Raw genomic sequence first — 57,671 nt, 5'->3', positions numbered from 1 at the left:
AAGCTGCCGGAATCGAGATTATTGTTGCTATTAATAAGATCGATAAGGCGGGGGCAAATATTGAACGAGTTAAGCAGGAGCTTGCTGAGTATGAACTCATCCCAGAAGATTGGGGTGGAAGTACTATCTTCGTACCGGTATCAGCTCATACACATGAGGGAATTGACCAATTGCTTGAGATGATTATCCTCACTGCAGAGGTACTTGAGCTCAAGGCAAATCCTAATAGAAAAGCAAGAGGAGTTGTTATCGAGGCTAGACTAGACAAGGGTCGCGGTCCGGTTGCGACAGTTCTTGTGCAAAAGGGTACATTGAAGATAGGTGATCACATTGCTGCAGGTCCGGCACATGGTAAGATTCGTGCCATGCTTGATTACAAGGGTGATAGAGTTAAGCATGCGAGACCTTCTACTCCTGTAGAAATCCTTGGTCTCAGCGGAACTCCTGATGCAGGCGAGATTGTTGTTGCCACAAGAAGTGATAAGGAAGCAAAGCAGATTTCACAGGCTTACGTGGATCAGAGCAAGGATATGCTTCTTGAGGAGACAAGAAGTAAGAAGCTATCACTTGACGGACTATTTAACCAGATTCAGGCCGGTAATATCAAGGATCTTAACCTTATTATCAAGGCTGACGTACAGGGATCAGTTGAGGCTATTAAGCAGAGTCTCCTTAAGCTCAGCAATGATGAAGTTGCTGTAAGAATTATTCACGGCGGTGTAGGTGCAATTAATGAGTCCGACGTATCTCTTGCAAGTGCTTCAAATGCGATTATCATTGGATTTAATATTCGTCCGGATAATACAGCTAAGGAAATCGCTGACAGAGAGAATGTGGATGTGAGATTATATAAAGTTATTTACGATGCTATTGCTGATATTGAGAACGCCCTTAAGGGGATGCTTGAGCCAATCTATGAAGAGAAAGTTATTGGACATGTTGAAGTTCGTCAGCTCTTCAAAGCATCAGGTATTGGTACAATTGCCGGTTCATATGTACTTGATGGTAAGGTTGTCAGAGACTGCAAGGTTCGTATTTATAGAGGCGATGATTTGATTCACGAAGGTGCTCTTGGATCTCTTAAGAGATATCAGGATGATGTCAAGGAGGTTGCAGCGGGATATGAGTGTGGTCTTGTATTCGAAGGCTTCAATGATATCCAAGAAGAGGACCGCGTTGAATGTTATATAATGGTGGAGGTTCCACGATGAGAAAGAACAGTACTAAAAGTAATAGGATAAATAGTGAAGTTCAGAGAGAAATCAGTCAGATTATCCGCGAGGAAATCAAGGATCCCAGAGTGAATCCTCTTACTTCGGTAGTTGCGGCAGAAGTCACAACTGATCTCAAGTATGCTAAGATTTATGTTAGCGTATTTGGAGATGAGGAGGCCAAAGCCAAGACTATGGAGGGGTTAAACAAGAGTGCTTCATTTGCCAGAGGACAATTGGCAAGAAGAATGAATCTCAGAAATACTCCTGAACTCAAATTCATACTCGATGAGTCAATCGAGTATGGTGTTATGATGTCTAAGAAAATTGACGAGGCGAATCACAAAGGAGAGGAATAATTTTGAAAAAGATTATATCTGATTTGATAAGGCAATCAAATAGTATCGCAATCGGTGGCCACGTGAGACCTGATGGAGACTGCGTTGGATCTTGTATGGGTATGTATTCGTATATTGCGGAACATTTTCCTGACAAAGAGGTTGATGTATATCTGACAGATATTCCGGCGGCCTTTGACTTTATTGTCTGCGATGAGGCGCTGGAGCATGGGCATCAAGGTGATTATGATTTGTATATTGCTCAAGATTGTGGAGATGTGGATCGTCTAGAGGGCAGTATTGAGAAGTTTCAAAGTGCCAAGAATACTATTTGCATAGATCATCATATAAGTAATACGGAGTTTGCCGACCACAATTATGTTGTGCCGGAGGCGAGTTCTGCCAGTGAGCTTATATGCACTCTTTTGCCAATTGAGGAAATGAGTGAGTTTACTGCCAAGGCTTTATATACCGGAATAATCCATGATACGGGTGTTTTCAGACATTCGTGTACCGGAAGACAGACTATGGAAATAGCAGGAAAGCTGATAGAAAAGGGATTTGATTTTGGCAAGATAATCGATGAGAGTTTTTATCAGAAGACCTATAAACAGCTCAAGTGCATGGGATATTGTCTTGAAAATGCAGTTTCTGAGTATGATGGAAAGCTTTGTTATGCCGTGGCCGATTATGAATTTATCAATTCTACCGGGGCAACATCGGAGCACTTTGAGGGAACGATCGACCAGATGAGAACCACTGAGGGTGTTGAGGTAGCGCTTTTGCTCACTGAGTATAATCCGGGTGAAGTCAAGGTGAGTATGCGTTCCAACCAATATGTTGATGTCAGTAAGATTGCCGTTGCTAATGGTGGTGGAGGCCATGTCAGAGCTGCCGGTGCAACAATAAGGAAGCCGATTGATGAAGCACTAGCTACTGTAAAGGAACTTATATGGACGGAATTATAAATATATACAAAGAAAAAGGTTATACTTCATTTGATGTAGTTGCAAAATTAAGAGGTATATTTCATCAAAAAAAGATAGGACATACCGGAACCCTGGATCCTGATGCGACTGGGGTTCTTCCTGTATGCTTGGGTAGAGCGACCAAGATATGTGATGTTCTTACAGACAAGGACAAATCCTATTCGGCAGTTGCCAGGCTCGGAATAATAACGGACACTCAGGATATATGGGGAAATGTTCTGGAAATAAGAGACTTTAATGTTAGCAAAGCCGCGCTGGAAGCCGCTGTAGAGAAGTTTCGAGGTGAGATTTCCCAGGTTCCGCCAATGTATTCGGCCATCAAGGTTGGAGGAAAGAGGCTTTATGAACTTGCCAGACAGGGGATTGAAGTTGAGAGAAAAGCGAGAACAGTTAAGATTTTAGATAGCAAAGTCTATGATTTTGATGAAAATAGCGGAACATTTTCGCTGGATGTAACTTGTTCCAAAGGTACATATATAAGAACTTTGATTCATGATATTGGTCAGGAGCTAGGGTGTGGTGCGACGATGACAGCTCTTGAGCGGACCAGAGTTGATATCTTTGAATTGGAGAGCGCCATGAAATTGGACAAGGTGCAGGAATTGGTGGAAGAAGGTAAGATATTAGGCCACATCTTGCCAATTGATGAGGCGCTAAATCAATATGATAAGATGCAAGTCATGCCGGAGGACGACAAGCTTTTGCACAATGGCAATCCAATTGATATATCGAGATATAATATGTCTATTAAGCAGGGGGATATCCTCCGAATTTACGATAGTGAGGGTGTGTTTGTTGCCTTGTATTATTGCCAGAAGGCGGGCAAGTTAATTAAGAATAAAAAAATGTTTATGATATAGAGGAAGTTAGAAGTGAAGGTAATTACTAAGCGACCATTTTCATTAAATAGAACAGTAGTCTGTATTGGAAAATTCGATGGTCTTCACAGAGGCCATCAGGTTCTCATCAATTCGCTTGAGAATGAGGCGGAGATTGACAAGGTTCTATTTACTTTTCCGTTGCCGGGTGAGAAGAATATTTATACAGAGGATGAGAAGCGCTTTTTGGCAGAGAAAATCGGTGTCGACACCTACGTGGAGTGCCCTTTTGATGAGAGTTTTAGGAGTATGTCTCCCGAACAATTTGTGTCGGATATACTTGTAAATGAGTGTCATGCCATGGCGATATGTGTGGGAGATGATTTTCGATTTGGCAAGGACCGTGCCGGCGACAAATTGCTTCTTCAAGCACTCAGTATCAAATACGGATATTCAGTTAAAATAGTCCGCAAAGAGACTTACAATGAAGAAGAGATAAGCAGCACGAGAATCCGCAAGTGTATAGCTGAAGGTGATATATGTGCGGCAAATGATATGCTTGGAACACCACTTTTTATCATGGGGAAGATAGAGCATGGAAACCAGATTGGGCGAACTATCGGATTTCCGACCACCAATGTGATTCTTGATCAGACGAAGCTTGCACCCAAATTTGGAGTTTATCTCACAGAAAACCATGTGGCAGGAGGCACCTATAGAGGAATAACCAATATTGGTGTTAAGCCGACGATAGCCAAGGATAATGTCGTGTCGGCGGAGACATTTCTCAAGGATTTTTCCGGAGATATATATGGTGAAACTATTCGAACAGAGCTAATTGAGTTTGTTCGACCGGAGATGAAATTCGGAAGTATTGATGAATTGAAGAAACAGATTAATATAGATTGTCAGAGGTTATAATGGAGGACCGATTTGGTAATTGCATTAATTGTATTTTTTGTACTAATAATTGTATTTTTGCTCTATGGTTATAAGTCCAATTACTTTCTCACCAGAGAGTACTATGACATATATGGATTCAATTTGAATAATAATAAATCCATTAAATGTGTTATGTTGGCAGACCTTCATGAGATATGCCACGGTAATAATAATAGTAATTTGATTGCCATGGTAAGGGACGAAAAACCTGATATAATATTTATTGCAGGTGACATGCTTGTTAAAAATGGCAAAGGCGAAGAAGAGTGCCTAACACTTTGCAAAGATTTGCAAAAGATAGCTAATGTTTACTATGCGCCCGGAAATCATGAAGTCAAGCTCCAATTAAATGAGGATATTTATTCCAAAATTAGAGGTACAGGCGTGTCTTTTTTGAGTAATGAATATGCCAAGATAGATGTTAATGGCGACCAACTTACTGTATATGGTCTGGATATACCAATTGAGCACTACTTAAAATGCTGGAAGAAGAAAACACTTACGACAAGTGATATTATCGGACTATTTTCTCTGAATGAGTCAAATGATATTTCTAAGGAAAATGGGATATTGATTGCCCATAATCCCGAGTACTTTGATTTATATGAGAAATTTGGTGCAAAACTTGTTCTGTCAGGCCACAATCACGGCGGGATAATGAGATTGCCAATTCTTGGAGGAGTGCTTGCTCCGAGTCTGAGAGTATTTCCGAAGTATGACAGTGGGCTTTTTGGTCAGGGGAATACAAAGATGGTTTTGAGTCGTGGGCTTGGAACACATCATATTAAGTTTAGATTTTTCAATAATCCGGAGTTGAGTATTATCAATCTTCACGGAGAAGAAAGGAAGTGAGACTGTGGGAATACCTGTAAAGTTAGAGGTCTTTGAGGGCCCTCTAGACCTTTTATTACATCTGATAGAAAAGAATAAAGTTGATATTTATGATATTCCAATAGTTCTCATTACAGAGCAATACTTGGATTATGTGCAGCAGATGGAGAAGGCCAATATGGATATTATGAGTGAGTTTCTCGTCATGGCTGCCACCCTTGTCAAGATTAAATCCAAGATGCTTTTGCCGGTTGAAGAGGAAGATGAAGAGTATGAAGATCCTAGACAGGAGCTTGTGGAGAGAATTCTCGAGTACAAGATGTACAAGTATGCTTCCTTTGAATTGAAGGATAGACAAGTTGATGCAGGGCGAGTGTTCTATAAAAAAGAGACTCTTCCCGACGAGGTGAAGAATTTCACTGAAGATGTGCCTATATCAGACTTGCTCAATGATATTACGCTTGCAAAGTTGCAGGGAATATTTAATTCCGTGATGAAAAAGCAAGTGGATAAGATCGATCCAATCAGAAGTAAATTTGGAGAGATAGAGAAAGAAGAAATTAGTCTGGAGGATCATATCGTATTTCTTGAAAATTATGCAAAGCGAGAGAAGACTTTCAGCTTTAGAAAGATTCTTGAAAATGGATATGGTCGTGCGTATGTGATTGTCACTTTTTTGGGAATACTTGAGATGATGAAAATGGGAAAGCTGACAATTGTGCAAAAAGAAATATTCGATGATATTATGATTACATATCGCGAAGAAAGCGAGGAAAAATCGTGAATATAAAAGAGTTAGAAGCTACGATAGAAGCTGTATTATTTACAATTGGAGAAGCCGTGGAAGTTGAGAGACTTGCAGTGGCTCTCGAGCATGATGAGGATACTATCAGAAGATTGGTTAGAAATATGATGGTTCGATATGAAGACGAGGACAGGGGAATACATATTATTGAACTTGACGGAGCATTTCAGATGTGTACAAAGCCTGATATGTATGAAGCACTTATAAAAGTTGCGCACGTGCCAAAGAAACATACTTTGACAGATGTTGCACTTGAAACTTTGTCTATCATCGCCTATAAACAGCCGATAACAAGACTTGAAATAGAGAAGATAAGAGGCGTTAATTGCGACCATATTGTCAATAAATTAGTAGAATACAATCTGATATGTGAAGCTGGAAGACTGGATGCGCCGGGACGTCCAATACTCTTTGCCACAACAGAAGAGTTCTTGCGCTACTTTGGAATTGGTTCGCTAGAAGACCTTCCAATTCTCAACCAAGAGACCATCGATACTTTCAAGGAAGAAGCTGAGAAAGAAGTGATGGCAAGGCTTATGGAAGAGGAACAAGAAGAACCATCAGATGAAATAGAGTAATTGCAGGTGATCTAATATGAAAATAATTAATCTAATAGAGAATACAGATGGGCCAAGTGGATGTGTAAGTGCACATGGCCTTTCTTTTTTCATAGAAACTAAAAAGCACAAGCTGCTTGTTGACCTTGGTCCAACAGAAGCTACTCTCGAAAATGCACGTAAACTTGGGATTGATCTCGCAGAGGTGGACACTGTGATACTCAGTCACGGACACTATGATCATTCGGGTGGAATAATGCCATTTTCGAAGATTAATAGTGAGGCGAATATTTATATGCAACGCCTTTCGCTGGAAGAACATTATTCTGATGATGGAGATGAATCTTGTCACCGTTATCGCTATAATGGTATCGACAAGGCAATCGCTGATCTGCCACAGCTTCAATTGCTTGATGGCAATCATGACATAGACGAAGAGTTGAGCTTGTTTACCATAGGCAATCGAACTCACAAATTGCCATTTGCCAATAGTCGTTTGTTGGTCAAAAGAGGTGGAGAGTATATACCGGACGATTTTTCTCATGAACAGTTTCTTGTGATGAAGTCAGAGAAAGGAAATGTTCTTATATCCGGATGCGCACACAATGGAATTCTTAGCATTATGGATGAGTATAGAAAGCTTTTTCACGGAGATCCACATATGGTAATTAGTGGCTTTCATCTCATGAAAAAAACAGATTACAACGAAGATGAGATAAACGAAATATCAGAGATTGCATATGAACTTCGAAAATATTCTGCCCAGTTTGTGACTTGCCATTGTACCGGAATCGAGGCATATGAAATTATGAAGACAATTATGGGTGATCAATTGAGTTATGTTCACTCGGGGGATGAAGTTTACATATAGGATAATCAATCTAAGTTAAATAATTTCTATTGCAAAAATATACAAAACAGTATAAAATATAATTAGATGAAGGACAATTGAATATAGAATATAAAGGTGTGTAACCTTCATTTGTAACAGACTGTGAAGGAGGACGAGAGTATGAAATCGGTATTAAGAAAATTAGCAAAGTATGATAGTTTTATCAAAAGTACTGACTTGGCAAAGACTACTAAGATATATAGCACAGATATCAAGGAAGCTCTTAAAGTTGGTGATGCGGATAGAGCAGTTACAGCTGGAAAGCGTGCTGCAGATATGGTTAACAAGAGATTGGGCAATCGTCTAATCAAGGATGTAGTTCCAGAGGGAAAAACCATTGTTTTCGTATTGGAGAATGGTGATCGTATTAAACGATAGAAGATGAGTTAGTTGCTTGTTTTTTTAATCAATTCAATATTCAAAGTAAAGTTAAAGCCGTATCCATTAGTGGATACGGCTTTTTGTACATATTTCTATTTGTAGTCATACAAATCTACGTAAAACTTCTTGTAGTCAGTTCTTTTTTGTTTGATAGCCTCTATAGCTGTTCGGGGATGCTGGTTGAGCTGACCGGTCAACAAATACGGTATATCATATCCCCATGTCACACCCTGTTCTTTGAGAGGTAACATGTATTTCTCGAGGAAGTCTAAAAGTGGAATCACAGAGAACTTAGGGTTTTTAAGGAAACCAAGAAGTAATTCACTTGAACAGTTTCCTGCACCACGTCCCATTCCATTAACTGTGACATCCAAGTAACTAACACCCATTCTCAGGGCTTCGATTGTATTAGCAAAAGCTAATTGCTGATTGTTGTGAGCATGAATTCCAACAAACTTACCAGCTTTTTCTGCGAATCTACAGTACTTCTCAGAGAGTTTTCTCATCTGCTCCGGATATATAGCTCCGTAACTATCTACAATATATACTCCATCAACGTTACTCTGACAGATCAATTCCAGTGCCTCATCGATATCAGCGTCGTTGTCATTGGAAACGGCCATGATATTGATTGTTGTCTCATAACCCTTTTCATGACAATACTCAGCCATCTCGATTGCTGCAGGGATTGTATTAATATATGTAGCAATTCTGATGAGATCGATAACACTATCAGCTCTGTCTATGATATCCTTTTTATAATCAGTACGTCCTACGTCGGCCATAACAGCAATCTTCATATCAGTATCATTGTCACCGACAATCCTTCTGATGTCTTCTTCGTCGCAGAACTTCCAAATTCCAAATTCATTAGTATCAAAAATTTCCTTTGAAGCTTTATATCCAAACTCCATATAATCAACACCGGCTTTGATGTTTGTCTCATAGAGCTTTTTTACAAACTCATCTGTAAATCTAAAATCATTAACAAGTCCGCCATCGCGTATGGTAGCATCAACTACGCGTATGTCTGGGCGGTAGGATAGAAGTGTTCCTTTTGTTTCCATAACATTACTCCTCATAAAAAATTTGCGGGCATATACGAGCCCTATTTACAAAATCACAAATTATATTATACCAAAAATCTACTAGAAGTCAACATTTTATGCTTTAAAAATGTCATGCATGACTTGAAGCAGAAGTATGTTCGACATTTTTCTTTAAAATTCGTATCTTGTAATATAAAAAGAGTTGTGGTATAATCATTTAGTATGAAAATTGCCGAGGTATGTTCTTTTTTCAAAAGTACATATAATCGCATTTTCATAGAAAACTTTAATGAGTAAATATTTTAATGGAGGAATTGGCGACTATGGATTACAAAAAAGCAGGAGTTGATATTGAAGCAGGATATAAGGCTGTTTCACTTATGAAAGAGCATATTGCTTCAACTATGAGACCGGAAGTACTTACTGATATCGGTGGATTTTCCGGAGCATTTTCGATGAAAGGCTTTTCTAATATGAAGGAGCCTACATTGGTTTCAGGAACAGATGGAGTTGGAACCAAGCTTAAACTTGCATTTTTGATGGACAAACATGATACTATCGGTATTGATTGCGTGGCAATGTGCGTTAATGATATTGCCTGTGCAGGAGGAATGCCTTTGTTCTTCCTCGACTATATCGCTTGCGGCAAGAATGAGCCAGAAAAAATTGCCAAGATAGTTAGTGGAGTAGCTGATGGATGTCGTCAATCAGGGGCAGCACTTATCGGAGGAGAAACTGCAGAGATGCCTGGTTTCTATCCAGTGGATGAGTACGACCTAGCTGGATTTTCAGTGGGAATCGTTGACAAGCAGGACATGATTACAGGAAAAGATCTCAAGGCAGGCGATGTTCTTGTTGGAATCGCATCTTCTGGCTTGCACAGTAATGGTTTCTCGCTTGTAAGAAAAGTATTTAGCATGAACGAGGAAGCGCTTAACAGACACTATGAGTCAATCTCAGGTAAGCTCGGTGATGTGCTCCTGACTCCAACCAAGATATATGTTAAGGCATTGAGCACCATTAAGGAAGCCGGTATTGTTATTAAGGCATGCAGTCACATCACAGGTGGTGGATTCTATGAAAATATTCCGCGTATGTTGAAGGATGGAACACATGCCAATATTTCCAAGGATAGCTTTACTATTCCACCAATTTTCCAGATGTTGGCCAAAGATGGAGATGTATCTGAAGATGATATGTTTAATACATACAACATGGGTGTTGGTATGATTGTTGCAGTTGATGCTAATGATGTTAACAACACAGTTGATGCTATTAGAAAAGCCGGTGAGACACCTTATATCATGGGTGAGATTGTTGATGGAGATAAAGGAATAACATTATTATAGAGAGGATGCAAAGATGATAAATGTTGCAGTTCTTGTTTCCGGAGGCGGAACAAATCTTCAAGCAATTATAGATGCAGTTAACTCGGGAAAGATTACAAATTCTAAGTTGTCTGTAGTCATAAGCAACAAAGACGATGCATATGCATTGGAGAGAGCTAAGATTAACGGCATTGAATCAAAGCTTATTAGAAAGAAAGACTATTCTACACTTGAAGAATATGGTGAGGCCATGATAGAATGTCTTGACTCTTATAATGTTGATTTAGTTGTTTTGGCTGGTTTCCTTGTGATTTTACCGGAGAATCTAGTGAAGCATTTTGAGGGAAGAATGATGAATATTCATCCATCCTTGATTCCTTCTCATTGTGGTCCTGGTTACTATGGACTTAAAGTTCATGAGAAAGTCCTAGAAAGGGGCAACAAAGTTACCGGCGCTACAGTTCACTTTGTAAATGAGATTGCAGATGACGGAGCGATTATATCTCAAAAGGCAGTTGAAGTCTTAGATGATGACACTCCGGAAGTTTTGCAAAAGCGAGTAATGGAGCAGGCAGAATGGAATATTTTACCGCAAGCTATAGATGATTTTGCCAATGGCAGATTAAAGCTTGAGGGTAATATAGTGAAGCATATTTGATGAAAAGAGAGGTTCAGATGAAAGTTCTTATAGTTGGAAGCGGTGGACGTGAACATGCGATTGCCACTAGCGTTAATAAGAGTGATAAAGTAGATAAGATTTATTGTGCACCAGGTAATGCAGGTATTGCAGGAGTTGCAGAGTGCGTAGATATCGGTGCTATGGAATTTGACAAATTAGCTGATTTTGCTGAGAAGAATGAGATTGATCTCACAATTATCGGTATGGATGATCCACTTGTTGGTGGAGTGGTAGATGTGTTTGAAAAACGAGGTTTAAGAGTTTTTGGACCAAGAAAGAATGCGGCTATCATTGAGGGAAGTAAGGCTTTTTCAAAAGATCTTATGAAAAAGTACAACATTCCAACTGCTGCCTATGAGAATTTTGACAACCCAGAGGCTGCCCTCAAGTATTTGGAGACAGCCAAGATGCCTATCGTACTAAAAGCAGATGGACTTGCTCTCGGCAAGGGAGTGCTTATTTGCAACACATTGGATGAGGCCAAGGAAGGTGTCAAGTCATTGATGCTAGATAAGCAATTTGGCGATGCCGGAAATCAGATTGTCATCGAGGAGTTTATGACAGGTAGAGAGGTATCTGTATTGTGCTACTGCGATGGAACACACATCAAACCTATGACCAGCGCTCAAGATCATAAGCGCGCAAAGGATAATGATGAAGGACTTAATACAGGTGGTATGGGAACATTTTCACCTAGTCCGTTTTATAATGATGAAGTAAGTCGTTTTTGCGAAGAGAAAGTATATCAACCTACAATGGATGCCATGAAAGCAGAGGGACGCGATTTTGTTGGAATTCTGTTTGTGGGACTCATGCTCACAGAAGATGGCCCTAAGGTTCTTGAATATAATGCGAGATTCGGAGATCCTGAAGCTCAGGTAGTATTGCCAAGAATGAAAAATGACATTGTAGATGTCATGAATGCGTGTATCGACGGAAAGTTGGATGAGGTTGACCTTCAATTTGAAGATAATGCGGCTGTATGCGTAGTTCTTGCATCAGATGGTTATCCTGTCGCTTACGAAAAAGGCAAGGAAATCACAGGATTGGAGAACTTTGAGAATAAAGATGGCTATTATGTTTTCCACGCCGGAACAAAGTTTGATGGTGACAAGATTGTCACTAATGGAGGTCGTGTACTTGGCGTAACTGCTAAGGGAAGTGACCTTGTTGAGGCTAGAAAGAATGCCTATGAGGCGACAAAGTGGGTATCATTTGACAATAAGTATATGAGAAATGATATCGGTAAAGCAATAGATGAAGTAAAATAATTAATTAAAGGAGAAAATATAATATGTATTCATTTGATGAAGTAAAGAATTTTGACCCAGAATTGGCAAAAGCAATGCAGTTAGAGACTGATAGACAGAATGATCATATCGAGCTTATTGCTTCTGAAAATTTTGTAAGCAAAGCTGTTATGGCTGCTATGGGAAGTACATGCACCAATAAGTATGCAGAGGGATACCCTGGAAAGCGTTATTATGGTGGATGTCAGTATGTAGATATCATTGAGGATCTTGCAAGAGATCGCGCCAAAGAGTTGTTTGGTTGCACATATGCCAATGTACAGCCTCATTCAGGTGCTCAGGCTAATATGGCAGTATTCTTCGCCCTTGTTAAGCCGGGCGAGACTGTTATGGGTATGAACCTTGATCACGGCGGACATCTTTCACATGGAAGCCCAGCTAATATTTCTGGAACATATTACAATATCGTTCCTTATGGTGTTAATGATGATGGATTCATCGATTATGATGAAGTTGAGAGAATTGCCAAAGAGTGTAAACCTAAGATGATTATCGCTGGTGCCAGTGCTTACTGCCGTAAGATTGACTTCAAGCGTTTCCGTGAGATTGCAGATATGGTTGGAGCATATCTCATGGTAGATATGGCTCATATTGCTGGACTTGTAGCTGCCGGTGTTCATGAGAGCCCAATTCCTTATGCTCATGTAACAACAACTACAACTCACAAGACACTTCGTGGACCTCGTGGTGGTATGATTCTTTCAAGTGAGGAATTTGCCAACGAGATGAAGCTCAACAAATCAATTTTCCCTGGTATTCAGGGTGGTCCTCTTATGCATGTTATTGCAGCTAAAGCAGTATGCTTCAAAGAGGCTTTGGATCCAAGTTTCAAAGAATATGGTAAGAATGTTGTTGCCAATGCAAAAGCTCTCAGCGAGGGACTTATGAAGCGCGGTGTTGATATTGTATCTGGCGGAACAGACAATCATCTTATGCTTGTTGACCTTGCTAAGAAGGGTCTTACCGGTAAAGAGGTAGAGGCATGGCTTGACGAGGCTAATATTACAGCGAATAAGAATACTATTCCAAATGATCCTCAGAGCCCATTTGTAACAAGTGGAATCAGACTTGGAACAGCTGCTGTTACAACTAGAGGAATGGATGTAAATGATATGGATGAGATCGCTGAGGCTATCGCTATGCTCATCAATGATTTTGATGCCAACAAAGATAAGGCCAAAGCAATCGTTAAGAAGTTGACTGACTCACATCCTTTGTATTAATTTTAGGAGATGTCGTTTTGGATAAGAAAAAAATCGAAGAGGCAGTTAAATTATTATTAGAAGGAATTGGAGAAGACCCTACTAGAGAGGGTCTTCTCGATACCCCTAAGAGAATCTCCAGCATGTGCGAGGAGATTTTTGCGGGTTATACAGACGATGCAAAGACACACTTGAGCCGAGTATTTTCCTCGGAACAAAAAGATATCATAATTGAAAAAGATATAACTTTTTATTCATTGTGTGAACATCACCTTTTACCATTTTATGGCAAGGTGCATATCGGCTATATTCCAACTGGTAAAGTGGCTGGTCTCAGTAAACTTGCAAGAGCGGTCGAAGTATATGCTAGACGTGCTCAGATTCAAGAACAACTCACATGTCAGATTGCAGATGCTCTCATGGAAAACTTGGAGCCGGAGGGTGTTATTGTCATGATTGAAGCGGAGCATATGTGTATGACTATGCGTGGAATCAAAAAACCAGGCTCAAAGACTGTCTCAATTTGTACGAGAGGCTGCTTTGAAAAGCAGGAATTAAGAGATGAGTTTATTAATCTTGTAAGATAGTTAGATTTATATGTAGGTTAGGAGATTTTATGTTGATTATAGGGAATAAGAGTTATGATACTGAAAATAATTACTATGTCATGGGAATATTGAACGTCACTCCGGATTCTTTTTCTGATGGTGGCAAGTTCAATAGCATAGACGCAGCGCTTAAGCGGGTGGAGAGCATGGTTAATGATGGAGCAGATATCATTGACATTGGCGCAGAATCCACGAGACCATCCTATGATAAGATTAGTGATGAAGAGGAGATTAGCAGACTTCTTCCAGTGTTAAAACGCGTCAAAGAAGAGTTTGACATTCCCATTTCTGTTGACACCTACAAGGGTAAGGTTGCCCTGGCAGCATTGGATGCGGGGGCAGATATGATTAATGATATCTGGGGATTTAAGTATGACAAAAACATTGCGGAATATGTCAAAAAGTATGATGCTTCTGTATGCCTAATGCATAACAAAAAAGAAGCTAATTATGACAACTTTGTCTCAGATGTTATTGAGGACTTGAAAGAGAGTATAGATATTGCCAGGGAATATGGCATATCTGATGACAAGATATGTATTGATCCCGGTGTTGGATTTGCCAAGAGTTTTGAGCAGAATCTAGAGATTATAAGAGAGGTTTCACAGCTTGAGAAACTTGGATATCCTATTCTTCTTGGAACCTCAAGAAAGAGTGTTATAGGTTTGGCACTTGATCTTCCGGTAAATGAAAGGGAAGAAGGTACATTAGCTACGACTATTTACGGGGCACTAAACGGATGTAGTATATTTAGGGTACATGATGTAAAAGCAAATTATAGAGCATTAAAAATGATTTCAAAGCTCGGATAAAGAGAGAATGGAGCTTGTAATGGATAAAATACAAATCAAAGATATTGAGTGTTTTTCGAATCATGGTGTGTTAAAGGAAGAAAATGTTCTCGGACAAAAGTTTTTGGTAACAGCTGATTTATATGTAAATACTAGAAAAGCGGGAACAAGCGACTCATTGGAGGACTCCGTAGATTATGCTGAAGTAGCTCATTATATCAATGAGATTATGGGACAGCGCACATGCAAGCTTATTGAGTCAGTGGCAGAGATAATTGCCACTAAAATTCTAATTAGATACAAATCCCTATTAGGTATTAAAATTACAATAAAAAAACCATGGGCTCCTATTATGTTGCCGTTAGAGACTGTTTCACTGAGTGTCGAGAGAATGTGGAAGAAAGTATATGTATCAGTTGGCTCCAATATAGGACACAGAGAAGAACACATACAGAATGCTTATAAGGCCATAAGAAATAATGAAAAATGTAAAAATGCATATATGTCCACAATTATAGAAACTGAGCCCTATGGATATACAGAACAGGATGATTTTCTCAATGGTGTGATATGTTTTGAGACTATATATGACCCCAGAGAATTGCTTGATTTCTTACAAGATGTGGAAAAGCAGGGGGGCAGAACCAGAGAGATTCACTGGGGACCTAGAACAATTGATTTGGATATAATATATTATGATGATTTAATTATACAAGAAGAGGATTTGATAATTCCTCACAGAGAAGCGCATATTAGAGACTTTGTTCTCAGACCTATGTGTGATGTTGCACCATTTTTTAAGCACCCAGTATTTGGTAAGACGATGACTGAATTACTGGCAGAATTAGAAGATAAAAGGTAAATAATAATGGTAGATTTAAAAGAATCAAGAAATAAAATTGACAAGATTGACTCAAGCATAGTTGAATTGTTTGAGGAGCGAATGTTGGTTGCCAACGAGGTTGCTGAGTACAAGCGAGGAAGTGGTAAGGCGGTATTTGATCCGGAACGTGAGAATCAGAAACTTGACAGTCTGGAAGATCTTGCATCTACAGCTTTTAATAAGCGAGCTGTTCGCGAACTATTTTCACAAATTATGTCAATTAGCAAAAAGTATCAATATGATATTTTGAGAAACACAGATTCTATTAAGGGATTTGAGTGCGTGGATAAACTTGAGTATGACGAGAATACCAGGGTATGCTATTTTGGATCCCCTGGATCATATACACAGCAGGCCATGGAAGAGTTTTTCGGCACGAATGTAATTGGAATATCCAATGGAACCTTCAAAGAAGTTATGGAGAAGGTTCAGTCAGGTGAAGCTGATTATGGTGTATTGCCAATTGAAAACTCTTCAACCGGTGGAATATCAACAAATTATGATATTATAATCAACTATGATAATAATATTGTTGGAGAGCATGTAGTCAAGATTGACCAGTGTCTCATGGCTCTTCCCGGAACCAAGATGGATGAGATAAAGACAATTTATTCTCATGAGCAGGGTCTCAAACAGTGTAGTCAGTTTCTTGCAAACTACCCGCAGATAAAGCAAATCGAGTATGCCAGCACATCGGACAGTGCTAAGAAAGTTTCAATTGATCAGGACAAGACCAAAGCGGCAATCGGTTCTGCAAGGGCTGCCAAGGAATATGGACTTGAGATTATCAAGGAAAATATTCAGCAGGAAACCAACAATTCGACGAGGTTTATCGTAATATCTAACAAAGATATTTACAAGAAGGGGAGCAATAGAATAGCTCTTTGTATTGAAGTTAAACATGAGAGTGGATCACTTTATAAGATCCTATCGCATTTTATGTTTAATGATCTCAACATGCTTATGATAGAATCAAGACCTATTACAGGTCAAAATTGGAGATATAGATTCTTTGTTGATATTGAGGGTAATCTTGAGGATTCCGGCGTAAAATGCGCCCTTAGAGGAATCAAGGAAGAAGCTCAGCATGTGAGAATTTTGGGTAATTTTTGATAATTGTCGGAATATTTTTCTTGAATATAGTTCACAAAATTGCCACAAACAAACCATAATTAGTTCATAGATGCATCAAAAACAGCACACATTTCTCCTTTATAGTATAGTTATACAAAACAAAGGAGGTAATCGATATGAGTAGAGTTAAACGAATTATTGCAGGTGCTTGTGTGATGGGGCTAGTTGGAGGTTTGTCATTCCAAGCTGGTTCAATGTATAATAATAAAGCTAATAATGTCATGACAAGCAGTTTGACGAAAGAGGCAACTCCATCAGCGGTAAAGATGTCATCAAGTAGTGCATTGCAGGGCTCTAATGATGTGTCAAGTGTTGCTGAAGCAGTTCTTCCGTCAATTGTTGCTATTGATGTGACAGTTGTCCAAGAGACAAGTGATTTCTTTGGAAGAAGATATAAACAAGAAGGACAGGGAAGTGGCTCGGGAATTATATTCAAAGAAGATGATAATTATATATATATCGTAACCAATAATCACGTGGTATCTGATGCAAATAAAGTAAGTATCACTTACAATGATAAATCGAAGAGTGATGCCACAGTTGTTGGTACAGATAGCAATGTAGATATTGCAGTTGTAAAGGTAGCAAAGAAGGATTTGACTGAACAAACCCTAAAGAATATATCTGTCGCGGAGTTTGCGGACAGCAAAGATGTTAAAGTTGGCTCACAGGCGATTGCGATAGGAAATGCTCTGGGATATGGCACAAGTGTAACCGGCGGTTATGTCAGTGCAAAAGATCGTGTTATTGCGACACAGAGCGAATCGGGGAAAGAGTCCGAATCGGTAAAGCTCATCCAGACAGATGCTGCTATAAATCCTGGAAATAGTGGAGGAGCTTTGGTGAGCTTAGATGGAAAGGTGATTGGCATCAATTCATCAAAGTTTGCTTCTGAGGAAGTAGAGGGAATGGGATTTGCTATACCTTCATCTACAGCTGTAGAAGTAATTAATCGAATCCTTAGCAATGGGGATTCCGGAAATAATAATAATCAATCTGGAAATAGCTCAGATAATAGACAGCCGGATAATTCGCCATATGAAAATGGTGATGATAATAGCCGTATATTTAGCTGGACCAGAAGTTAAAGGAGAGTTTGATGTTTGACTATTCTGTGATAGATAGAATTGACACAAGTGGAGAGGCGCCTCTTGAGGAGCCTATGAGACAGTATTATTTCATGAAAAAGTGCAAAGAATGGATGGAAGAAACTAAGGACAGAGTGGGCCGTGAGCTCACTTTGTCTATGCAGACAATGGGATGTCAGATGAATGCCAGAGATTCTGAGAAGTTTGAAGCCATTCTCACATATATTGGATATAAAACTGTGGACAGCACGTCCGCAGATTTTGTGCTTTATAATACTTGTACTGTCAGAGAGAATGCCAATCTCAAGGTATATGGCAGATTGGGACAGCTAAAGAATCAGAAAAAGCGCAACCCTGAAATGAAGATTGCCATGTGTGGATGCATGATGCAAGAGCCTACAGTTGTAGAAAAGATAAAAAAGAGTTATCCTTATGTAGATATAATATTTGGAACTCACAATGTATACAAGTTGGCGGAGATTCTCTATACACAGATTATATCTGAGAGAACGATTATTGACATATGGGATGAAGCCAAGGGAATTGTAGAGGATTTGCCGAGTTTGCGCAAACATTCCTTTAAAGCTGCGGTCAATATCATGTATGGATGTAATAATTATTGTACTTATTGTATTGTACCTTATGTGCGTGGACGTGAGAGAAGCCGAAAGCCGGAGGAGATTATCGCAGAGATTAAGTCACTTGTGGCAGATGGAGTAATAGAGATTATGCTCCTCGGTCAAAATGTAAACTCATATGGAAAAACTCTTGATAACCCAATGAGTTTTGCGGAACTACTCAAACTTGTAACGGAGATTGAGGGACTCAAAAGAATTCGCTTTATGACAAGTCATCCCAAGGATTTGTCTGACGAATTGATTGAAGTTATGGCAAGCAGTGACAAGATTTGTACTCAATTACATCTCCCATTGCAGGCTGGAAGCACGCGAATCCTGAAGAAAATGAACCGCGTTTACACTAAGGAGAGTTATCTGGATCTTGTTGATCGCATTAAATCCAAGCTTCCGAACATTTCACTGTCCACAGATATTATTGTTGGATTCCCCGGTGAGACAGATGAAGACTTCGAGGAAACTATGGATGTTCTCAGACGAGTGCGGTATGAAAATGTTTATTCCTTTATCTATTCCAAGAGAACAGGTACACCTGCTGCCACTATGGATAATCAGGTGCCGGAGGATGTTATCAAGGAGCGTTTTGATCGCATGCTTGAGCTTATCAGATCTATTTCTTCGGAAATTGCAGACTCTAGAGTTGGAATGGAGTGCGATATCTTGATTGAGGAGCCTAATGATCATGATTCAACCATGGTTACCGGTCGAATGTCAGGAAATGCAGTAGTTCACTGCGTTGGAAGCAAGGATCTTATAGGTAAGATAGTAAGAGTTAAACTCTTGGAGAGCAAAGGGTTTTATTATATTGGAGAGATTATAAATGATTAATAATATAGATACAATAATATTCGATTTAGACGGAACATTGTTGGATACATTAACTGATTTGATGGAATCAGTCAATTATTCATTGGAGAAGTTTGGTTTGCCTATTCAAACAAAAGATGACATAAGAAGAAATACGGGCAATGGTGTGGAAAAGCTTGTAGAGCTTTCAGTGGAAAATGGTCGGAAAAATCCTTTGTTTTCTGATATTTTGACTTGTTTCAAAGAACATTATCTGATTCATTGTAATGATAAAACCGGACCTTATCCCGGAATATGTCAGATGCTGGAGCGCTTAAAAAATGATGGTTATAAGATGGCAGTTGTTTCAAACAAGTATATGGATGCCACCAAAGAGTTGGTATCAATTCACTTTGGACAATGGATTGACATTGCCATAGGTGCCAATGAAGTTTACAAGAAAAAGCCGGCTAAGGATACAGTTGTAGCTGCTATTAATGAACTTGGATCAGAGCTAAATAAGTCAATTTATGTAGGGGATTCAGAGGTGGATATAGCCACAGCAAGAAATACGGGGATTCCATGTATTGCTGTCTCCTGGGGATTTAGAACCCATGAAGAACAGGTTGAAGCAGGCGCTACGGTATTTGTTGAGAATCCTGAGGAGATAATGAGTGATATGAAAAACGAGACGACCTAAGCCGTCTCGTATAGTTCTTAAAATTGACTTTATAAGATTTTAGAATCCAGCTTTTTCAGGTTCTGGATAATCCTCTCCAAATGTATCAACTGTAACCTTTGTCATGATAACATCTTTAAGTGGTCTGTCACTCATATCAGTATCAGTTGTTGCAATTTCATCAACTACATCTTGTCCCTCTACAACTTTTCCAAAAGCTGCATACTGACCATCGAGATGTGGTGAATCCTTGTGCATGATGAAGAACTGAGAACCAGCGGAATCAGGCATCATTGAGCGAGCCATAGAGAGAACTCCTGCTGTGTGATTAAGATTATTCTCAAAACCGTTAATAGCAAATTCGCCTTTGATTGAGTAACCAGGGCCACCCATACCATTTCCATCTGGGCATCCACCTTGAATCATAAAGTTTTCGATTACACGGTGGAAGATAAGGCCATCATAGTAACCCTTGCTAACAAGTGAGATAAAGTTGTTAACTGTGTTAGGTGCAATTTCTGGATAAAGCTCAGCTTTGATAGTTTTTCCAGAATTGATTTCAAATGTTACAATCGGATTTTTCTTGTCTGACATAATAATTTTCCTTTCGATAATAAAATAATATAAATATTATAATGGATTATTGACAAAATGTAAAGATTGCATTTGCAATATATCGGGGATTATGCTATAATCGTGGTTATCGAAGGACAAAGGAGGAATGCAAAGTGAATAAAGTGTTAGTAGATAAATCTACAATTGATGACATTTTAGAGACGCTTTTGAAGAGAAGCCCTAACAATTATGATGAATATCAGAGCACAGTAAAGGATATTGTGGAAGATGTTAAGGCACATGGTGACAAGGCGTTGTTTGAGTACACCAAAAAGTTTGACAAATTCGAAGTTAATGTTGATAACATGAAAGTTAGCAATGAGGAGATCGATGCTGCATTCGCGCATGTGGATGATAAACTCCTCGATGCTATGAAAAAATCAATTAAGAATATAGAAGATTTCCACCAAAAACAGATGAGAAATACTTGGATTGACACAAAACCGGACGGTTCTATTGTTGGTCAGAGATTTACTCCGATTGAAAATGTTGGTGTATATGTTCCGGGAGGAACAGCCGCTTATCCATCAAGTGTATTGATGAATATTGTTCCAGCAAAAGTTGCCGGCGTCAAGAGAATAGTTATGATGACGCCTGCTGTTGGGGGAGAAGTTAATCCCAATACTATAGTTGCAGCAAAGCTAGCCGGTGCAGATGAGATATATAAGTTTGGTGGAGCACAAGCTATAGCTGCACTTGCTTATGGAACTGAGACAATTAAGAAAGTTGATAAGATAACAGGACCTGGTAATATATATGTTGCTCTTGCCAAGAAATCGGTATATGGACACGTTAGCATTGATTCAATTGCCGGTCCTAGTGAGATTCTTGTGTTGGCCGATGAGACAGCTAATCCAAGATATGTGGCGGCAGATCTTCTCTCACAAGCAGAACATGATGTGCTTGCTTCATCTATCCTTGTGACGACAAGTGAAGAGTTGGCTGACAAGGTTGGAGAGGAGATTGAAGGATTTTTGAAAGTTCTCAGCAGAGCTGATATCATCAAACAATCCTTAGATAATTATGGATTCATGCTTGTAGCTAAGAATATGGAAGATGCTATTGATGTGGTTAATGAGATTGCATCAGAGCACTTGGAGATCCTAACGGCAAATCCATTTGATACGATGACAAGAGTAAAGAACGCAGGGGCTATTTTTCTCGGAGAGTACAGCAGTGAGCCGCTAGGAGATTATATGGCTGGTCCAAATCATGTACTTCCAACTAATGGAACTGCCAAATTCTTCTCACCACTGAATGTTGATGATTTTATCAAGAAAACAAGTCTCATAGCTTATTCGAGAGAAGGATTGGAGCCTATACATGAAGATATCATAACCTTTGCAAATGCCGAAGGGCTGACAGCTCATGCAAATTCTATTGCTGTTAGATTTGAAAAATAATTTTGCTTGACGAGATATATGTTTATATGTTATAATTCAAATGTTGTGATTATAGATGGTCCTCTGATGGGTAGCTAGGCTACTAATTGTAAACATTAAGAACATCCAAAGATTTAGGAGGAACAAAAATGAACGATATTATCAGAAAGATCGAAGCAGAGCAGATGAAGGCTGAGATTCCTGAGTTTCACGTTGGTGACACAGTACGTGTTTCATCAAAGGTTATCGAGGGAACAAGAGAGAGAATCCAGGTATTCGAGGGTACAGTATTGAAGCGTCAGGGCGGTAGCAACCGTGAGACATTTACAGTACGTAAGAATTCTAATGGAATCGGCGTTGAGAAGACTTGGCCACTTCACTCACCAATCGTTGAGAAGATTGAAGTTGTTAGACTTGGTAAAGTACGTCGTGCTAAGCTTAACTACCTTCGTGATCGTGTTGGTAAGGCTGCTAAGGTTAAAGAATTGGTAAAGTAATCCAAGACAAAGATTGAATCAAGGCGTCTCATAGAGACGAATGATAGAATCGTGTGTGTTATCACTTATCACTAGTCATAGCATACACGATTTTGTATTATGAGGTAATCTGTAATATGAATTTAAATTATGAAGAAGAGATTAAGGCAAGGCGAAGAAGACGAATTCTCAAGTCAATTATGAGCTGGAGTATTATGATTATTGTCGTTGTTGCATTAGCTTATTTTGTTGTCAGATTTTGCCTTATCAGAACAAGTACGATAGGGGCAGCCATGGAGAATACGCTCTATAATGGCGAAGATGTCCTTATAAATACCAAAGCATATCTCGTATTATCACCGTCAAGAAATGATATTATTGCCTTTTACGATGAAGGATCAAGTAGTGTGGGCGACAAAGAATCGCTGATTATTTTTCGACGCATTATAGGCTTGCCCGGTGAGAAAATCAAGATAAATAATGGTAAGATATATATAAATGACAAAGAGTACAAAGAAGAATATGAATTTCCTGAACTGACTACCGGTGGGGTGGCAGAAGATGAGATAACTATCGGAGATGATGAATACTTTGTTTTATGTGATTCAAGGACGGATATTGAAGATAGTAGAAATGCGTCTTTTGGCATGGTCAAGAAAGGAAGGATTGTAGGTAGAGTAATATTTAAGATTAAACCATTTTCCCTTGTTAAGGGACCGGTTAAGGAAGGGACGGCAGAAACTGCCAAGTGATTTTATGCATTTTCAATGGTATCCTGGTCATATGACCAAAGCTGTTAGAGGGATGAGAGAAGATATCAAGCTGATTGATGTTGTAATCGAGCTTGTAGATGCGAGATGCCCTATGAGCAGCAAGAATCCAGATATTGACGACATTGCGAAAAACAAGTCAAGAATTCTTCTGTTAAACAAAGCAGATATGGCTGATGAAAAAGTTACTGCTCAGTGGAAGAAGTACTATGAGAATCAGGGGTTTTTTGTGCATGCAGTCAATTCAACAAAGCGCAATGAATTAAAGATCGTAAATTCCCTAATTCAGTCTGCGTGCAAGGAAAAGATAGAGCGCGACAGAAAACGCGGCATACTCAACAGACCCGTCAGAGCTATGATAGTTGGAATTCCAAATGTTGGAAAGTCGACATTTATCAACAGTTTTTCCGGTAAAGCATGTACTAAAACCGGTAACAAACCAGGTGTAACCAAGGGTAAACAGTGGGTCCGAATTAACAAGAGCGTGGAACTCCTTGACACTCCGGGGATCCTCTGGCCTAAGTTTGAAGATCAGACTGTTGGCCTTCGCTTGGCATTTATCGGTTCAATCAAGGAAGAACTTCTTCAACGTGTGGAGATTTCTCTTGACTTTATTGACTTTGTCAGAGAGACATATCCTGGAACATTAAAAGAAAAATATTCCGTTGAGGAAATAGGCGAAGCGTCAGATATACTTATGAAAATAGCGGAGAATAGGAATTTTGTAAAAAAAGGAAACGAGATTGATTATGAAAAAGCAGCGGCAACGATTCTAGATGAGTTTAGACATACAAAACTTGGAAGAATTACTGTTGAGCGCCCACAAGAAAGTTGAGGAAAGATATGGACGACAATAAGATCCTAAGTTCTGATATTGAAGACAACTTGAGATTTGTCGAGAGTTTGCTCTCGGATCACCCAGAATTTATATCAGATGATTCAGTCTTTGATAAAGAACTTGATAATAGTCAAAAAAAAGTTGCAGGAAAAGTTGAGCCATTCCCTGTTTTAAAGGAGAGTAAAGCATCTGCGCCAAAGGCTGCACCGGTGCCAAAGCCAGAACCGGCGCCTGCACCCAAGGTAGAACCTGTAAAAAAGCCAGAACCGGCGCCTGCACCCAAGGCAGAACCTGCACCAAAGCCTGCATTGGCACCTACTCTTGTTAAGCCAGCTGAACCCCAAAAGATTAAGCCCACAAAAGTTGAGCCGGTAAAGGAAGAGCCTAAGAAGGCTGAATCGCTCAAGGTTTCTCCGGTAATAGAGAATAAGCCTAAGTCAGAAGACAAACCTAAGTCAGAGGTTAAACCTAAAAAGGAGAAAAAGGCCAAAGAAAAGAAGGAAAAGATATCTTATAACGAGAGGCCAGGCGGTATTAAGAAGATTATTATAAGTATTGTTGTATGTGCTGGATTGGCATTTGGTATAGCTTTTTTGCTCAATACCTTCGTCATAAACCATACAATGGTAAGTGGTACATCAATGTCGCCAACTCTAGAGGATTCAGATGAAATTCTCATCGAAAAGGTTTCTTATATCAGTGGAAAACCAGAGCGTTTTGATGTAATAGTCTTTAATTATAAAGATGATGTCAAGTATATTAAGCGTGTTATCGGACTGCCCGGAGAGACAGTTCAGATTAAAAGCAACAAGATTTACGTCAATGGCAGAGCAATCTTTGACGAGTTTGGCAAAGGAAAACTCAGCAATGCAGGTATTGCCAAGGATGAGCTCAAGCTTGGACCGGATCAGTACTTTGTATTAGGCGACAATCGCAAGGAGAGCAAAGACAGCAGAAGTGAAGACGTTGGCCTGATTAAGAAAGACAAGATAGTTGGTAAGGCTTGGTTGAGAGTATTACCATTCAAAGATTTTGAGACAATTAGATAATAATAAATCGAGGTGACATACATGGAGATTGAAAGAAAGTATCTTGTAAAGGATATTCCCGAGGATTTAGAAAAATATTCCAAGCGTGTTATCGAGCAGGGATATTTGTGCGATAATCCTGTGGTCAGAATCAGAAGATTAGACGACGAGTATATCCTTACATATAAGAACCATATGAGTGCCTCAGAAGATACGAATACATGCGTCAATGAGGAGGTAGAGCTTCCATTGACGCTTTCTTCTTATGAGCATCTCAAGTCAAAAGTAGATGGTTTTATCATTGAGAAAGAGCGCTACGTGATTCCTTACGCTAATCACAAGATTGAGCTTGATATTTTTAAGGGGAATAATGAGGGATTGATATTTGCGGAAGTAGAATTTGAGTCAATAAAAGCAGCAGAGGAATTTGTGCCCCCTGTGTGGTTTGGCGAGAATGTAAGCGGAGATATACGATATACCAATAGTTATATATCCAAGAATCCGTTTAAATAATGAAAAAAAGATTGGTTTTCGGAATATTTCCCATGCGTTTAAGAAAATAAAGAAAAAAAATCATAAACTTTATAAAAAAAACCTTGTACTTTATTTAAATTTATTATATAATGTTTTTATGTGTTGAATAATCAACTATGTTTGACATTTATGAATTTAGATTTAAGGAGGAATGAAATATGTCATACGTTGATGAGGTTTTAGAGCAGTTGGTTGAGAAAAACCCTGCTGAACCTGAGTTCCATCAGGCTGCAAAGGAAGTGCTTGAGTCACTTCGTCCAGTTATTGAGCAAAATGAGGAGAAGTTCCGCAAAGATGCATTACTTGAGCGTCTTACAAACCCAGAGAGACAGATTAAGTTTAGAGTACCTTGGGTAGATGATAAGGGACAGGTACAGGTTAACACTGGATACCGTGTTCAGTTCAACAGTGCTATCGGACCTTACAAGGGTGGTCTTCGTTTCCATCCATCTGTAAACCTTGGAATCATTAAGTTCCTTGGATTTGAGCAGATTTTCAAGAACTCTCTTACTGGACTTCCAATTGGTGGAGGAAAAGGTGGTTCTGATTTTGATCCTAAGGGCAAATCAGATCGCGAAGTTATGGCATTTTGTCAGAGTTTCATGACAGAGTTATGTCGTCACATCGGTGCTGATACTGACGTACCAGCTGGAGATATCGGTGTAGGTGGTCGTGAAATCGGTTATATGTTCGGTCAGTACAAGAGAATTCGCAACTTGTATGAAGGTGTATTGACAGGTAAGGGACTTACATATGGTGGTTCACTTGCAAGAACAGAAGCTACTGGTTATGGTCTTCTTTACTATACAGAGGAAATGTTGAAGTGTAACGGCATTGATATCGCAGGTAAGACTGTTGCTATCAGTGGTTCAGGAAACGTTGCTATCTATGCTACACAGAAAGCTCAGCAGCTTGGTGCTAAGGTTGTTACAGTTTCTGATTCAACAGGTTGGATTTATGATCCAGAAGGAATCGATGTAGAGCTTCTTAAGGAAGTTAAGGAAGTTAAGCGTGCACGTCTTACAGAGTATGCTGCTGCAAGAAGTTCAGCAGAGTATCATGATAAGGCTAAAGAGCAGAACAACCAGTGGATTATCAAGGTTGATATCGCTCTTCCATGTGCTACACAGAATGAGCTTAATCTTGACGACGCAAAGGCACTTGTTGCAAATGGCGTAATCGCCGTAGCAGAGGGTGCTAACATGCCTACAACACTTGAGGCTACTGAGTATCTTCAGGAGAATGGCGTATTGTTCGCTCCTGGTAAGGCTTCTAATGCTGGTGGAGTTGCTACTTCAGCTCTTGAGATGTCACAGAACAGCGAGAGACTTAGCTGGACATTTGATGAAGTAGATTCTAAACTTAAGAATATCATGGTTAACATTTTCCATGCATGTGATGATGCATCAAAGAAATATGGTTTCGAGAAGAACTATGTAGTAGGTGCTAATATCGCTGGATTTGAGAAAGTTGCCGAGGCTATGACAGCACAGGGAATTTGCTAATTCTAAATTAAATAGAAATTCTTTTGAAAATAATTGTCTTACGAACGACGTGAGTAAGACCAGCGCTATGCGTTTATTGTCTTACGAACGACGTGAGTAAGACTAGCAATATGCGTTTCAAATCAAATCAAAATATTTAGGGAGATAGGTTATCCTATCTCCTTTTTTTTATATCTGAATTCTATGGTTTTTATCATATTTGTCCCCTTTTTGTCACCCTTAGTGTGGTATATTAATTTAAGAAACTAAAAATGGAACATTTTTACATATAGTCAAGGAGTGTGAAAGCTTATGAAGAGATATATTAGAAGAAGTGTTGCAACAACAATGGCTCTAGTCATAGCTACCGTTACATCTCTTATCAATGTTAATACAATCAATGCCAAATCACCATCGGAGACAACTACGGAAAAGGGTGGATATACCAATCCGGATGGAAATCTGTATATAAGTGACCTTAAGGTTGCTTATGACTATGATTATGATAACGATAGAGATTCGGATGGTAAAGATAACGGGGTACGTGACTTGGAGGCCGAAGGCTATACGGTGTTACGTGGCCCAAATGGCGATGACGAGGATGGAAATGGCTACGCTGACTTGAATGTTGATGCTGGCGGTGGCGGATTGTTGAAAAAAGGTCCGAATGATATGCGTGTTTATTTGGGATATAAGACGACCAAGGATCCGAGTAAAGCCATTACGGATATAGCGGTAATGAACATGAAGGGTGGTTATGATGTACAAGAGTATAATCTTCTCATGGAAAGGACGATGGAGTCAAGCATCAAGCCTTTTGTGGATAAGTTCATTACGACTATTGAAGAGTATCGCAAGAATTATAAAAAACCCGCTAAAACGTTGAATCACATTCGTGCCAATTATATGCGTTGCATGCTGAACAAATTGACAGATGATGACACGGGTGGACAGCCTTTGGGTGACCTGCTCTTAAATAAAACAAAATATGAGATGGGTGATGATGAATATAATAAGCTTTCTGACTCTGAAAAGAAAAAACATGCCGATATCCTGACAATTCTTATGCAGGGAAATGCACAGGCTATTTTTACCATGGAATTATTATTATCGAGGGCAACAGACACCTCAAAGGATTCCTGGACAATCAGAATGGACAATAATAATCTGGCTTCACTTCGCGAGAATATTGAAAAAAATAATCCTTCTATTTCATCACAGGAAGATATCGACAGAGAACTTGATAAAAAGTATTACGATACAGCTCAGGCTATCAAAAAGAAATGGAGTGCATTTCGCTCCGTCATCTTTCGGGTAGAAGATAATAGGGATGAGATTGAAGAGAATATTGATGAATTGGCAAACAAAGAGACAGAGGGGTTGGCAGATAGTTTAGATGTGGCCAATCAGGCTCAAGCGTTAGCAATATATGAATATTTAAATAATACCGATTATGATGATGGTACTCTTCTTGAGTTCTTCAGCAAAAAGGAATCAGAAATATCCGGCAAGGATGGCATCAGAGAACTGTATCCTATGGCGGCATCCTTATCTCCGGGACAGATTTCGGGATTGGAGTTTTTGACAATGATGGATTTGATATCTATTGCAATGACGGGGGAAGAAGGATATTCAATCATAAATGAAAAAGAAATGGAGACTGCTTCTGTCTATGACGGGATAAACAGGGAAATCTATGAAAAAGGTGGTGTAGGTCTTACCAACGCAGCATTAAGACAGAAGGCAGCTGAGAATGCCGAAAAAGATGGAAACGGTTCTTTAAAGTTTAGTGATATAACTATAGTGATGTATTCTATAACCGGAGCACTGTGTTTGGCTACTGCTTTAGGAGTAATGGCGGTTACTTCGGTACGTACAAGCGTGGATAATATTTTAGCTGATGCAGAAATTGTTGCATCACCAGACTCAGGAATTGGTCATTATGTTGAACAAGAATATTTCGATGCCGCAAACCAAAGCTTTTTCGGGGATGCTTTTGCAGTTGCATCGAGAACCCTTTTGATTGCAGCTGCCGTAGCAGCAGTAGTTTCAATATATTTCACCATCAGGGATCTGATGGATTATTATAATTGTATAGATTATTCAACAATTCCGAAGTACATGGTTGAAGAAATGAATATCACCATGGTAAACGAACGAGGTGAAAAAATATTAAAAAAGAATGAGACAGCTTACTATCAAGCAGTTCAATCAAACCGAAAAAAAATGCATGATAGAACCCCGGATTCAGACTGGAATGACCTTTTTAAAGCACACTATGATGCAATGGGAGATTTTGCAGACTTAAATGGTGATGTTGGAAAACAATGGCTTGCACTCTATACTGTAAAGTACAAAGATGCTGCGCCAATCCTTGCAGACTCGCTTAAGATTGTAACCGGAACCAAGACTGCCAAAGCGCCGTCTGATGACTACAGCACCGGAATTCATATGTTTGGTGAGAAGACTCCATTCAACCTCAATAGTGAACAATATGATTTTAATGACACAATGAAAGGATACTTTGTATGGTTCAAGACTGATAAGAGAACCGTTGCTGAGATGACAGGTTCTGTGTTCTCCAAAGGAAGTCTCGCTCTTGCTGTTGGAGTTGGAATTGTCTTCGGTGGCATTTTGGGCGCATGTATTGTGATTTCATCAAAGAGAAGAAAGAAGAAAATCGAAGTCGCTTAGCAGCGTAATAAAACAGAATACTAATTGTTCAAAATATTAAATTGTATAAGTACTATATGAGATGAGGAGTGAACGCTTATGAAGAAATCCTTTAGATCAAAGATTGCCATCGTGATGATATTTGTCATCACACTAACTCTATCTACGTCTCAGTATAGGTATGCGGTGGCAGAGACAACATCAGAGGCTGATGGTCAGGATGAAAACAAAACTACAGAATCCGATAAAACATCTGTTGAAGATATAAATGAAAGCGAATCAGCTGAAAAGACTAAAGATGTACCCCAAGAAACTCCATCATCAAAATTGGGTCATGTACCTGTTACATACAGAACGCAGGTATGGGCATCTGAACTGGAAATAGGCGATAAAATTATGACTGGTTGTATCATAACTAATGAGTTCAGCGATAAACATGAAGTCAAGAATGACAATGTAGAGTGTTATATACAGGACAAGGACGGTGGCCTTGAGAAGATAGCCAATCTTCATAATACAATGGGAAGTAAGCAGTATAAGGCCAATCAGCAACTTCGCGTAATTGAAGTTGGCAGCGAATATGGAACCGGCTATATATACTTTGAGACTTTCAAGATAAAAGATGGCAAGAAAAAGATCAAGAAAGGTTCCGGTTTAAACGTAAGTGAGTTGGAAATCGGAGATGTCGTGGCTTCCGGCACGAAATTCATTCTTACTAAAGAGGGTATAACGAAATTTGATATATATCTTGACGAATGTAGTGAACCTCGTAATGATAAGCCAGATGAATATACAACTCTTACCCAGGCCATGCTCATCAATAAAGAAGAAAATGGTACTAAACTATCATTGTATTTTGAAACATTTTATGAAAAGGGCGAGGCAATGAGTGAGGATTCACTTAAGGTGCTTCTTGAGACCGAAGGTGAGGCAACTCTTGCTGGAGATATCGCTCTTACAGAAAGGCTGTCTCTTACTGATGGCAAAGAATATTCTATTGATCTTAATGGTTACAGACTCTATCGTGAGTGGAAAAATGACTTCAATGGAAGTAATTCCCTGGAGAACGACGGTCAGGTTATATACATAGGTAAGGAAACAATACTTTCAATTAGAAATACGGGAGATAAAACCGAAGGCGTCATCATGGATGGTCGTGGTAAAAGAGGTGGAGCAATCCGTATAGACGGAGGAACCTGTTATATTTCCAATGTGACTTTCACGGAGAACTACAGTGAGTACGGCGGAGTTTTCTATGCAGTCGAAAAAAGTAATCTGGTTTTGAAAGACTCTGTGATGGATGCAAACGGACAGTCTTCTCCGCAGTATAAGACGAATGGAATGATGAGGAGGGTATGGGATGGTAGTGGAGGATGTTTGTATATCAAGCATGGTTCAACTGCCACCATTAAAGAATGTACCATTGAGAATAATAGTTCTCACGAAGGTGGAGGAATCTATTGCGAAAATTCAAATCTTAATATAAGCGACTCCATCATCCGCAATAACGTGATTCATAACGAAGGAGATGCAGCCGGATTATTGCTTCGCATAGGTTCTAAGGTAAAACTTGATTCTGTTACCTTTGACCAAAATATAGGTGCCAAAAATGGCGGTGGAATGCATATATATCAGTCAGTTGTATCCATGAACAAATGTACATTTACCGGAAATAGCGCCAAACAAAACGGCGGAGCTATACGTGTTGATTATATTTCTGACAAATCTAAAGCTTCAGATATTACTATTTCGGACAACTGTGTGTTTGAGAATAATACTGCAAATTATGGAGCAGGAATACACTATAGTGCAAATGAAGCAACAAAAATGAATATATCCGGGGCATCTTTCATAAATAACATTTCATCGGAATCAGGCGGCGGTATGTATCTGGATTCATATGCGAAAATAGCAATGAAAAACGTGACATTTTCATGTAACCGAGCAGGAAAATCAGGAGGCGGCATATATGCTGAAGAAGAAGTGAGTCTAGATAAATGCCGTTTTGATCACAATGCTTCCGAAAAAAATGGAGGCGCAATATATATGAAAAAAAAGGATATGAAAATAAAGGATACTACTATAGAGTGCAATTCAAGTGGAGATAAAGGCGGAGGAATCTATGTAGATTCTGATGGTGGTCAGATAATACTTGAAGGCGGTAAAATAATTATACTCGATAATATGAGAGTAGATACTCCTGACAATATTACATTTGAGACATTCAAACCGCTCCTTATTAAGGGAAAGCTTGGAACAGATTCCATGATAGGAATTACACCACCGGGCAAGATTGTTAATCTGACGAAGGATTATTCGGATTATAACGGTGATCCTATCGACTCACACTTTACTGTGGACTCAGATGACTATCGCATCGATCCCGATGATGCACTGTCCGAAGCGAAACCAAAGAAGTTGCTTCGTGCTTCATCAGGCGGATACAGACTTGATATAGAAGTCAGGGTCACTAATGATGCTGACGACTGGGATGGTGCCGGATGTGATATCTGGACTAGAGCCGAATGCGGCAAGGGCAGAGAGGCGCGATACTGGGCGGATTATGGTATCAAGCAATATCTTGACGAATCAGATGATGTCTATACCAAGACTTTGGATTGTGGAACGGAGTTTCCTAGTCGAATCAATATCTATGCAGATTTTGGCGGTGGTTTGATATTCAGAAGATGGGAAGCAGATGTCAAAATAAAAGTAAATGGAATAAATGTAAGAAATTATCATATATGCAGGGAATGTTGGGGAAATACCAAGAGTAGTGGAGTAGCGGACAACTGGATACAGATACCAACTTCAAGGTTTCCTTATCCGGAAAATATAGAGGCTGACCACAGGAGAGAGGTGGACCCTTCCAAAGAAGATACTAGCTGGATTACAGTCAATGCTGTAGACCAGTATGGGGTAGCCTGGGATATTGGTACAAACGTTTCCATCGGACTTAAGAATCTATCTTTTCCAGAAAATGATACTTATGGTTTAATAAGATATACTTCGAATAAATTAAAAATTCCAATATATAGTAATCTTGGACGAAATCACCCTAGCACATACGAGCTGACATATCGGTATGGGCCAAATCTCAGCTTAGAGTTAAAAAAGAAGATAACTCTTCGGTTTATCTTCCCGCTGCGCGTAAATGTACTTTTAAAGCACAAAGATGATTTGACAGAAGTGCTGACCGCTTCAGGATTTGAGGGAGATACAGTTAAGCTTGAGGAATTTGATTTACCAGTCGGATATGTTATAAAGAGCTACAGTTGTACAAGTGGTTCGGGATTGCTGAACAAGGACGCTAAGACAGGTAATTATTCATTTACATTTGTTGGTGACAATGTGACTGTTACTGCATCGACTAATCCGATTAGCTATTCTATCGGTTTTATGCCGAATGGGGATTCTGAAACTGACAGCAAAGACGTGTCTGGAACAATGTCAACGAGAACAGCCAAATACGATAATACATTCTCCATTCCGACAACGCATTTTAAGAGAGCGGGATATGTACAGATTGGTTGGAATACAAAAGCAGACGGATCGGGTGAGAGCTTCCCGGTTAAGAGTGGAAAGCTTAAAAACCTGACTACAGTAAAAAATGATGTTATATTGCTATATGCAATTTGGCAGGCGGAAAAAACTGCCGGTACAACTGCATCCCTGTTCTCGGGGGGAAGAATGGTAGTTTATTTTGGAAGTGTAATAATAATTATGTTTTTCGCAGGAGGTTTTGTATTTTCCAGAAAGAGGAAAAGAAAGCAAGTGAGGTGATACCGTGATGAAGAATATTTTTCTTAGACAAATATATATCCTATGGATAACCGTTTTGGCTGTTACGGTATCGACAACCTTGTCCGGTATTCAGGTTCCCGTTACTAAAGCAGCAGCAAAAAATAAGGTCGTTATAGATCAGGATATTGAAGTGGATTCCTGGAAGTCGCTTCAGGAGCTCGTTGCGGAATCAGAAGATGAAAAAGAGGTTGTTGACGAAGATGCCGACGAGAAAGATGATTCGGATATTATCAATTATAATTATAAGATAACCTTGACATCGGATATCGTTGCATCAAAGGATGATGGACCATTAACTCTTGAACCTAAGAAAAGTGTTATCATTGACCTCAACGGATTTACCATAGAACGCGGTCTCAAGAGTATAACTGATGACGGCAGTGTCTTTCATTTGGGTGAAAAATCAAGACTCACTATAGAGGATTCAAGTGAGGAAAGTACCGGAAGGATAAGTGGAGGATTTGCACCAAAAGGTGGCGCATTTTATGTGGAGTCAAAGGCTATTCTTAAATTGTCCGCCGGCATCGTCAAACTGAATAAAGCAAAATACGGCGGTGGGATATATTTGGAAAAGAATGCAGAGGTGGAACTTGGCACCACAAGCATTCTTAATAATGAGGCAATAAAAGCCGGAGGCGGTATATACAGTGACGGTGGACAGATTACTTTTGCAGGAGGACGTACCAAGGTAAAGGAGAATGTGATAGGACAGAATTCTGATAATGGAATCGAATTCTCTGAATTTAAGACAATGAAAGTCACAGGAAAATTAAACAAGGGGTCACTTATAGTACTATCGCTTCCAGAAATCGTAACCAAACTTACAACAGGATATGGTGAATACAATTCTGTTGCTGGAAGTTATTATTTTACATATATTTCTGATAAATATGTTATAAGTGATGACCCAGATGCATCAGAGGTAATGCTTGTAAAAAGTAAGGAAGTAATTAATAACAATGTTCGTTCAACGGTAGAAGTATATAACTTTTCCGAAAAACTTGTCAAAGAAGTGGTTTTTGACGGAGTAAGTGATGCTTGGTCAAATGCGATTTCATATGGTCAGGGTTACAGAGTCGTTCTTACTCTGGGCGGAGACTGGATTATCGACGACGAACTTAAAGTAAAAGATGAAGTGGACGTAACGGTTGACTTGAATGGTCATTGTATCAATCGCAACCGCGAGCATAAGATGATAAAGCACGGTGGAGTATTTTTAGTAAAAAAGAACGGACGTCTTACTATAAAAGATTCTAATCCTAAGAGCAAGGGCTTCGACGGGGTTAAGGGTGGAGTAATAACAGGAGGTGCAAGTACCAATACAGGTGGAGGAATACACAATGAGGGCGGTCATGTATTCTTCGAGGGCGGTACTATTTATGATTGTATATCCAATGAAGATGGTGGGGCGCTACTTCAGGAAAAGGGTACCTTCACAATGACCGGTGGACGTATATACGCTTGCCAAGCTGTAGATAGTAGTCTTGACTGCAGCGGTGGTGGGATACATATGAACGGTGGATCGATAACAATTAAGAATGCACGTATAGAGGATTGTTACAGTGAGGACGATGGTGGTGCCATAAGCTCCCAAAGGGGAAGAGTTACACTAAATAATGTTATATTCTCTGGAAATAAAGCTCACGATGACGGTGGTGTCATCTATATCGCCCTCGATCTTGACACTGATCACGCAGGAACTCTACTCACTGCAAGAAACTGCACATTTACCGACAACGAGGCGGAAAATGGCGGTTCTGCATACATAAGGGATAACCCGAAGGACGGAGCGGTTCTGTTTGATCGCTGTATATTCCGCAATAACAAGGCATCGGAAGACGGTGGAGCCATCATGGTTGTAGATGACTGCGTGGCGCTATCCAATACTGAAATCACTGGCAACAGGGCAGTGGAAAGCGGTGGCGGAGTGTTCGTAGATGCAAGGTATGATCTGACTCTTAAAGGACTGATGAAAATTCGAGACAATATCTGTGATGAGGACGATTCCATGAGAAATGTCTGTCTAGAGAAAAGTCCAAGTGCAACAGCGCGTATAATTGATGCCGGTCTATACAAAGATTCATGTGTGAACCTTGGTACAACGTCAGGAAGCAGTGTCAGGATGGCGAAACAGATGAGTACATTTCATTTTAAATACATTAATATGGATGAAGGATTTCGTTCTCTCAAAGACAAAAAAGATGTTGATGTAGCTATGGTAGTTACCGCATCAATATTCAGCAATGGAAGTATCGCAGTTTTACTGTTACTTGCGGGAATAGGGTTGTTATCTATCATAGGAATATTTATTTATAGAAAAAGAAGGCAAAGGGGGGTACATTATGATGCATAAAAAGAAACGAATTGTAAAATTTTTAAAAACCATGATTGCTTGTTTTCTTTCATTATGTTTAGTTGTGGAGAACCCTCTGTCTGCCATGGAGGGTATGATGGCTCAAGAAGAACCAGTTCGATATCTTGAGGATGTGCGTATCTTCATGGCACCTTCTGGAAGCGAAGATGATGCAAGAAACGAATGCCGTGCAGCGGGTTATACGCTAGTGAATACTGACCTGAATATGGGGACTGACACGGAAAGATATGTATTCATGGGTTATAAAACCACAACAGACCCCAAAAAAGCAATCCGCAAGATGGGACTTCTTGCCATGGATCATGGATATGAGATTAAAGATTATAAGGAATTAAAAGAAAAATATGAGAAGTCCAATTATGCTGCAGCAGATGCATTTCAAGCGGCAACGGAAGAGTTTATTGATTATTATGAGAAGGGAAGCCCGATGGCACTTCAGGCATATGAAGGATTGAATATGATAAATGTTCCGGAGGCAGGAAACATGAAGCTAGGGGATTACTTAGTTCAAGGCAAGTCAAACCGTGACTTCTTTGCAAAAGTAATCGTAACATCTTGTTCCGGAATTGTAAGTGTTATCATTAACTATCTCTCAGCGGGAATGACACCTTATAAAAATGAGTATGATGACGATGAGGATGAGGAAGTAACCATCAACTGGGCAGAGAGGCTTTGTGAAAATGAATTATGGGAAAGTATTGATAACTGGGATTATCTGAGTGAGGAAGAACAGGAGGAATTGAACAAACGTTATCAGGATACGGCATCTCTTATATTCGCCCAGTTGCAGAACTTTGCCAACGAGTATAATAAAGCTGAGGCAGAATACAACGAAGATAAGCTTGTTGCTGAGGTTAACCAGATGGCGGGTTCCGACGAGAAAGATATTGTATTTAAAGGTCAAAATCCTTCTGATGTGGCTTCTGACAGTGATTCAGTTAAAATCTCAGATGAAGTACCAAAGGATGTTGAAAATGTTGAAGAGGCCGTTGAAGAGTCTGATTCTATTCAGGAAAATGATATCAGTGCAACCTTTGTGATGAGTTATAATAAGTTGAATGAATATAAGGCGAATGAAGAAATGCCTTTAGGAGAATGGATGCTCAACATAGGTGAAAAGACAAGTGAATCCGTTGACCTTAAGCAATTATATCCTCTTATCGCATCCCTTAGTGAAGCTGAGTGCTCTATGATTAAGATAGCGGGTATAACAACGGTGGTTTCTCATATAGGCGAAAATAAGCACAATGATGTTGCGGAGGAGCTTACATCCAAAGCAAAGGAGAACCTTATGAAACTCATGAATGAGGATTCATTCTCAATCTGGACAAATGCTGATCCCGATATTATGAACCAAAAGGTTGCTTTTACTTCTGATGCTATCAGAGAGAATTCTTCCAGCGCTACAATTGATTATGAAGAACCTGAAACAACTGCTCAGAAATTTGAGGAATTCTTAAAATGGGCGGGTATTGCTAGTGCGGCTCTTACGGTTGTGGTAATCCTTACCAGTAAGCTTGTCATAGCAGGACTGGTTACAGCTATTGGATGTCTGTTTGTAAAACTTGGACTTGTAGGTGCTGCGATGTCGGCTGCAAGTGTAGCATCGGCGATGATATCTTTTTCCAGCGTGCTAGGCACGTATATTGCAGGCCCGCTTGGGATAGCTCTTTTAATAGTAACGGTATTCTACTATATCGGTAAATTAGTTGACTACCTAATTCATCGTAATGATCCAAAAGAATATTCAGAGATACCTGATGCGGTTGTGGATGTTGTTGAGACAGCCAGAGGTTCCATTCAGGCAAAATATGACATAATAAAAACAAATTCAACCTATTCTGAAAGGTCTGAAGGGCCGTACAAAGGAAAGGACAAGGGCAAAGCCGATCTAAATGCGTATATGGGACAAAGCGGCTGGATATGCATGTTTGCATCCAAGGATGAGAGAATCGGAAGTCCTATAGTTGAAGATAAGAACGGCCAAATGTTCCATGTTGCTTATGGGGATGCAAGTCATCATAAAGGATTTGAATCAGTTAACTTCTTCGGCGAGATATCACCAGGTAACTGTAACCAGTTTGCCAAGAAAGATGGAGTTAATGGAATATATATTTACTACCACACTGTGGATTCACTTAAAGAAGGTACCGGCATAATCAATAATACTACAATTAATACATCCACCAACAATGCAACTACAGAACCGAAGAAGTATTATTCTGATATTATTGTCAAATCAGCCGATACACCGGCAAAGGCAAAGGCAAAGATCACTGTGGGTGGATTCTACGTGTGGGATCAGGAACTTAGTCCTCACGTTAAGGACAGGGATTATTCATTCAGGGATGCATTTAGCAAGGGAATGGACAGGAATCAGTATACCTATATCGGTTACAAGGTGACAACAGATCCTAACAAGGCCATAAGGGATATCAGAGTTGGAACCTTTACCGGAAAGTCAGCGGTTTCATTTGGCGAAATCAGTTACGGCTGTTCGGGAACTCTAGGTTATCCTGCTGATGATGCATCGGAGGACTCGAGTTATCCAGCAGATTTAGATGGTCTGTATATTACGAAGAGTAAAAAGGCGGGTACACCTATTGAAGTGGGAAGGCTCCATCTGCTAAGCAGTTTCAACCAGGTGCAGCCTGGCTGGGAACCTGTAACAACCTTCAGTGGATTGCCTTACAACTTTGATACCTCCAGATATGATAATGCTATTATTAACTCGAAATATGAAACAGGACACGGCGGCACACCTGGTTATCGTTACTACCGTTCCATATACACCGGAACTATCTTAAATGATGATGAGAGCTGGTCTGACTGGGGCGAGCGGTATCTGTACTATGAACCTGCGGAGAAATTCACAAGTGGAACCAAATATTTATCAGGAATATATTTTTCATTTGGTGCCGATGCGGAGTCAGAATTTAATACATATAATGAACCTGAATCTCCTTACACTGACCTGCTTAATCATATGAAAACAATACCTAATTCGAAAATGTATGATCTGAATCTGGCATCCTCGTATTTCTATGTAGGCGGAGCCGCAGACGGAGACCAGAAACACCTTAATATCGGATATACCTGGAGCTACAATCCATATAGAGCTATCTATAATGTTGCTGCTCTGAGGGGATCATTGTACTACAAATCCCTTCCCTACAATATGCAGAAAGCACTAAGTTATCCAAGTGGCAAGTATGCAGCGGCGGCAGACCATTCTGTCAGTTATACTGCTGCTACCATGGTCACTCAGCGTGTCCATGCGGATAATTTGGCCATCAGGGGAATCGGTCCTGAGAACGCATATATGAGTATCAATGGTCTGTGGGGGTCAAGTGATGAGCCTGCCAAGGGCTATATAACAGACCTTCCAGGAGATTATCCATACGGTTTTAAACAAATGCCGTTCCTTGCCACGGGTCTCTATGTAAGTGGATATGTGGATGGACAGGAGCCATTAACGCTTGATGATGTAGTAATCTCAAGTAGTTCACATCAGGGGCAGATTTTAGAAGGTAAGATTGTTGCGAATATGAATGGAGAGACGACTCTTGGAGGAAGTACTCCGAGTGGACAGTTTGCATCCATACAGGATATGAACCGTCCTTATGAAACCAAGCCTTTCAATATTGCTTATCCAAAATACGTTGATCCTCGCGATAATTCGCATAATGCATCATCACCTTTCTATATATACACTAATCGTACACCGGTTAAGAAAAAGTACATCTCTCGTATCTTCGTGGGTGCCTGCTCCTGGGATGATGCCGGAACGGATGACGAAGATACACTGGAAGAGTTTAGCAAGCAGGTGGATTATCAGGCACTTATCACTGCCTCCTCACAGGCTTCGGATGAAGTAATCCCGGTCAATATATGCGGTTCACAGAGTACCGCATGGTACAATAGAATAGAAAATAAAGATGATGAAGATGATGATGATTATGTACCAAGAGCAGAGGTAAAACCTGAGGAAGAAACTGATCGTCCGGCAGCCTACATAAGCGTTGCAAGAACAGATAAGGAAGGGGATGCCATTAAGGGCATACTTCTCTTTGAGTCCAATAAAAAGGTGGTTCCAGAGGTAATCAAAGTTGAAGGAATGGATTATTACTGTGCAAGCAACTCCACCCCGGTTAAAGCAAATAGTTCAACAAAATACTTTTTATACTATACGTATAATGCCGGTGCTATTCCAGGTAAACCTATAACATCCTTATCTGCTAGTGAAGAAGTTTTTGTTTCGGGAGAAGCAACAGCACTGAGTGTGAATAAAACGGATAGTAAATCGGGTCAAGCGGAAATGTACGGAAATACATCCATCGATACATTCATTCATGCGGCGTATGAACACGACAGAAAACAGTACTTCTCCAAGCTTCGACTAGGCAAAGGGAATAACCGTAAGGCAGCACTTTTAAAGCTTTTGGAAAAAGGTTGTACTGAATTCTGTGACATTGACCTAAATAGTAATGTCGGCGGTGATGCTGTATACTTCGGTTACAGAGGACTTAATCTCAATCAGTCCAAGATAGATGAGAAGAATACCAAAGCAGCAAAGGATGCGGAGAAAGAAAACCAACTTAAGGATGCCATCTATGATGTGGTATGTACAGTTGATGAGCCATATCATTCGGATGGAATAATAACAGAAAAATATCAGATATACTATACGCCGGTAGGTAATGTGGATCTTAACAGCGGTACTAACGGTCCACCAATATATATGTATTACACAACGAAGTTCGCAGTGGACAATTACAATAAGCGTCAAGGCAAGGATACCAGACGTATTCTTTCCTCGAATCCAGGCGATTACTTCAGCTCTAGGATAACAAGTTTTGCATTTGCATGTTGTGACAGAGTTCCTTATAATGATGCCCAAGGCGCATCATCAGCTGTTAACAACAAATATCCTTGGGAGTATGTTATGCAATGCGACAATGATATGCCGGCGGAGTTAAATGACGGAGCAATAAAATTTGACGATGATCACTTCACAGTAGATAACAGAATTTATATGTTCGCCCAAAGAGAGGATGGCAAAGTTAAAAAATCAGCTGAGATAACCGGCGGTTATACAAGGAGTACAAATGAACTTGCAGATTTGTGGTGTTCAAAAGATTGACGTTTATAATTTGAGTTTATTTAATAGTGTATTATATATATAACAATAAAAACACTGCCAAGCGGAGAAGGCTCCACATGACAGTGTTTTTTGTCTAGTTATATATCTTATTAGTAAGAAATAACAAATTTTTTAGCAGAATCTGAGTTTCTAAATGGTCCAGGAATAGGAGAAGCATCTCTCTTTTCTCCATTGAAATCCACGTCAAATACTATATCGGAACCATCTGGGTTTTCAAATCTTTGTTCCGGCTCAAATGCACACCCCAGAATATCACTGTCGATAAGCTTGGCTTTGAAATCCTTTAATAAATCATAAAGATCTGTAATGAGAGAATATTTTCCATTTTCTTCAATCAACTCGACTTTGACAGTATTATCTTTGTTTTCAAAATATTCTGTCTCGTTTTTGCAAATCTTAGCACCATTAAAATACGCATTTCCTTCGATCCATACAGGAAGATGACCAAAGTGAGCTTCTCCAAGCTTGCCCATGTCAGGGTTCTTGGTAAAGTCAAACTGTGATATCCACTCATCATATGTTGGAAATATGTCAAATGGAAGGGTACCCACAACTTCGTAATCCGCATCCTTGGCTGTTTTGTCAAGACATGTAACAGGATACTTTTGCACAAAAATATTATTGTAAATTCTATCATCTCCATGAAGTATGGTCATGAAACCGGCAACTTCTGTGCGGTGACGAATGTGATATGGTGTATATCTTGGTTCGCGCTGACCATTTACGATACTATCAACTCCGGAATTGATAAGCCCAAATCCGCCTAGAATAAGGTTGTGAACACATCCGACACCCTCGGTAGGAATAACAATACTTGATTTGGACAATAGAAGATTGTTGTCAATGAGAGTTGGGCCATGACCAACCTCAATAAATATGTCTGTATTAAACATTGCACCGTCTGTTGGCTCAACACCATCAGGTCTCGTATTGTCATGGAGAAGGTTGTTAGTTATACGTGCGCCCTGAGCTTCCCAATCAAGCCATATTCCCATAATACAATTGTGAATATGGTTATTCTTAATCGTAACATCTATAGCTGCATGAAGCTTAATTCCCGCCGTTTCTGCACCACCTAACTGATGACTGTTGCAAATATCGTGAATATGGCAGTTTTCAATAGTTGAAAATACTCCGCCCATACGGCCAACAATTCCCGTTTGCTCGCAGTGGTGAACATCACAATTTCTGATTATATGGTGCCCGATTTTTTCCTTGAGCCAACCATGGTACTGCCCACGACAAACTGCATCTCGCTCCATCTGAGTAGGGCTTTTGACATGCTTTGTGAAGAAGTACATGTCATTTTCCGGGTCCAGGTATTTGCCAAGAGAGATACCGCAACATCTACTATTACTTATTTCGCAATTTTCTATAATCCATCCCATACTCCAATGTGGTCCAATCATACCATCCTGATAAGCTGCAGGAGGAGCCCAGGTAGTAGCGGCCTTCTGGATATTAAATCCATCAACCGTGATATAATCAACTCCATTTTTGTCTGGCATAAAGCAGTTTCGTCTGACGCTGATTTCTACATTTTCTTCATTAGGATTTTTGCCTTGAAAATTTGCATAGAAAATAGTCCGTCCGTTCTTTTGCTCACAGTACCACTTGAACTTCGAGTCCTCTGGTTTCCATGAATGAGTGTCAATCTCGCCATCAATACACTCTTGGATATTTACTGTTTCATACATCATCAAGTCATTGATAAAAACAGCTCCTGCATGTCTGATAATAGGAGAGAAATACCAGTCTCCAACTACTTCTGTAGTATATGGGTTATACTCGCCAAAAAACTCGTTATCTACAGTTGTAGTCCAAACATTTCCGGTATATGGCTCCCAATCTGTAACCGCCTCAGCACCTGTAATTATCGCTTCTAGAGGCTTTTCTGATTTATAGACAATTGGTGCCTCCTTTGTTCCTGCATTAATAGGATTGACGTATTCTCTATAAATACCAGGTGCAACGATAACTTCATCGCCTGGCTTTGCGATTTTAGCGGCCTCGTCAATGTACTTAAATGGTTTCTCTTTACTTCCATCCCCATTAGTGGCATTAATATTGACATAAATCTTACTCATTAAAATCATTCCCCCAATCTCTTGATATTATGTCCAATATATATTATAAAGCATAAAGGAAAAATATTAAATATCCATACCTTAAAATGACAAAATAATACATGAATTTACCAGTTAATTAGATGTGTTTTTTTGGTATAGTTAAAAAAAACATTTTGGAGGTAAGAATGACAATCGAAAATTTTACTAATTGTATTTTGAAAAATATGAAGCAAAGGTTTAAGGACTGTGATGTTATTGATACAACAACATTGAAGAACAATGGTATTGAACTCAATGGAATTGTTTTCAATAGAGAGGGGGTGAGTATATCGCCGTGCATCTATATTGATGACCTGTATGAAAAGTACGATAAGGGGGAAGTTTCGCTTCAACAAGTATGTGAGGAAGTTTCTCAAAGATACGATAGTAGCCTTGACTTTGATAAGGAATATACAAATCTCGATGTTAGACTAGAAAATTGCAGAGATAGAATTATTTACAAATTGATTTCCTATGATGACAACGAAGAGATGCTCAAGGATATTCCATATATCCCTTTTTTGGATTTTGCAATTATCATGTTGGTTGTTGTTAAGATAGATAAGAGGGGAATGCATTCAATCAAAGTAGATAATAAACTTCTTGAAAAATGGAAAGTTACTATCGGTGAATTATATTCCATTGCCAAGGATAATACGATGAAGATATTACCGCCCAAGGTAAAAAAATTGGGTAGTATCATGTCTGAGATTCTCGGTGAAGATTATGAACTTGTGGAACGCGCCAAAGAGGATTCGCTTAATATGTATGTTGTGACCAATGAATTTGGCATATATGGAGCTTCAGCTATTATCTATGATCATTTAATCGAGGAACTGGCTGAGCGATTAGGTGATGACCTGTTAATTCTTCCAAGTAGTATTCATGAGATGTTAGTCATGGTTGACAATAACCGTGGAAGTTATGAAGTTGTATCTGATATGATCAGGGATATAAACGATGAATTTGTGGATAAAGAAGAGATATTATCAGATCATCCGTATATATACAGTAGAAGTAAGCGCAAATTTTTATCAGTCGGTTAGCGCACCAGGAGGGACTCGAACCCCCAACCAACGGCTTCGGAAGCCGGTACTCTATCCATTGAGCCACTGGTGCATTGTTATTACAACAATTTATATTATATACAAACATTTTTATATTGTAAAGTAAAAAATTATTGTATAAATTTCCTGTATGCGTTATACTTAACAAGGAAAAGCTTTAACAAATTACGAGGATGTGAATATATATATGGATAAGATTGTAAGAGGAATAGCTGCGGATGATATGATTAGATGTTTTGCTATTTATTCGAGAGATATGGTTGAAGAGGCGAAAAATCGTCATCAGACGAGTCCTGTCATAACTGCTGCCTTGGGAAGACTTATGTCTGCCGGTGCAATGATGGGAACGATGATGAAAGGAGATAAGGATATCTTGACATTAAAGATTGATTGCTCCGGACCAGTGCAGGGAATTACTGTAACTGCGGACTCCAAGGGGAATGTCAAGGGATATCCCAAAGTTCCCAATGTATCCCTTCCTGCTAATTCTATGGGCAAATTAGATGTGGCGGGAGCCTTGGGGTTAGGTGTTCTAACAGTTATCAAAGATATGGGACTCAGGGAGCCTTACAATGGAAGTACCCATCTCGTGTCAAGTGAGATAGCAGAAGATTTGACATATTACTTTGCAACTTCTGAGCAGACTCCTTCATCGGTTGCCCTTGGTGTGCTCATGAACAAGGATAATACTGTAGCTCACAGTGGTGGTTATATTATTCAGCTTATGCCTGATACCCCTGACGATATAATTGATAGATTAGAGGCAAAGCTCAAGAACATGGAATCTGTCACAGAGCTATACAGCAAAGGTCATTCTCCTGAATCCATGCTGGAGTATATACTTGGTGACTTCGATTTGAAGATAACAGATGAGTGTCAAACTCAGTTTAAATGCGGTTGTTCCAAAGAGAAAGTGTCTAATGCATTAATTTCTCTTGGAAAAAAGGAACTTCAGAATATGCTAGAAGACGGGGAACCTGTTGAAGTGAATTGTCATTTTTGCAATACGAGCTATAGATTTGATCCCGAGGACATCAAAAATATGATTGATGCCTAGTTTTAGGGCTTTTCTGGGAATTGCTTTATAAAAAACTAGACAAATATATCAAGAATTGATATAATTTAAGATGTTCTTTGAAAGTGAGGTCAAATCATGAAATTAAAATATAAGAAGCTTATAATTCTACTAACAGTTGGTGCAATCTTTCTATGTTTTATTATTCTAGCATTGATTCCAACTGGAACTAACAAGCAAAAGGCCGTAGAGGTAGCAAAGCTTGATGAATGTGATGATGATGCAATCAACACACTTATCAATAACTATTTTCAGGCCAAGAGAGATGTGGACATGGAGAAGATGGCTGAGCTTGTAAGTGATATCAATCAGATAAACCAGGAAAAGCTTGTAGCCAAAGCTGAGTATGTAGAAGATTATAAGAATATCAAGAGCTATATTATCAAAAATCCAGATAATGGAGATATGAGAATTTATGTGCGCTATGATATGAAACTTAAGAATATTGATACACTGGGTCCATGTTTATGTGGTTTGTATGTTACTATGGGTTCTGACGAGAGATATATCATATATCTCAGTGCCTTGGATGAGGCCGAAGAAAGCTTTATTCTTGCAGCAGATGAGAATGAGAATGTTGTCAGAATGAAAGAAGAAGTTACAAACAAACTTCAGGAGGCTATTTCCAAGGATTCAGCATTTAAACAATTATACGAGAGAATGGATAAGGACAACCAGTCAATCGTAGACAATGGTGCGACAACAGCACCGGCAACAATTCAACCTACTAATACGCCGGTTCAGCCAACGGCAGCTGTGACCCCGGTAGCAAGTGCACCGGCACAGACAGCGCCACAGGCAACGGCACAGGCGGCTGCCAGCGCTCCAGTTGCAACTGCAAAGTAAATGATTATTAAGGGGAACGCCTTATGGGTGTGTTTCCCCTTTTTTAGAAACAATTTTTGGGATTTTGACATGAATGAAGGAATAAGAATTAACAAATATCTTAGCCTTGCAGGCGTTTGCTCGAGGCGAAAAGCGGACCTCTTGATATCAGAGGGCAGAGTTCGAATAGATGGTGAGATATCTGAAAACGGAAGTAAGGTTTATGGCGATCAGAGAGTTACTCTTGACGGAAGAGACATAGAGATTCAAGAAGATAAGGTGGTCATAGCCCTTAACAAGCCGGTTGGTATTGTATGCACATCTAGTAAAAAAGACAAGAATAATATAATTGATTATGTTAATTACCATAAGCGAATATTTTCCATTGGAAGACTTGATAAAGATTCTGAGGGTTTGATTCTATTAACTAACGATGGCGATTTGATGGATGCGATTCTCAGAGCAAGGAATAATCACGAAAAAGAGTATATTGTCCAAGTCGACAAACCAATTGGCGATGATATATTAGATGCCATGAGAAAGGGCGTCCCCATACTTGATACGATTACTAGACCCTGTGAGATATACAGAATATCTGAAAAGAAGTATAGGATTATACTAACTCAAGGACTTAACAGGCAAATTCGCCGCATGGCGGAGTACTTTGGTTATCGAGTTCAAAAGCTTAAGCGTATTCGAATTATGAATATCAAACTTGAAAACTTGAAAACCGGGAAGTGGCGGGAGTTGACTCGAGAAGAAATTGATGGATTGAGAGAATTGACCAGAGGAGAAAAGTTTTATAATGAGTACTAATCAAAGAATGTTAGAATTAATTGACATATTAAACAACGCAGCCAAGGTATATTACCAGGGCAAAGATGAAGTTATGTCTAATTATGAGTATGATGAGTTGTATGATGAATTGGTAAGACTAGAGGAGGAAACTGGTATCACCATGAATAACAGCCCAACTGTTAATGTTGGTTACGAGACACTTAGCAAGCTTACTAAGGAAGAACATGTGGCTCCGATGCTTTCTCTCGACAAAACTAAAAGTGTGGAAGAATTGACTTCTTGGTTAGGTGATCATGCCGGAATACTCTCACTTAAACTCGATGGATTAAGTGTCATATTGACATATGAGAATGGCCAATTGGTCAAGGCTCTTACAAGAGGAAATGGAACCATAGGTGAAGTCATTACAAACAATGCTAAAATGTTCAAAAACATTCCTCACAGGATAAACTACAAAGGTAGAATGGTCGTGCGCGGCGAGGCGCTTATAAAATATTCTGACTTTGAAGTCATAAATGAAAGTCTAAGTATTGAAGAACAATATAAGAATCCCAGAAACTTGTGTAGTGGCACAGTTAGGCAATTAAATAATAAGATAGTTGAAGAGAGAAATGTAAACTATTATATATATAATTTAATTGAGACCGATTCGGATTTCGGAACATTTAACCAAAAATCAGAAATACTAGAAAAGATTATTTCTCTTGGATTTGATGTGGCACCATATAAGTTGGTGGATGGAAGCACTCTTTCTACAAAGGTAGAAGAGTTTTCTCATGAAATAGCAGAGGGATATGACATTCCGAGTGACGGACTAGTTTTGACTTATGATAATATTCAATACAGCAATAGCCTTGGGCGAACTGCTAAATTTCCAAAGGATTCTATAGCATTCAAGTGGAAGGATGAGATTGCCCAGACAACCCTTAAGGATGTTGAGTGGAGCGCATCAAGAACAGGTCTTATTAATCCTGTTGCCATATTTGAACCCGTAGAACTTGAGGGAACGACTGTACAGAGGGCAAGTCTTCACAATTTGAGTATAGTAAAGGAATTGAAGCTGGGCATTGGCGATAATATAACAGTATATAAAGCCAATATGATAATTCCGCAAATTGCAGAGAACCTAACCTGTTCTGACAATTTGCCAATCCCAGACAAATGCCCTGTTTGCGGCGAAGATACGACTATTTTAAATGAAAATGGCACATCGTTCTTGCTATGTAATAACAAAGCTTGTTATGCAAAAAAGATAAAATCTTTCACGCATTTTGTTAGCAGAGATGCAATGAATATTGATGGATTGTCTGAGATGACTTTGGTAAAGTTTATAAATATGGGAATTCTTCATGATGTTTGCGATATTTTCAAGTTAAAGGAACATGTAGAGATAACGGGATTAGAAGGTTTTGGTGACAAGTCTTTTAAAAATCTTATTGACTCTATAGAAAATGCCAGAGAAGTTCAGTTGGCTGCAGCAGTATTTTCCTTGGGCATTAAAGGAGTAGGACTAAGTGTCGCAAAACTTATTTGTAACAAATTTCCGTATGCCCTAAGTGAATTTTCAAAATTAACCAAGGAAGATTTGGTCTCTATTGATGGAATAGGAGACAAATTGGCAGAGTCTTTTATTGAATATTTTTCTAATCCAGAAAATGCAGACCTTGTAAAAAGACTGGAAGCAGAACTTGACATCCTTATGCCAGAGGCTATAGATGATAATAGATTTGAGGGATTGACATTCGTAATTACGGGTAGCCTTAATACTTTCAGCAATAGAAAAGAATGTCAAACATTAATTGAGAGCTTGGGAGGTAAAGTTAGCTCATCTGTTAGTAAGAAAACAGATTATCTTATAAACAATGACACAACTTCAAGCTCTTCGAAGAATAAAAAAGCACAGGATTTAGGTGTGAAAATCATTAGTGAAGAAGAATTCTTACAATTGATTAAAAAAAATTGATGTAGGTGTGTGTCTTTTTATAAAATATCATTGTTTTTTTTCTAAAATTGTAGTATTATATAGTATATACGTGATTTATGTTAGGGGTTGAAAGAATGGCATTTGGAAAAAAACGTAGTATAAATTTACCATCGGAAGAAAATATGACTGAATGGACCATGGATCTCTCTGCACCACCAGAACCTGTGAAGGTTGAAGAAGATGTTCCTGTGGAAAAGAAACCTCAGTATAGAGACATATCCGGTGGAGACCTTGATGATTTCCTCAACCAGGGAAATCAAAATAATGTTGCTAAGGCAGGCAACCTTGGTGGATCAATAACAAAGATTGAGAAAGCACCACCAAGACCACCACAATCTGGATTTTCAGGTACCGGCTCAGGATTAGATTCTGAGTTTGTTTTGGGTGGAGATATTACACCGACAGCCTCCACAAGTAGTGCTGCGGCTAATGCTAATAATACATTTGATGAGAGTATCACAACTTTGGATGTAGATGCTGTGACATCAAATCAGGAAATAGAGAATAATACAACATTGGGTATGGATGATTTTGTGTCGGTTTCAGAGCCAGAGCCAGTCCCAGAGCCAGAACCAGTTCCAGAGCCGGAACCAGTTCCTGAACCGGAGCCAGTTCCAGAGCCAGAGCCAGTTCCAGAACCGGAACCAGTTCCAGAGCCGGAGCCAGTTTCTGAGCCGGAACCAGTTCCAGAGCCAGAGCCAGTCCCAGAACCGGAACCAGTTCCTGAACCGGAGCTAGAACCAGAGCCAGTTCCTGAACCGGAGCCAGTTCCTGAACCGGAGCCAGAGCCAGTCCCAGAACCGGAGCCAGTCCCAGAACCAGAGCCAGTTCCAGAACCGGAACCAGTTCCTGAACCAGAAACAACACCAATTCCAGAACCTATTGATCACTCTGCTTTGGATGCGGCAGTTGCTGGACTTGTGGCTGAAGTTACATCATCTTCAACTGAAGATGATGATGTTAAGAATTTGTTAGAGCGTCTCAACGTCTCAGAGAATATCGATAGAATGAATGCAGCCATTAAGGAAGATACAGCTTCTGTAAATGAGCCTGCAGTTGAAGAGGTTGCCACAGAAACTACCGAAGAACCTGTTGAAGAAGTTCAGGAAGAGGTTGCTACGGAAGCTGTCGAAGAACCTGTTGAAGAAGTTCAGGAAGAGGTTGCCACGGAAGCTGTCGAAGAACCTGTTGAGGAAGTTCAAGAAGAGGTTGCCACAGAGGCTGTCGAAGAACCTGTTGAGGAAGTTCAGGAAGAGGTTGCCACAGAGGCTGTCGAAGAATCTGTTGAAGAAACTCCAGAAGAGAATGTTGATCTCGTCAATGATTTGGTGTTTGAAACAGATGAAGTTGCGGAGGAACCAGAGGCTCTTGCGGAAGAACCAGAGATTTCCAATGACATGTTTGATTTCGACATGGATTCTGTTGACATATCAAACGAAGAGCCAAAAACTGAAGCAGTCGCAGATGATTTGGAGTTTGATGGACTAGATTTAGATGAATTAAACATCGATGAAACACCAGTTGAACCTGTTGAAGAAGAGTTTATCGATGATAGTATTAATATTGATGCGGATATACCAGCAAAGACGCCAGCAGCTGATGATATGGATGCATTGGTTGCCGCTGCTATGCAGAGTATCGAAACTGCAGATTCTGACGAGGAGTCGATTGAAGAACCAGCTGAGGAACCAGCTGAGGAATCAACTGAAGAAGTAGTCGAGGAACCTGTAGAGGAAAAAGTTACTGAAGAGCCTACAGAGACTGAAAATACAGAGGAGTCTGTAGAAGAAGTAGCCGATGAACCAGTAGAAGAGGTTGCTGAAGAAGCTGTTCAGGAAGAAACTACTGAAGAAACTTCAAGCGATGTATCTGATTCAGAAGAAGATGACGAGTATGACGATGAGTACGAAGATTATGACGGTGTTTTAGATGGTGATGATATCGACTTCAATGCAACATTTAGATTCTTCGATGCCACAATAGAGTATTCAGCCGGTCTGGAGACAGAAACTGGTGAGTCTGAACTTGATTATATGACAGAAGAAGAAGCTGCTATTGATTCCACAGTTGCATTTGCTGCAGGATTAGAATCTGAGGGAATGCATGCGAGTCTAGAGCCAGCTGTGCCTGAAGAAAACCAAGAAATTGTATTGAACTTTAATGTTGGTCTAGAGACAGAGACAAGTGATGCTGCTCTTAATACTAAGGGAATTGTTGTCAGCTCGGATTCTAACAATCTTGAGGAAGACGAACTTGGCAAAGACGCTGAACTTGAAATGTCTTATGTTGAGAAGACTGACAGACTATATAAGAATTCTAACATGTATCCAAATGCCGGCTTAGAGTCTGGTTTGCAAAAGGATATTGAGGAAAGTCTTTCAGATGAAGCAGAAGCTGCAGAAGAAGCTGCAGAAGAAGCTGCAGCAGAAGCTACAGAAGAAGCTGCAGCAGGAGCTACGGAAGAAACTGCAGAAGAAGCTGCATCTACAGAAATGCCAGAAGATGATATCCCAATTCTTACTTTTGAAAGTGTTGAGGGATCCAACATTTCTTGGGAGGACATCGTTAAATCGCAGTCAAAGAGAATTGACGATGGCGACAATTTCTCAATCGAGGAAGACTATGTCGAGACTCCAACTGTTGCTCAGGTAGAAGATGATCTGATTTCAGAGCAAGAAGATAAGAAGCGCAAACGAGGCAAGAGAGGCAAAGATTCTGAAGAAGAAGGCTTTGGCTTAACGCTTGATGACCTTGAAAATAATGGTACTGAGGAAACCGCTGATCCGGTTGCGACTGAGGAATTTAAGATTCACAACAATCCAATTCCTCCACAGAGACCAATTCCTGATATGGATAACTCTGATTCCAAATCATCAGAAGTTCCTGAGGAATTCTCTGATGAGATAGTTGATTTTGATAATCTCACAGTACCAACTAAGGTTACTTACAAGATGGGTAGAGAGAAGCGTACATACTTCAAACTCTCATTTAAGTATTAAAGATAATAATTTATTTAAGAGGATATTACTTATGTAATATCCTCTTTAAAGTTTAATCAAATATATGGAATTCAGGTTCATCAAAGACATATATATTATATCCTTTAAATCCCAAAGATTTAGCTATTTCTTCGCATTTATCAAAACCAAATGCAATATTTTCAGCTGCATGAGCATCTGAGCCAAATGTCAGGAGTTCTCCACCCTTGTCCTTATATTGTTTAATAATTTTTGTGGCAGGATTAGGAAGGGGGAATCCTTTTTTTAGTGCGGAAGAATTGACTTCTAGTGCAATTTCTCGATCTATCAGGATAGAAAAAATCTCATCAAATACTTCCATATATGATTTTGTATCATAGAGTTCTAAAATTCTATCATATGTAATGCTTGGAGCATATCTAACAACATAATCCATATGTCCTAAGGTATTTATCCTGATATTGCTCAAGTTTTCAAGGTTATCAAGAATAGTTTCAAAGTACTTAAGTATTCCCTTTTCTTCTCCATAACTTTCCCAATATTCTGGATAATATGGATCAAATTCATCGACCACATGAACTGAACCTATAACTTGGTCAAAGTCCGGCAAGTTGCTTAAGAGAACATTTTTCTCAATTGCATCGGGATGAAGCCCCAATTCCATACCGGTTAGTATTCTCAGATTGGAATATTTCTTCTTGAAATCCGCCAAAGTGGATACATAATTGTCCACATCGAATATAAATGGTATGCCATCGCCAAAATCTTCGTGGTATTTGGTCGGGTATATAATATCCATGTGATCAGTCATAATTATGCCTTCCAGCCCTTTTTGCATGGCGGAAATGGCTATATTATCTAGGCTTTCCTCGCTATCTGTGGAAAAGCTAGAGTGAAGATGTGTATCATATTTAATCATCTTTAACCTCCTCGATACCTGTGATGTCTGATTTCGCAACTAATGAATAATTGGTGTGATATATTACAAACCCAGGTTTTGAGCCACTTGGTTTTTTTACATGTTTTTTTTGAGTATAATCAATTTCAACTTTGTCGGCATTAGATGACTTTGAATAGTGTGCAGCAAGAGCAGCGGCTTCTTCAAAGGTTTTGATTGGCGGCTCAGTGTTGTTACATATGACTATGACATGCGAACCTGGAGCGCCTTTGGCGTGAAACCACCAATCATTTCCGGTTGCTACTTTAAAGGTCAAATGTTCATTTTGGTAATTGTTTTTGCCAACATACATATCATATCCATCGCTGGAACGGTAATGATATGGATTACTCTTGGCTTTATTTCTGTCTTTCTTGCCGACATGCTTACGCTTGATATATCCGCTATCCCAGATTTCTTCTTTGATCTGTGCTAAATCGCTTTCTGAGCGGGCAAAGTCGATTGAATTCTGTATAGAGTACAGATGCTCGAGAATCTCATTTGTCTCTTCCAACTGGACAGATACGGCATCATATGTACGCTTTAGTTTATTGTATCTATTGAAATACTTGTTGGCATTGTCAATAGGAGAGAGCGTATTATCAATTGGAATATTTATCTCCTTATTATCATAATAATTTGTACATGTGAGCACCTTGTCCTCTGGGGTTAGGGAGTACCCATATGTTTGAATTAATTCGCCATATACTTTGTATTTATCTCTTTTTTGAGTATCATTGAATTGTTTGGTCAAAATATCTCTTTTTTTCACATTTCTCTCGACGAGAATCTGGATGCTTTTTCTGAGATCGATTGATTTTTGGCGAATACGTTGTATACGCTCCTTTTCTCCGTAAAATGTTTCTATCATTTTACTGGCTGATTCATACTTAACAGACTTGTAGGAATCATATTTTTCAAGGTGAAATGCAGCAAATTCGACCGGTTCATTGTTGGAATTATATATTATTTCGGGCGCAAACTGGCCGTCGGAACATTTTTCCATAACTTTTCTAACCACATCCCTGAGGTTGGCGATTTGATTGCCATTTAGACTTGACATTGACATGTCACCGTCGATTCCGGCCCTATAAGTCACTTCATGCGCGAAGGACATGCTGAAACCGGCTAGTTTGTTGCAAAGTCCCTTGGCGACACTTGAAGGCTGATTGATTACAGTTCCCATCCAGATTTCAGGGGTGATGTCATAAGGATTGAGCTTTGATTTGGTGTTAGGAGTAAAATATTCTCTGCCGGGGAGAACCTCTCTGACGGAACTCATAAGAGCATTGACATGCTTTATGCTGTCAATGATGAGATTATCCGAATCGACAAAAATAATATTGCTATGTTTGCCCATAATCTCTATGATTAGAGTTGTTCTCACCAAGTCACCCAACTCATTATATGACTCGAGTTCAAAGCGTATAACTCTTTCAAGGCCCACTTGACTAATGCCAAGAATCTCTGCGCTACCGATTCTCTTTCTCAGAAGCATGCAGAAATTGGGCGCAGTGAGAGGGGAAGTTTTGTTGGTCTCCGTAAGGTATATTAGCGGAAGAGAAGCATTGGCTGATAGGACAAGCTTGTAGGTCTTCCGATTGTTTTTGATATTGATTCGAATCTCATCTGGTTCCGGCTGAGCGATTTTCTGGATGCGACCGCCAGTGAGAGAGTTGTTCAATTCATTAACTATAGAGGATATTGTAAATCCGTCAAATGCCATAATAACGATCTCCTTCTAAATATGCTGTGTTTTGAGAAAATATTCCCAAGAACATACTTATTATACTAAAAAAATCTAAAAAAAACAATAGAATACTTGACTTATGAGCTCATCTAACCTATAATTAATCTGTATGCATTATGGGCCGTTTAGGTGCATTTTGGAGGTAATACTAATGATACAAAGTATGACAGGTTATGGAAGATACGACAGCGAAGACGAAAGCGCACGAGTATCTGTTGAGATAAAATCTGTAAATCATCGTTTTTGTGATATCAATATACGTCTCCCTAAGATTATATTTAAATACGAGGCGTTTATACGAAAACTCATAAAAAGTCGTGTTTCTCGCGGAAAAATCGATGTTTTTGTTTCTTTTGATATCATATCCGAAGAATTGGATTCAATCAAGTACAACAAGGAATTGGCATCTGGATATTATAATATGATTTGTAATATTTCCAAAGATTTGTCTATTCCTGGTGAAGTTGATGCCTATATGATTTCGAGATTTCCTGATGTATATCAGAGAAATGACGAGATTTTGGACGATGACAAGATGAAAGAAATCATCGAAAATACTGTAAACAAGGCTATTGATGCTTTTGTTGAAACAAGAAATATTGAGGGCAAAGAGCTCAGAGATGATCTTTTAGCTAAGATTGACAATATTGAGGATATTGTCAAAAAGATTGCTGATAGAGCACCTTCTGTGTTTGATGAGTACAGGGAAAGACTGACTAATAAACTAGAAGAAGTTATGAATGACAAGAACTTAGATGATTCTGTCATTGCCAGTGAGTTGGTATTGTATTCAGATAAGATATGCATTGACGAAGAACTAGTTCGTTTGAGAGCTCATATTACCAATATTAGAAATGTCCTTAATAGCGATACTATTATGGGTAAGCAATTAGACTTTATTGCCCAAGAGCTTAATCGCGAGGCCAATACCACACTCTCAAAGGCCAATGATTCTACTATTGCGGAGTATGGAATATTACTCAAGACTGAGATTGAGAAGGTTCGCGAGCAGATTCAGAATATTGAATAGAAGAGTGTTTACAAGGGGGCACTGGCATGGCATATATTAATGTAGGATATGGTAATCTTGTCAATACAGATAAGATTTATAGTATTGTTAGTCCAGATTCTGCTCCTATCAAGAGATTGATTCAAAAGTCCAAGGAAACAGAGAGTTATATAGATGCCACTTGTGGCAAAAAAACCAAATCTGTTATTATTATGGAAGATGATATAATATTGCTTTCAGCGCTTAATACAGAGACCTTGGCCAGTAGATTGAATCAGTAAGGGGCTTTTATGAAAGGAATTTTAACTGTTATTTCAGGTTTTTCAGGATCTGGTAAGGGAACTATTATCAAGGAGTTGCTGTCAAAGTACGATTATGCGCTCTCTATATCTGCAACCACCAGGTCGCCGAGAGAGGGAGAGATTGATGGAGTTCACTATCACTTTCTCACACAAGAAGACTTTGAAAATATGATTGAAAAGTCTGAACTTATTGAGTGGGCCAAGTATGTTGACAATTATTATGGCACCCCTAAGGCTTTTGTTGAAAAGCAATTAGATGAAGGAAAAGATGTGATTCTTGAGATTGAAGTTCAGGGTGGCATGCTCGTGAAGGAGAAGTTTCCGGAAGCACTACTTATATTTGTCACACCACCAAGTGCAGAAGTGCTTAGAGAGAGGCTTGTTGGACGTGGAACAGAGTCTGAAGAAGTCATTGATAAAAGAATTGCTATGGCATATACCGAGAGTGATTCTATGAATAATTATGATTATATAGTCGTGAATGATACGTTAGATGAGGCAGTAAATAACGTTCATAATATTATTTCAATGCAGCATTTGAGAGCAGATAAGTCCGGTGGAATTATTAATAACATTCAGATGCAACTTGAAGAGATGAAGAGAGGTATACAAAATGAATGATAATGTAAACAATACAACAGAGCAGGACGAAGAGGTAACCTCAAATCCCTTCGCTGCTGTGGAGTCAGGCGAAGCAGAGAATGAGAATCAAGAGAAGAAGAGGAGTGCCAAGAGTATTATTGGAGAGATTCTTCTATATGCAGTTTTGATTTTCTGCTGTATCTACGTAATTCCCAATTATGTAGTACAAAGAACAGTTGTAAATGGTCAGTCAATGGAGAATACTCTCCACAATCGTGAAAGCTTGTTTATTGATAAGATTTCTTATCGTTTTGTGAAACCAAGCAGATATGAGATTATCACTTTTGAGCCACCTGAAGACTACAAAAAATCTGAGGATGAGCTTTATGTTAAGAGAATCTATGGTTTGCCGGGTGAGACAATCCAAATCAAGGACAACGATATATTGATCAATGGCCAAAAGGTTGAAGATAAATATGCCAAGAAAGGCATGGATGAGGCTGGAATAGCTGAAGAGCCAATTAAGCTTAAGGACGATGAAGTCTTTGTCCTCGGCGACAACAGAGGTGTAAGCCAAGACAGTCGAATCATAGGACCAATCAAGTTGAATAGAATTCAAGGCCGTGCTGTTTTAAGAATTTGGCCTATTAGTAAATTTGGAACTATAGATAAATAATTTAGAATATTTGTTAAATAGAAAAGGAGGATATGCATATGTTACATCCATCATACAATGATTTAATGAACGTTGTAAACTCTGCAGTAGAGCCGGGTGAGCATCCAGTAGTAAACAGTAGATATTCAATTGTTCTCGCAACTTCAAAGAGAGCAAGACAGATTATTGACGGATCAGAGCCATTGGTAAAGGGCGATTATCCAAAGCCACTTAGTATTGCAATCAAAGAGTTAGCTACTGAGGCGATTAAGATTGCCCCAGAAGATTAAGAATATTGAAAAAAAGGCTTACCATTTGGTAAGCCTTAATTCATATATGAGGTATTGATTATGTCTGATTTTAGTTTACTTTATTCGGGTGAAATTCCCAAGTACAATGTTTTGTGTCCCAATTACATAATAGACTTAAAGCTCGATGGAATCATCAATGCGATAATATCCAAATACAGAGAATTTCCTCTAATTAGATATTTTTATACTCTTCCCGAAAGTGAGAATACAGT

General features: G+C 39.3%; 49 protein-coding genes and 1 tRNA gene (2 of these 50 running past the window's edge). 44 read left to right on the top strand and 6 right to left on the bottom strand.

Annotated elements, in window-relative coordinates:
• The 10 genes from infB to L877_RS0109245 all read left to right on the top strand — a co-directional run.
• On the top strand, positions 1–1,211 hold the final stretch of the coding sequence (gene infB / locus L877_RS0109290) for a translation initiation factor IF-2 (protein ID WP_084554843.1). Its footprint begins 1,516 nt before the window's first position; 1,211 of the gene's 2,727 nt are visible here — the last part of the coding sequence; the start codon falls outside the window, past its left edge; the stop codon is at positions 1,209–1,211.
• A complete protein-coding gene (gene rbfA / locus L877_RS0109285; protein WP_026835833.1) occupies positions 1,208–1,570 on the top strand; it encodes a 30S ribosome-binding factor RbfA in 363 nt (120 codons plus the stop codon). The genes infB and rbfA overlap by 4 nt, the downstream gene beginning before the upstream one ends.
• A 2-nt stretch (positions 1,571–1,572) precedes the next feature.
• On the top strand, positions 1,573–2,517 hold the full coding sequence (locus L877_RS0109280) for a DHH family phosphoesterase (protein ID WP_084554842.1): 945 nt from the start codon (positions 1,573–1,575) through the stop codon (positions 2,515–2,517).
• Entirely contained in the window at positions 2,502–3,398 is an 897-nt protein-coding gene (truB, locus tag L877_RS0109275) for a tRNA pseudouridine(55) synthase TruB (RefSeq protein WP_026835831.1), read from the top strand. The genes L877_RS0109280 and truB overlap by 16 nt, the downstream gene beginning before the upstream one ends.
• 12 nt (positions 3,399–3,410) lie before the next feature.
• Complete coding sequence (gene ribF / locus L877_RS0109270) at positions 3,411–4,277, top strand: riboflavin biosynthesis protein RibF (RefSeq protein WP_051437787.1); 867 nt, start codon at positions 3,411–3,413, stop codon at positions 4,275–4,277.
• A gap of 12 nt (positions 4,278–4,289) precedes the next feature.
• Complete coding sequence (locus L877_RS0109265) at positions 4,290–5,150, top strand: metallophosphoesterase (protein WP_026835829.1); 861 nt, start codon at positions 4,290–4,292, stop codon at positions 5,148–5,150.
• A 4-nt stretch (positions 5,151–5,154) separates the two neighbouring features.
• Complete coding sequence (locus L877_RS0109260) at positions 5,155–5,913, top strand: segregation and condensation protein A (protein ID WP_026835828.1); 759 nt, start codon at positions 5,155–5,157, stop codon at positions 5,911–5,913.
• Positions 5,910–6,512 (top strand): SMC-Scp complex subunit ScpB, encoded by a 603-nt coding sequence (scpB, locus tag L877_RS12865; protein ID WP_051437786.1) that lies wholly within the window; start codon positions 5,910–5,912, stop codon positions 6,510–6,512. Before L877_RS0109260 ends, scpB begins: the two co-directional genes overlap by 4 nt.
• Positions 6,513–6,528: 16 nt before the next feature.
• On the top strand, positions 6,529–7,362 hold the full coding sequence (locus L877_RS0109250) for an MBL fold metallo-hydrolase (RefSeq protein WP_026835827.1): 834 nt from the start codon (positions 6,529–6,531) through the stop codon (positions 7,360–7,362).
• Between the two features lie 141 nt (positions 7,363–7,503).
• The gene (locus tag L877_RS0109245) at positions 7,504–7,761 is read left to right on the top strand and encodes a hypothetical protein (protein ID WP_026835826.1); all 258 of its coding nucleotides are present in this window, start codon (positions 7,504–7,506) and stop codon (positions 7,759–7,761) included.
• Positions 7,762–7,856: 95 nt separating this feature from the next.
• Here the strand turns inward: L877_RS0109245 and L877_RS0109240 are convergent, their stop codons facing one another.
• On the bottom strand, positions 7,857–8,831 hold the full coding sequence (locus L877_RS0109240) for an aldolase catalytic domain-containing protein (protein ID WP_026835825.1): 975 nt from the start codon (positions 8,829–8,831) through the stop codon (positions 7,857–7,859).
• A 305-nt stretch (positions 8,832–9,136) separates the two neighbouring features.
• Here L877_RS0109240 and purM point away from each other — a divergent pair, with 305 nt between their 5' ends.
• From purM to L877_RS0109185, 11 genes are all read left to right on the top strand, one after another.
• The gene (gene purM / locus L877_RS0109235; protein ID WP_026835824.1) at positions 9,137–10,162 is read left to right on the top strand and encodes a phosphoribosylformylglycinamidine cyclo-ligase; all 1,026 of its coding nucleotides are present in this window, start codon (positions 9,137–9,139) and stop codon (positions 10,160–10,162) included.
• A gap of 13 nt (positions 10,163–10,175) precedes the next feature.
• Positions 10,176–10,799, top strand: a complete 624-nt coding sequence (purN, locus tag L877_RS0109230) for a phosphoribosylglycinamide formyltransferase (protein ID WP_026835823.1) — start codon at positions 10,176–10,178, stop codon at positions 10,797–10,799.
• 17 nt (positions 10,800–10,816) lie between these two features.
• Positions 10,817–12,091: a phosphoribosylamine--glycine ligase gene (purD, locus tag L877_RS0109225; protein WP_026835822.1), complete on the top strand. Its 1,275-nt coding sequence runs from the start codon at positions 10,817–10,819 to the stop codon at positions 12,089–12,091.
• 23 nt (positions 12,092–12,114) lie between these two features.
• Positions 12,115–13,353: a serine hydroxymethyltransferase gene (gene glyA, locus L877_RS0109220; RefSeq protein ID WP_026835821.1), complete on the top strand. Its 1,239-nt coding sequence runs from the start codon at positions 12,115–12,117 to the stop codon at positions 13,351–13,353.
• A gap of 17 nt (positions 13,354–13,370) precedes the next feature.
• Complete coding sequence (gene folE, locus L877_RS0109215; RefSeq protein ID WP_026835820.1) at positions 13,371–13,919, top strand: GTP cyclohydrolase I FolE; 549 nt, start codon at positions 13,371–13,373, stop codon at positions 13,917–13,919.
• A gap of 32 nt (positions 13,920–13,951) precedes the next feature.
• Positions 13,952–14,752 (top strand): dihydropteroate synthase, encoded by an 801-nt coding sequence (gene folP / locus L877_RS0109210; protein ID WP_026835819.1) that lies wholly within the window; start codon positions 13,952–13,954, stop codon positions 14,750–14,752.
• Positions 14,753–14,771: 19 nt separating this feature from the next.
• On the top strand, positions 14,772–15,593 hold the full coding sequence (gene folK, locus L877_RS0109205) for a 2-amino-4-hydroxy-6-hydroxymethyldihydropteridine diphosphokinase (RefSeq protein ID WP_026835818.1): 822 nt from the start codon (positions 14,772–14,774) through the stop codon (positions 15,591–15,593).
• 6 nt (positions 15,594–15,599) lie between these two features.
• The gene (pheA, locus tag L877_RS0109200) at positions 15,600–16,727 is read left to right on the top strand and encodes a prephenate dehydratase (RefSeq protein ID WP_026835817.1); all 1,128 of its coding nucleotides are present in this window, start codon (positions 15,600–15,602) and stop codon (positions 16,725–16,727) included.
• A gap of 137 nt (positions 16,728–16,864) precedes the next feature.
• Entirely contained in the window at positions 16,865–17,836 is a 972-nt protein-coding gene (locus L877_RS12860) for a S1C family serine protease (RefSeq protein ID WP_051437785.1), read from the top strand.
• A gap of 11 nt (positions 17,837–17,847) precedes the next feature.
• Positions 17,848–19,299, top strand: a complete 1,452-nt coding sequence (gene miaB / locus L877_RS0109190; protein WP_034785512.1) for a tRNA (N6-isopentenyl adenosine(37)-C2)-methylthiotransferase MiaB — start codon at positions 17,848–17,850, stop codon at positions 19,297–19,299.
• Positions 19,292–19,957, top strand: a complete 666-nt coding sequence (locus L877_RS0109185; protein WP_051437784.1) for an HAD family hydrolase — start codon at positions 19,292–19,294, stop codon at positions 19,955–19,957. Before miaB ends, L877_RS0109185 begins: the two co-directional genes overlap by 8 nt.
• Positions 19,958–19,996: 39 nt before the next feature.
• Here L877_RS0109185 and L877_RS0109180 read toward each other — a convergent pair whose 3' ends face one another.
• Positions 19,997–20,530: a peptidylprolyl isomerase gene (locus L877_RS0109180; protein WP_026835814.1), complete on the bottom strand. Its 534-nt coding sequence runs from the start codon at positions 20,528–20,530 to the stop codon at positions 19,997–19,999.
• Positions 20,531–20,664: 134 nt separating this feature from the next.
• Between L877_RS0109180 and hisD the strand changes: the two genes are divergently transcribed.
• The 11 genes from hisD (at position 20,665) to L877_RS0109120 (ending at position 41,057) form a co-directional block, all read left to right on the top strand.
• On the top strand, positions 20,665–21,954 hold the full coding sequence (gene hisD, locus L877_RS0109175) for a histidinol dehydrogenase (protein WP_034785510.1): 1,290 nt from the start codon (positions 20,665–20,667) through the stop codon (positions 21,952–21,954).
• A gap of 128 nt (positions 21,955–22,082) precedes the next feature.
• Complete coding sequence (gene rplS, locus L877_RS0109170) at positions 22,083–22,430, top strand: 50S ribosomal protein L19 (protein WP_026835812.1); 348 nt, start codon at positions 22,083–22,085, stop codon at positions 22,428–22,430.
• Positions 22,431–22,546: 116 nt separating this feature from the next.
• On the top strand, positions 22,547–23,161 hold the full coding sequence (lepB, locus tag L877_RS12855; RefSeq protein ID WP_051437783.1) for a signal peptidase I: 615 nt from the start codon (positions 22,547–22,549) through the stop codon (positions 23,159–23,161).
• Between the two features lie 4 nt (positions 23,162–23,165).
• The gene (ylqF, locus tag L877_RS0109160) at positions 23,166–24,014 is read left to right on the top strand and encodes a ribosome biogenesis GTPase YlqF (RefSeq protein ID WP_026835811.1); all 849 of its coding nucleotides are present in this window, start codon (positions 23,166–23,168) and stop codon (positions 24,012–24,014) included.
• A gap of 8 nt (positions 24,015–24,022) precedes the next feature.
• A complete protein-coding gene (gene lepB / locus L877_RS14305; RefSeq protein WP_207637255.1) occupies positions 24,023–25,066 on the top strand; it encodes a signal peptidase I in 1,044 nt (347 codons plus the stop codon).
• 21 nt (positions 25,067–25,087) lie between these two features.
• The gene (locus L877_RS0109145) at positions 25,088–25,558 is read left to right on the top strand and encodes a CYTH domain-containing protein (protein WP_026835810.1); all 471 of its coding nucleotides are present in this window, start codon (positions 25,088–25,090) and stop codon (positions 25,556–25,558) included.
• A gap of 179 nt (positions 25,559–25,737) precedes the next feature.
• Positions 25,738–27,084, top strand: coding sequence for an NADP-specific glutamate dehydrogenase (gene gdhA, locus L877_RS0109140; RefSeq protein WP_026835809.1), 1,347 nt, complete (start codon positions 25,738–25,740; stop codon positions 27,082–27,084).
• A 291-nt stretch (positions 27,085–27,375) separates the two neighbouring features.
• The gene (locus tag L877_RS0109135) at positions 27,376–29,757 is read left to right on the top strand and encodes a hypothetical protein (RefSeq protein ID WP_026835808.1); all 2,382 of its coding nucleotides are present in this window, start codon (positions 27,376–27,378) and stop codon (positions 29,755–29,757) included.
• Between the two features lie 78 nt (positions 29,758–29,835).
• Positions 29,836–33,519 (top strand): hypothetical protein, encoded by a 3,684-nt coding sequence (locus L877_RS0109130; protein ID WP_026835807.1) that lies wholly within the window; start codon positions 29,836–29,838, stop codon positions 33,517–33,519.
• Between the two features lie 7 nt (positions 33,520–33,526).
• On the top strand, positions 33,527–35,893 hold the full coding sequence (locus L877_RS0109125; RefSeq protein ID WP_026835806.1) for a hypothetical protein: 2,367 nt from the start codon (positions 33,527–33,529) through the stop codon (positions 35,891–35,893).
• Positions 35,883–41,057: a hypothetical protein gene (locus L877_RS0109120; protein ID WP_026835805.1), complete on the top strand. Its 5,175-nt coding sequence runs from the start codon at positions 35,883–35,885 to the stop codon at positions 41,055–41,057. Before L877_RS0109125 ends, L877_RS0109120 begins: the two co-directional genes overlap by 11 nt.
• 110 nt (positions 41,058–41,167) lie before the next feature.
• On the opposite strand, the gene L877_RS0109115 is transcribed toward L877_RS0109120, so the two are convergent.
• The gene (locus tag L877_RS0109115) at positions 41,168–43,165 is read right to left on the bottom strand and encodes a right-handed parallel beta-helix repeat-containing protein (protein WP_034785507.1); all 1,998 of its coding nucleotides are present in this window, start codon (positions 43,163–43,165) and stop codon (positions 41,168–41,170) included.
• A gap of 167 nt (positions 43,166–43,332) precedes the next feature.
• Between L877_RS0109115 and L877_RS0109110 the strand changes: the two genes are divergently transcribed.
• Entirely contained in the window at positions 43,333–44,232 is a 900-nt protein-coding gene (locus L877_RS0109110; RefSeq protein ID WP_026835803.1) for a DUF5688 family protein, read from the top strand.
• Here the strand turns inward: L877_RS0109110 and L877_RS0109105 are convergent.
• Positions 44,233–44,305, bottom strand: a tRNA-Arg gene (locus L877_RS0109105).
• A gap of 135 nt (positions 44,306–44,440) precedes the next feature.
• Between L877_RS0109105 and hslO the strand changes: the two genes are divergently transcribed.
• From hslO to L877_RS14300, 5 genes are all read left to right on the top strand, one after another.
• Complete coding sequence (gene hslO / locus L877_RS0109100) at positions 44,441–45,310, top strand: Hsp33 family molecular chaperone HslO (protein ID WP_034785505.1); 870 nt, start codon at positions 44,441–44,443, stop codon at positions 45,308–45,310.
• Between the two features lie 96 nt (positions 45,311–45,406).
• A complete protein-coding gene (locus tag L877_RS0109095; protein WP_026835801.1) occupies positions 45,407–46,174 on the top strand; it encodes a hypothetical protein in 768 nt (255 codons plus the stop codon).
• 69 nt (positions 46,175–46,243) lie between these two features.
• On the top strand, positions 46,244–46,969 hold the full coding sequence (locus tag L877_RS0109090; protein WP_026835800.1) for a pseudouridine synthase: 726 nt from the start codon (positions 46,244–46,246) through the stop codon (positions 46,967–46,969).
• Positions 46,959–48,914, top strand: coding sequence for an NAD-dependent DNA ligase LigA (gene ligA / locus L877_RS0109085; RefSeq protein ID WP_026835799.1), 1,956 nt, complete (start codon positions 46,959–46,961; stop codon positions 48,912–48,914). The genes L877_RS0109090 and ligA overlap by 11 nt, the downstream gene beginning before the upstream one ends.
• A 143-nt stretch (positions 48,915–49,057) precedes the next feature.
• A complete protein-coding gene (locus tag L877_RS14300) occupies positions 49,058–51,934 on the top strand; it encodes a hypothetical protein (RefSeq protein ID WP_207637254.1) in 2,877 nt (958 codons plus the stop codon).
• Between the two features lie 52 nt (positions 51,935–51,986).
• Here the strand turns inward: L877_RS14300 and L877_RS0109070 are convergent, their stop codons facing one another.
• Together L877_RS0109070 and L877_RS0109065 are read right to left on the bottom strand one after the other, a co-directional pair.
• A complete protein-coding gene (locus tag L877_RS0109070) occupies positions 51,987–52,832 on the bottom strand; it encodes a histidinol-phosphatase HisJ family protein (protein ID WP_051437781.1) in 846 nt (281 codons plus the stop codon).
• Positions 52,825–54,576: an Rqc2 family fibronectin-binding protein gene (locus L877_RS0109065; RefSeq protein WP_026835797.1), complete on the bottom strand. Its 1,752-nt coding sequence runs from the start codon at positions 54,574–54,576 to the stop codon at positions 52,825–52,827. Before L877_RS0109065 ends, L877_RS0109070 begins: the two co-directional genes overlap by 8 nt.
• 175 nt (positions 54,577–54,751) lie before the next feature.
• Between L877_RS0109065 and L877_RS0109060 the strand changes: the two genes are divergently transcribed.
• The 6 genes in view from L877_RS0109060 to L877_RS0109035 are tightly spaced (at most 60 nt apart) and all read left to right on the top strand, a layout consistent with a single transcriptional unit that may run on beyond the window.
• Positions 54,752–55,630: a YicC/YloC family endoribonuclease gene (locus L877_RS0109060; RefSeq protein ID WP_026835796.1), complete on the top strand. Its 879-nt coding sequence runs from the start codon at positions 54,752–54,754 to the stop codon at positions 55,628–55,630.
• Between the two features lie 26 nt (positions 55,631–55,656).
• Positions 55,657–55,890: a DUF370 domain-containing protein gene (locus tag L877_RS0109055; RefSeq protein WP_026835795.1), complete on the top strand. Its 234-nt coding sequence runs from the start codon at positions 55,657–55,659 to the stop codon at positions 55,888–55,890.
• Between the two features lie 9 nt (positions 55,891–55,899).
• Positions 55,900–56,532, top strand: coding sequence for a guanylate kinase (gmk, locus tag L877_RS0109050; protein WP_026835794.1), 633 nt, complete (start codon positions 55,900–55,902; stop codon positions 56,530–56,532).
• Positions 56,525–57,169: a signal peptidase I gene (gene lepB, locus L877_RS0109045; RefSeq protein ID WP_051437780.1), complete on the top strand. Its 645-nt coding sequence runs from the start codon at positions 56,525–56,527 to the stop codon at positions 57,167–57,169. Before gmk ends, lepB (L877_RS0109045) begins: the two co-directional genes overlap by 8 nt.
• 38 nt (positions 57,170–57,207) lie before the next feature.
• Positions 57,208–57,438: a DNA-directed RNA polymerase subunit omega gene (gene rpoZ, locus L877_RS0109040; RefSeq protein WP_026835792.1), complete on the top strand. Its 231-nt coding sequence runs from the start codon at positions 57,208–57,210 to the stop codon at positions 57,436–57,438.
• A gap of 60 nt (positions 57,439–57,498) precedes the next feature.
• Positions 57,499–57,671, top strand: the 5' end (the start) of a protein-coding gene (locus L877_RS0109035; protein ID WP_026835791.1) for a MutS-related protein. The gene runs 1,396 nt beyond the window's last position; the window shows 173 of its 1,569 coding nt (coding positions 1–173); it begins with the start codon at positions 57,499–57,501; its stop codon lies beyond the right edge, outside the window.

The sequence above is a fragment of the Eubacterium xylanophilum ATCC 35991 genome (assembly GCF_000518685.1).
GTDB classification, from domain to species: Bacteria; Bacillota; Clostridia; order Lachnospirales; family Lachnospiraceae; genus Eubacterium_F; species Eubacterium_F xylanophilum.
The sequence above is the reverse complement of the archived record's forward strand: the minus strand, read 5'-3'. Positions and strand labels throughout refer to the sequence as shown.

Bases quoted from the DNA above. Each gene is read 5' to 3' on its own strand.
- L877_RS0109095 (WP_026835801.1), top strand. From the start codon at position 45,407: ATGAAATTAAAATATAAGAAGCTTATAATTCTACTAACAGTTGGTGCA.
- ylqF (WP_026835811.1), top strand. From the start codon at position 23,166: ATGCATTTTCAATGGTATCCTGGTCATATGACCAAAGCTGTTAGAGGG.
- L877_RS0109125 (WP_026835806.1), top strand. From the start codon at position 33,527: ATGAAGAATATTTTTCTTAGACAAATATATATCCTATGGATAACCGTT.
- L877_RS0109130 (WP_026835807.1), top strand. From the start codon at position 29,836: ATGAAGAAATCCTTTAGATCAAAGATTGCCATCGTGATGATATTTGTC.
- gmk (WP_026835794.1), top strand. From the start codon at position 55,900: ATGAAAGGAATTTTAACTGTTATTTCAGGTTTTTCAGGATCTGGTAAG.
- L877_RS0109240 (WP_026835825.1), bottom strand. From the start codon at position 8,831: ATGGAAACAAAAGGAACACTTCTATCCTACCGCCCAGACATACGCGTA.
- lepB (WP_207637255.1), top strand. From the start codon at position 24,023: ATGGACGACAATAAGATCCTAAGTTCTGATATTGAAGACAACTTGAGA.
- purD (WP_026835822.1), top strand. From the start codon at position 10,817: ATGAAAGTTCTTATAGTTGGAAGCGGTGGACGTGAACATGCGATTGCC.
- lepB (WP_051437783.1), top strand. From the start codon at position 22,547: ATGAATTTAAATTATGAAGAAGAGATTAAGGCAAGGCGAAGAAGACGA.
- L877_RS0109185 (WP_051437784.1), top strand. From the start codon at position 19,292: ATGATTAATAATATAGATACAATAATATTCGATTTAGACGGAACATTG.
- purN (WP_026835823.1), top strand. From the start codon at position 10,176: ATGATAAATGTTGCAGTTCTTGTTTCCGGAGGCGGAACAAATCTTCAA.
- rpoZ (WP_026835792.1), top strand. From the start codon at position 57,208: ATGTTACATCCATCATACAATGATTTAATGAACGTTGTAAACTCTGCA.
- gdhA (WP_026835809.1), top strand. From the start codon at position 25,738: ATGTCATACGTTGATGAGGTTTTAGAGCAGTTGGTTGAGAAAAACCCT.
- L877_RS0109145 (WP_026835810.1), top strand. From the start codon at position 25,088: ATGGAGATTGAAAGAAAGTATCTTGTAAAGGATATTCCCGAGGATTTA.
- L877_RS0109090 (WP_026835800.1), top strand. From the start codon at position 46,244: ATGAATGAAGGAATAAGAATTAACAAATATCTTAGCCTTGCAGGCGTT.
- purM (WP_026835824.1), top strand. From the start codon at position 9,137: ATGGATTACAAAAAAGCAGGAGTTGATATTGAAGCAGGATATAAGGCT.
- L877_RS0109120 (WP_026835805.1), top strand. From the start codon at position 35,883: ATGATGCATAAAAAGAAACGAATTGTAAAATTTTTAAAAACCATGATT.
- L877_RS0109180 (WP_026835814.1), bottom strand. From the start codon at position 20,530: ATGTCAGACAAGAAAAATCCGATTGTAACATTTGAAATCAATTCTGGA.
- L877_RS0109115 (WP_034785507.1), bottom strand. From the start codon at position 43,165: ATGAGTAAGATTTATGTCAATATTAATGCCACTAATGGGGATGGAAGT.
- L877_RS0109060 (WP_026835796.1), top strand. From the start codon at position 54,752: ATGATACAAAGTATGACAGGTTATGGAAGATACGACAGCGAAGACGAA.
- ligA (WP_026835799.1), top strand. From the start codon at position 46,959: ATGAGTACTAATCAAAGAATGTTAGAATTAATTGACATATTAAACAAC.
- hslO (WP_034785505.1), top strand. From the start codon at position 44,441: ATGGATAAGATTGTAAGAGGAATAGCTGCGGATGATATGATTAGATGT.
- glyA (WP_026835821.1), top strand. From the start codon at position 12,115: ATGTATTCATTTGATGAAGTAAAGAATTTTGACCCAGAATTGGCAAAA.
- rbfA (WP_026835833.1), top strand. From the start codon at position 1,208: ATGAGAAAGAACAGTACTAAAAGTAATAGGATAAATAGTGAAGTTCAG.
- truB (WP_026835831.1), top strand. From the start codon at position 2,502: ATGGACGGAATTATAAATATATACAAAGAAAAAGGTTATACTTCATTT.
- L877_RS0109110 (WP_026835803.1), top strand. From the start codon at position 43,333: ATGACAATCGAAAATTTTACTAATTGTATTTTGAAAAATATGAAGCAA.
- L877_RS0109135 (WP_026835808.1), top strand. From the start codon at position 27,376: ATGAAGAGATATATTAGAAGAAGTGTTGCAACAACAATGGCTCTAGTC.
- L877_RS0109250 (WP_026835827.1), top strand. From the start codon at position 6,529: ATGAAAATAATTAATCTAATAGAGAATACAGATGGGCCAAGTGGATGT.
- pheA (WP_026835817.1), top strand. From the start codon at position 15,600: ATGGTAGATTTAAAAGAATCAAGAAATAAAATTGACAAGATTGACTCA.
- folK (WP_026835818.1), top strand. From the start codon at position 14,772: ATGGATAAAATACAAATCAAAGATATTGAGTGTTTTTCGAATCATGGT.
- lepB (WP_051437780.1), top strand. From the start codon at position 56,525: ATGAATGATAATGTAAACAATACAACAGAGCAGGACGAAGAGGTAACC.
- L877_RS14300 (WP_207637254.1), top strand. From the start codon at position 49,058: ATGACTGAATGGACCATGGATCTCTCTGCACCACCAGAACCTGTGAAG.
- L877_RS12860 (WP_051437785.1), top strand. From the start codon at position 16,865: ATGAGTAGAGTTAAACGAATTATTGCAGGTGCTTGTGTGATGGGGCTA.
- miaB (WP_034785512.1), top strand. From the start codon at position 17,848: ATGTTTGACTATTCTGTGATAGATAGAATTGACACAAGTGGAGAGGCG.
- L877_RS0109055 (WP_026835795.1), top strand. From the start codon at position 55,657: ATGGCATATATTAATGTAGGATATGGTAATCTTGTCAATACAGATAAG.
- L877_RS0109070 (WP_051437781.1), bottom strand. From the start codon at position 52,832: ATGATTAAATATGATACACATCTTCACTCTAGCTTTTCCACAGATAGC.
- rplS (WP_026835812.1), top strand. From the start codon at position 22,083: ATGAACGATATTATCAGAAAGATCGAAGCAGAGCAGATGAAGGCTGAG.
- L877_RS0109245 (WP_026835826.1), top strand. From the start codon at position 7,504: ATGAAATCGGTATTAAGAAAATTAGCAAAGTATGATAGTTTTATCAAA.
- L877_RS0109065 (WP_026835797.1), bottom strand. From the start codon at position 54,576: ATGGCATTTGACGGATTTACAATATCCTCTATAGTTAATGAATTGAAC.